Here is a 56228-nt window from a genome sequence, read left to right as displayed (position 1 = left end):
AGAAGATCATCAACAAGGAGCCGTCCGGGGCCTGGACGCACGAAATTACCGAGGCGGCTGCGAAGTAATTCCAGCGAAACCGAAACGCGCGGGAAAGCCTCGCGCGTTTTCGGTTTTTAGCGTTCGTTCAAAAAAATCAGCGACCATGTCGCATCGGCAGACTTTCGCACGTCATAAGAACATACGGCTGCGATCAATCATCGGAATGACCACATAACCATGCGGTGATTGATCTGGACGTAAACGGCAATTAATATGTTCGGATAAGGGAATTATTTTCTGCCGGTCTTGCGCATCGAGCAAATCGGTACCAAGTACAAGCCGGATTTGCCGGAGGAGTGACTTCTCTGTAATAGAGACGGCAAACAATGCGGGAATGCCTCTGAGAACACAGAGACGAAATGGCCAGTTCGCGAGCTGAGGGACGACGCGCGATTTTGGCAGACTATGTCAGACAATTTGGATCACGACGCATGGCACGCACGCTGACTACACTACGCGCCTCCTCACTTTTGATCGCCGCGCTCGCGCTAACTCCCGCTTTCGCGCAGGAAACGGCAACCACGAAACCGCAGCAGAACCTGCCGGCGATCGTCGTGACCACCGCCAAAACGCGCACGCTCGTCGACCGTGTCGTTGCCACCGGCACCGTGAAGCCTGTCGAGGAAGTCTACATCCAGCCGCAGGTGGAGGGTCTTTCGATCCGCGCGTTGAATGCCGATGTCGGCGACAAGGTTGCAGCAGACAGCACGCTTGCAACGCTGAACGACGACGCCCTGCTCTTGCAAAAGAGCCAGATGGTGGCAACCAAGGCGAAAGGCGAAGCAACGCTTGCCCAGTTGCGGGCACAACTGGTCGAAGCGGAGGCGAACGCCGAGCAGGCCCGCCAGCAGCAGGCCCGCGCGCAGGAAATGGGCAAGAAGGGCACGGTTTCCACTGCCACGGTGGAACAGGCGGATGCCGCTGCCGCTTCTGCCAACGCCCGTGTGAAGTCCGCCGAGCAGGCCATCGCAGTCGCCCAGGCGGACCTCAAGGTTGTCGACAGCCAGATCGCCGACACGGATTTGAGGCTCGCCCGCACCGATGTGAGGACGCCAGTCGCAGGCACGGTTTCGGCAAAGAACGCCAAGGTCGGCGCGATCGCGCTGGGTTCGGGCGATCCACTCTTCACCGTCATTCGTGACGACGATATCGAGCTGGTGGCCGAAGTCGGCGAGAGCGATATCATCAAGATCGAGCCGGGCCAGAAGGCGACGATCTCACTTGCCGGCAGCCGCGACAAGCTTACGGGTTCGGTGCGCCTCGTTTCGCCAACGGTCGATTCGACCACCCGCCTCGGCTTCGTCCATATCCTCATCGATGATGACAGCAAGGCGCGTTCGGGCATGTACGGCAGCGCCGAGATCATCATGAAGACCACCGAGAACGTGGCATTGCCGCTTTCGGCAGTCCTGACGAGCAGCGAAGGTTCGTCTGCCCGCAAGGTCGAAGACGGGGTCGTGAAATTCGCTGAAGTGGAAACCGGCATCCAGGACGGCGCCTATATTGAGATTGTGAAGGGCCTGAAGGACGGCGAGGAAGTCGTTGCCAAGGCCGGTGCTTATGTCCGCGACGGCGACCGCATTACGCCGGTTCGTGAACAGCCCGCTGCTTCCAACTGAGAGACGGCCCGATGAACTTTTCAGCCTGGTCCATCCGAAATCCCGTAGCCCCGCTGCTGCTTTTCGCACTGCTGCTTTTTGTCGGCATTCAGTCCTTCAACAAGCTGCCGATCACGCGCTTCCCGAACATCGACGTGCCGCTCGTCTCAATCACCGTGGCGCAGAGCGGCGCTTCGCCTGCCGAACTCGAAATGCAAGTGACCAAGGAGATCGAAGACGCCGTCGCCTCGATCAACGGCATCGACGAAATCCAGTCCACGGTCACCGACGGTCAGTCGCAAACCAACGTGATGTTCCGCATGGAAGTGCCGACGGAGCAGGCGGTCCAGGACACCAAAGACGCGATCGACCGCATCCGCAGCGACCTTCCGGCCAATGTCGAGGAACCGATCGTCGCCAAGGTCGATGTCGAAGGCCAGGCGATCCAGACCTTTGCCGTCTCCTCGCCAGACATGACGCTTGAGGAACTTTCCTGGTTCGTCGACGATACGATCAAGCGCGCACTCCAAGGTCAGGCCGGCATCGGCCGCGTTGACCGCTATGGCGGTGCCGATCGCGAAGTCCGCATCGAACTCAACCCGGACAAGCTGAACGCCTACGGCATCACCGCCGACAGCGTGAACAGGCAGTTGCACGGAACCAACGTCGACCTCGGCTCAGGACGTGGCCAGGTGGCAGGCAGCGAGCAGGCGATCCGCGTTCTCGGCGACGCCCGCAACGTGGCGGAGCTCGCCAATACGACCATCGCCCTGCCGAACGGACGTTTCGTCAAGCTCGCCGAACTCGGCGCCATCAAAGACACCTATCAGGAACCGAAGTCATTCTCGCGTTTCGACGACACGCCCGTCGTTACCTTCGGCGTCTTCCGCTCCAAGGGCGCCAGCGAAGTCAGCGTCGCCGAAACCGTGGCGCAAAGCCTCGACAAGGTCCGTGCGGAATATCCAAACGTCGGCATCGAGCTGATCAACGATTCCGTCTACTTCACCTACGGCAACTACGAAGCTGCCCTCCACACCTTGATGGAGGGCTCGCTGCTGGCGGTCGTCGTCGTGTTCCTGTTTTTGCGGAACTGGCGCGCAACGCTGATTTCGGCGATCGCCCTCCCCCTGTCCGCGATCCCGACTTTCTGGATCATGGACCTGATGGGCTTCTCGCTGAACCTCGTCAGCTTTCTGGCGCTCACCCTCGCGACAGGCATCCTCGTCGACGATGCGATCGTGGAAATCGAAAACATCGCCCGGCACATCAAGATGGGCAAAACGCCCTATCGGGCGGCGATCGAAGCGGCGGACGAAATCGGTCTCGCCGTCATCGCCACGACGTTCACGATCATTGCCGTCTTCGTACCGGTCTCGTTCATGCCGGGCATTCCTGGCCAGTACTTCATCCAGTTCGGCCTGACGGTCGCCTTTTCGGTGTTCTTCTCGCTCGTCGTGGCGCGCCTTATCACTCCGATGATGGCCGCCTACCTGATGCGCGCGCAAGACGGCCAAGACGACCACCATGACAATGACGGCCTCTTCTTCCGCGGCTATACGCGTCTCGTGCGCGCCACGACCGCCCGCTGGTGGACGCGATATGCGACGCTGTTTGCGGCAATCGCCTTCCTGATCGGTTCGGTAGCACTTCTTGCCCAGGTTCCGGGCAGCTTCCTGCCGCCGGAAGATGCGTCCCGCATCGTACTCTCTGTCGAGCTGCCGCCGAACGCAACGCTCGAAGACACCGAACAGACGTCCAACGCGATCTACAACAAGGTCAAGGACATCAACGGCGTCGAAAGCGTCTTCGTTCTCGGCGGCGCATCCCCCAAGGGCGACCTTGAACTGCGCCGTGCAACGATCACGCTTTCGCTCTTCAAGCTGGACCACTCGCTGGTGAAGAGGGTAATCAACGATGTCTTTGGCTCCATCCCGGTCATCGGCCCCTATCTGCCGAAGGTCGAGGTTCACGGTCGCGAACGTCCGCAATGGGATATCGAAAAGGAAGTCTTTGCCAGGGTGAAGGATATCCCGGACGTTCGAATCCTGAAGCTCAACGACCGCGGCGAGCGTGACCTGTCGTTCAACTTCCTGTCCAAGAACGAGAAGGATCTGAACGAGGCTGTCGGCCTTCTGGAATCGAAGCTGCGTGCAGAACCGCTGCTGGCAAACGTCAGTGCCGAAGGCGCCCTGCCGCGTCCGGAGCTGCAGGTCCGTCCGCGCAAGGACCAGGCCGCCCGCCTCGGCATCACGCCGCAGCAGATCTCCGATACGATCCGTGTCGCCACCATCGGCGACATCGATGCGGCGCTTGCCAAGATCAACCTCGACGACCGCCAGATCCCGATCCGCGTTCAGACGGCAATCGATATGCGGCGCAACCTTGCGGCCATCCGGGCGCTGAAGATCCAGACGGCGAGCGGAGCAATCGTGCCACTGTCGACCGTTGCCGACATCGACTATGCCGAAGGCGCGAGCTCGATCAAGCGCAACAACCGAAATCGCGTCGTCGCGATCGGCTCGGACCTGCCCCAGGGCGTGGCTCTCGATACGGCGTCGGCTCGCTTCCTGCAGATTGTCAAGGATACTCATATCCCATCGACCGTGCAGCTTGTCGAAAGCGGCGACACGAAGGTTCAGAAGGAAATGCAGCAGAGCTTCGTCAACGCGATGCTGATGGGCCTGATGCTGGTCCTGGCCGTCCTGATCCTGCTGTTCAAGGATGTGATCCAGCCGTTCACCATCCTGTTCTCGCTGCCGCTGGCAATCGGCGGCGTGGCGGTCGCTCTGATCATCACCAACAATCCGCTCTCGATGCCGGTTCTGATCGGCAACCTCATGCTGATGGGCATCGTGACGAAGAACGCCATCCTGCTCGTCGACTTCGCAATCGAAATGCGCCGTCACGGCATGACACGCGTCGAAGCTATGGTGGAGGCCGGCCGCAAACGCGCCCAGCCGATCATCATGACCTCGATCGCCATGTCCGCCGGCATGCTGCCCTCCGCACTCGGCGTCGGCGAAGGCGGTTCGTTCCGCGCGCCGATGGCGATCGCCGTGATCGGCGGCATCATCGTCTCGACGGTGCTCTCACTCGTCGTCGTGCCATCCTTCTTCCTGATCATGGACGACCTTTCGCTCCTGCTTGGCTGGCTCTTCGGCCGCCTCGTCGGCAAGAAGGACCAGGAGGAACTGGCGATGTCCAGAGAGGAGCTGACGGAAGCCGTCGGCGCTCTCAACGAACGGGTGGAGGCGATCGAGAACCCGGAAGGCAAACGCAAGAGCGCCAATGCCAACGACAAGAACGTCCTCCGCCTGCCGCCTTTCGCAGCGGAGTAGGCTTGCAGTGAACATTGAAAGGCCGGGGCGACCTGGCCTTTTCATCGATGTGGAAATGGAACCGCGTAAGCTTTGTGCAGCAGCCGTTGCGAGCGGGTTTCATGTCAAAGATTTTCTGGCAGCGGGTCTCTTGCAGACCATTGCCGTCGGGCTTCTGGTCTCTCCACATGTCGACCTGACCGAGCAGCCAGCAAGGCGCCTGCGGATAGAACACCGGATACACGCGCCATGTTCAGCCAGAACGGCTCGATTGCGCAGCGGGCCCGCGCGGCATCTGGCAACCGCATCGTCCAGCTTTCAACGTCCGAAAAATTGGAACAGGTCCATCGATCAAAGACCGAGCTCAGGCCGGATTTCCCGGTCGCTTACCCGGTGGCGGATACGTCGCTTTCCGGCAGCCTGATTCTTCGGGCCAATGGCGGGGGGGTCGAGGCAAGCGCCAATGTCGCATTACCAATCCAGCCCGAGGCCGCGCCGGACATCGACACGACCGGCGCATTCGAGTTTTCAGTTGGCCAGGAATTTCCGGAAACAGCCTTTCGTGCCCGTGGACGACGGCGAGGCTGACGAACGCTGTCGCCAATGTGGAGCTACCAGAACCTGGAACGCCTCAATTTTCATAGCCCGCCCTGCTCCTTCAGGAAGCTGACGATCGGGCCGATGCCCTCGCCCCGCTTCATGTCGGAAAAGACGAAAGGACGCATCTCGCGCATGCGTGCAGCATCGCGGTCCATGACGTCGAGATCGGCGCCGACATAGGGCGCAAGGTCCTTCTTGTTGATTACCAAAAGGTCCGACCTTGTGATGCCCGGCCCGCCCTTGCGGGGGATTTCCTCGCCCTGGCAGACGGAGATCACATAGATGGTGATATCGGCCAGGTCGGGCGAAAATGTCGCTGCCAGATTGTCGCCGCCGGACTCGATGAAGACCACATCGAGGTCCGGAATACGGTTGTTCAGGCCAGCGATCGCCTGGAGATTGATCGTCGCATCTTCGCGGATTGCCGTATGCGGGCACCCGCCGGTTTCCACACCGACGATACGGTCAGACGGAAGCGCCTGCATGCGCATTAGCGCTTCGGCATCCTCGGTCGTGTAGATGTCATTGGTGACGACGGCGATGGAATAGTCGTCACGCATCGCCTTGCAGAGCTTCTCCGTCAGCGCCGTCTTTCCAGAGCCGACAGGCCCGCCGATGCCCACACGAAGAGGTCCGTTTCTCGATTTCATATGTCACACTCCAATTTGGCCGATGATAGCGCCTGGATTTCGGGGCTGCCACCGGCAAATGGCGCAGATGCTCCGATCAGGAACGGAAGAGCCTCGTCGTCTGCGTCTCGTGCCGCAGCGAGGCGATATCCGCCTGAACTGCCGCCGAACCCAGATCATCGAGCGTCGAGCCGGACGCACGATGAGCGGTCGCGGCAACGGCCTCTTCGAGACGCGCCAGGATAGCTGCGCCGTCCTTCTGCCCGGCAACGCCGAGCCGGATGCCCGCCGAGACCGATTGCGAGACATAGGCATGCAGGAAGGCTGCGAGCGCCTTTTGCAATTCGATGCCATGTGCGCCGGCGACGGCGCCGACTGCAACGGGATAGGCAATTGCCCGTGGCAGACGATCAAAGACGGTATCGGGCCAGGCGCGTGCCGCCTCCAGAAAGGCATCACCGAGCAGCGTGGTCTCCTGGTGGCGCTCCCGCGAGCCGGCAAGGGCCTCTGCCAGCGCGCCAATCTGCGCAAGCTCTCCTGCATCCGATTGCCCCCGCCAGCTCGCTGCAAAGAGCACGGCATCGTTCCAGATGCTCCCATGAGAAAGGAGCGTTTCGATCCATCCGTCCAGCGAGGCTGCATCTGTTACAAGCCTGTCATGGACGGCGCGCTCAAGGCCGCCTGAATAGGCGAATGCGCCGATCGGAAAGGCCGGCGAGAGCCATGCCATGAGACGCAGCAAGGCTTGCAGGTCGCCGCTCACCCTCATTGCAGTTTAGTCATGCGCGTGGCCGTGTCCATGTGAGTGGCCGCCGTGTGAGTGGTAGGCGCCGCGGGCGGGCTGGAAAGGCTCGGTGACCTCGCTGACCGTCGCGTCGAGCCCTTCGAGCATCGATCGGATCACGTGATCACGCAGGATCAGGATGCGCTCTTCTTCGATCTGAGCGCTGAGGTGGCGGTTTCCGAGGTGCCAGGCAAGCTCGATGAGATGCAGCCTATCCCGGCCCCTGATCTCGAAAAGCTTCTCGTCCGCAGCCTGGATTTCGATGAGCTCGCCGTCCTCAAGCACCAGCATGTCGCCGCTGGCAAACAGCACCGGCTCCTTCAGGTCCAGCATAACCATGTCGCCGTTTTCGAGATGCAGGAGCTTGCGGCGCAGATGCCTCAGATCATGCGGCAGGACGACTTTGCCGACAGGATGGGAAAACGGGGTTCCGGCCGTTAGATAGGAGGTGACGCGCTGCATGAGATGTCCGTTTCTGTGAGACCAAGACCATGCAAAATAGCGCCTGGCAGCGCAAGCACCAATGCTTTGGCAAGGGCTGTTATATGCCAAAGGCGCGCTGCGTATCGTCGTAATCCGGCACTGCACCCTGAACGCCAAGTCCGCTCTCGGCCAGATGATGATGCCATGTGTGGTTCAGCGCGTTCCTTTCGTGAACGACGCGGTTGCGGCCGAGCGCCTTTGCCAGATAAAGCGCCTTGTCGGCGGACGCGTAGACCGCCTCCTTGCTGCGCCCGGGTACAAGATCGGCGATACCGCCCGAAATGGTGATCGATATGTCGCAGCCGTCGGCGGCGATCGACCGTCGGGCAATCTGCGTCTTCACGGCTTCGATCCTCTGCAGCCGTTCTTCGAGGTCACCGCCTGAAACGATGACGCCGAACTCTTCGCCTCCGAGACGCGCAACGACCGAGGTACCGTCGAATGCCGAAGCGAGAATTGCGGAAACGCCAATGATGACAGCGTCGCCGCAGGCGTGGCCGAAACGGTCGTTGATCGCCTTGAAACGGTCGACGTCGAAAATCACCAGCGAGGCGCCGTCATCGATGCTGTCGAGCGCTTCGGCAAAGGCACGGCGGTTCAAGAGGCCGGACAGCATATCGATGCGGCTGAGTTTTTCGAACTCTGCGCGCGATAGCGTCAGCTGATACATGGCATGGCCGACGATCAGCGAAAGAATGCCGCACACAACGCCACTGAGAAGCCAGGACAGTGCAATGCTGTAGCTGATCGTGAGAGCGAGCGTGAACGGCAGCACGCCGAAAAAGGCAAGCGGCGGCATCACTGCGAGGATCAACAGCACCGACAGGATAACGGCGGCAAAACTCATCTTCAGAGCAAAGCTGAAAATCGTGCCGCGATGGTGAAAATTGCCAAGTTCAGCCTGGAGAAAAATCCAGCTCCTCATGAGAATCGACCTCCAGCTCGGCGTCCCCGGAGATATCTGATTAGAGCTCAACTCCTGCCGGCTTCTTAAGCGGATCGTTAAAATTGAAGCGAGTTTATACGATTTAATGTTGTATTCTTCAGGTCCGCTCAATACCGGCTGCAACCGGCGGAATCGGAAACCTCAAAAACAGGGCTAACGCATTGAAAAACAGAGGAATATTAGCAACTAGAAAGAATTCGGTATCGCAAAGGGGAGCAACTGTTGCCCGTGACAAAATTGCAGCGCTTTATACAACCATGTGACGAGTGTATTGACATGCGCTTTAAGAGCGCCGCCTCACGAAGCCGGCGCTCCTGTTGGTCTAAAAAAGAAAGTAGCGCTGCGCCATCGGCAGAACTGTTGCCGGTTCGCAGGTGAGCAGTTCGCCATCAGCGCGCACCTCATAGGTTTCCGGATCGACCTCGATATGCGGCGTCAGGCTGTTGTGGATCATCGATGCCTTGGAGATACCACCGCGGGTGTTCTTGACGGCAAGGAGATCCTTGGCGACACCCAGCCTTCCCTTCAGCCCGGCATCAAGCGAGGCCTTTGAAACGAAGGTGACGGAGGAATTGGTGAGGCTCTTGCCGTAAGAGGCAAACATCGGCCGGTAATGCACCGGCTGTGGCGTCGGGATGGAGGCGTTCGGATCGCCCATAGGTGCAGCCGCAATCGAGCCGCCGAGCAGCACCATGTCCGGCTTCACGCCGAAGAAGGCGGGATTCCATATGACGAGGTCGGCGCGCTTGCCGACTTCAATGGAGCCGATCTCATGGGAAAGGCCATGCGCAATCGCCGGATTGATTGTATATTTGGCGATGTAACGGCGGACACGGAAATTGTCATTGTCGCCCTTTTCCTCCTTCAGACGTCCGCGCTGGCGCTTCATCTTGTCGGCCGTCTGCCATGTGCGGATTGCCACCTCGCCAACACGGCCCATGGCCTGACTGTCCGACGAGATGATCGAGAAGGCTCCGATATCGTGCAGGATGTCTTCGGCTGCGATCGTTTCCTTGCGGATGCGGCTTTCGGCAAAGGCGATGTCTTCGGGGATCGACGGCGACAGGTGATGGCAGACCATCAGCATATCGAGATGTTCGGCGATCGTATTGACCGTGTAGGGCCGCGTGGGATTGGTCGAAGACGGGATCACGTTCGACTGGCCGCAGATCTTGATGATGTCCGGCGCGTGGCCGCCGCCTGCGCCTTCCGTGTGAAAGGCATGGATCGTGCGGCCCTTGATGGCGCCGATCGTGTCTTCGACAAATCCGCTTTCGTTTAACGTGTCGGTATGGATCATCACCTGCACGTCATATTGGTCGGCAACCGTCAGGCAGCAGTCGATCGCGCCGGGCGTCGTGCCCCAGTCTTCGTGCAGCTTCAGCGAGGTGGCGCCGGCAAGCACCATCTCCTCGAGCGCGCCAGGCAGCGATGCATTGCCCTTGCCGGCGAAAGCGAGGTTCATCGGGAAGGCATCGGCCGCTTCGATCATCCGGGCGAGGTGCCAGGGGCCGGGCGTGCAGGTCGTCGCCAATGTGCCATGCGCTGGGCCGGTACCGCCGCCGAGCATGCAGGTAAGACCGCTCATCAGCGCTTCTTCGATCTGCTGCGGGCAGATGAAGTGGATGTGGCTGTCCATCCCGCCGGCCGTCACGATCTTGCCTTCGCCTGCGATCGCCTCGGTGCCTGGACCGACGATGATGTTGACGCCCGGCTGGGTGTCGGGGTTGCCGGCCTTGCCGATCGCGACGATCCGTCCGTCCTTGAGCCCAATATCGGCCTTCACGATGCCGGTATGATCGACGATAACCGCATTGGTGATGACGGTATCGACCGCACCATTGGCGCGGGTCACCTGGCTCTGCCCCATGCCGTCGCGGATCACCTTGCCGCCGCCGAACTTCACCTCTTCGCCATAGGTCGTGAAATCCTTTTCGACCTCGATGAAGAGCTCGGTATCGGCGAGGCGTACCTTGTCGCCGACGGTCGGACCGAACATGCTGGCATAGGCGGCGCGGGAAATCTTGTGGGGCATCAATCAGGCTCCTTGGGAGGAAGAAAGAAAAGTGTCAGCAGGATGGCGCGTCAGCCGGCCATTGGCGATGTAGCTGTCGACAAGCTGCCTTTCGGCGGCGAAAGGATGCCATTCCCAGCCTGCGTGACTGAAGCCGGCAAGGCCGACCTCGACCTTAGGAAACCTGCGGAAGGTAGCGGCAATTGCAATCATACCGCTGCTCGGAACGACGTAAGGGGCGGGATCAAAGGGGGCAAGGGCGTCGTCGACTGCTTCATGAATCACTTTCTCAACGACCATATGTTCCTTGCCAGCGTTCTGGCAGAAGACGTTGAAGTGACTCGTATAATCGTCGCAGAAATCGTCGAGCTCGGGATGCGAAGCGGCAAGGGGCGCACGCAAGACGGCGAATTTTTCAGGATCGCGCACGCTCCAGATTTCCGCAGCCTCCATGACGGCCGGGTGCATCCGCCACGTATTTGAACCCAGCATCGCCTTGGCCGGACGCCCGGTGTTGCAGACGGCTACGACGTCGGTGCGGCCGGGGCTTGCGGCATAGGAGCGGCATTCGTTGAAACGGATGACGAAGTCCGCAGCCGCGATTGCCGCTGCTCCCTCCTCGCCGATTTCCCCATTGCCGACGATCATGATCTTGCAGCTCACCTCAATCCCACCGCATCGGAAAGCTCTTTGAGCTGTTTTGTGCGTTCTTCGCTCAGGTTGGCAAGACAACCTGCCACCAGCATCGGCTCCATCGTGCCGCCGCGCGCCTGGAAGCCGTAAGCCTCGCACTGGGCATCCCGATAGGAAATCCAGGCGCGCTGCGCCGTTAGCAGCGCCTTTTCGGCTCCGCGATCCTTCTCGTCCAGATCCTTGTCGGTCGCCGCAAGCGCCGCACGCGTCTTCTTCCACTGCTCGTTCAGCGCCGTGTCTGCCGCCTCGTATCGGGACTGCTCGCAGAAAGTCATGTCGGCCTGCGTCTTCGGGGCCTTGCAATCCGGCTCCTGGGCCTGTGCGGCACCGGCCACGATCATTCCCGCCGCAGCGCCGGTCAGGTACCAATTCAACCGCATCGATTTCCTCCCGCTTTTTCTTCTCAGAGCTTGCCCATCACGAGCTGGCGGAAGCCATAGACCTCGCGCTTGCCTGACAGAGGGATCAGCGTCACGGAACGCGTCTGACCCGGCTCGAAACGCACGGCGGTGCCCGCCGGGATGTCGAGGCGCATGCCCTGCACCTTGTCGCGGTCGAAGGAAAGACCGGCATTGGTTTCGGCAAAATGGTAGTGGCTGCCGACCTGCACCGGGCGATCGCCGGTGTTCGACACTTCAATGGTGACGGTCGGTGCACCGGCGTTCAATTCGATGTCGCCGCTTGCGGCAATGATTTCGCCTGGGATCATCTTCTTTTCCTCACGCCGCCTTCACGGGCATGCAGCCCTGGGCCTTCAAGATACGTTTCGTCGACGCCGGATATCTGGCGAGCATGGCGGCCGGACGCACCGGGCGGCAAGAAAACTCACCACCGCAATTGGGGCATTGGCCCTGAAGCACACCGTCGGCGCAATCAGCGCAGAAGGTGCACTCGAAAGTGCAGATCATCGCCTCGCGGCTTTCCGGCGGCAGGTCCTTGTCGCAGCATTCGCAGTTCGGACGAAGTTCGAGCATTGCGACCTCCTCAGCGGATCGGTTCGTGGACGGTGACGAGCTTGGTGCCATCCGGGAAGGTCGCTTCCACCTGCACATCATGGATCATCTCGGCGACGCCCTCCATCACCTGATGCCGGCCGATCACATGAGCGCCCGCTTCCATCAGTTCTGCGACCGGGCGGCCGTCACGGGCGCCTTCCACGACAAAGTCGGTGATCAGCGCGATCGCTTCGGGATGATTGAGCTTCACACCGCGTTCCAGCCGGCGTCGCGCCACCATCGCCGCCATGGAAATCAGCAGCTTGTCTTTTTCTCTCGGAGTGAGGTTCATCGTCCATCCATCTGCTTAGAAACTAGAGATTCCAGACTTTCGGCACAGGCGCACCGTTGCGCAAGGCGGAAATGACCGGGATCAGGATTTTTCTGAGAACAAAGCCGTCAGCGGCTGCAGCGCGCACGACGAGCTTGCCGTTCCAGGCGCTGGCGCCTGCCGCATGTCCGTCGAGCAGTGGGCGCATTTTCGCGAGATAGGCTTCTGCAAGGGGCCCGGCATAAAGCAAGGTTGCAAAAGCCACCTGCCCACCGAGGACGGGCTGGCGAGCAGTCAGCGCGCCGATCGCGCCGTCAAGCCGCAACTCCTCGGCATGGATCAGCTTGCCAGCGCGCCTGATCCGCCAGCGATCACGGAAAAGGCCGGTCTCCATCTTCTCTCCCATCGCCTTGCGGCCGAGCAGGATCGCCTCGACGGCCAGGAATTGCGCCGTCTCGCTTAGATCGACGTCGAGGCGACGCGACAGCGAAGCGCGATCGAACAGGATCGTCTCCTGCGGCAGCCAGTCGACCCGTGCATCTGCACCGACCGCGATCGTTGTCGTCACTTCGGCCGTTCCAGCGGACGCCTTGTAGATCTTCTCGCAGGCCTGTGTCGTCACGTCGATACGCGTCATCGGGCCTGCAACGACGCTCCAGTTCATCTCGTCGCCGCCGGTGAGCCCGCCCGCCGTATTGATGATGACGGCCTCCATGGAAGCATCGAAAGTCTGCGGCAGGCGTATCTTGGCGGCACCTTCCTGATAGAGTTCGCGGATGCGCGTGCGCCCGTCAAGCAGCTTGGCCGAAAGGTGCCCGCGCCCCTGCGCCCTTTGTGGCCTGGTGTTTGCCGCCGCGATCGTCATTCCATCCCCTTTGTGCCTTCGCCGTTTGCCCGGCCGTTCTCATTCAATGCCGCAAATAACTGAAAGCAAGCAATTTTTATGCCGCCTGCCGATCTCAAAGGAACGGCGGCAGACGCGGCTGCTCAGGAAATGGAAGCTGCCTTGGAAAGCGGCATATGCCGTTCAGACGGTCAGGTGGCGCCTGGCCTCGGGCGTATCGAGCGTTTCTGCCGACCCCTCGTGGACGACCTCGCCGCGGTCCATGATGTAGACGTAGTCGCCAAGCTCACGGCAGAAGTCGAGATACTGCTCCACGAGCAGGATTGCCATGCCGGTTGAATCGCGCAGATAGCGGATCGCCCGGCCGATGTCCTTGATGATCGACGGCTGGATGCCTTCGGTCGGCTCGTCCAGCACCAGGATCTTCGGCCGCGTCACCATCGCCCGGCCGATTGCCAATTGCTGCTGCTGGCCGCCAGAAAGATCGCCGCCGCGACGCGACAACATCGACCTCAGCACCGGGAAGAGGCTGAAGATATCGTCGGGGATGTTGCGGTCGCGGCGGCCAAGCGGAGCAAAGCCGGTTTCAAGATTTTCCTTGACGGTGAGCAGCGGGAAAATCTCGCGCCCCTGCGGCACATAGCCGATACCCTGCTTGGCGCGCGCATAAGGCGGCATGCCGTTCAACGCCACGTCATTGAAGCTCACCGTTCCGGCCGAGAGCGGATGCTGGCCGGTGACGGCGCGGAGAAGAGAGCTCTTCCCCACACCGTTCCGCCCCAGCACGCAAGTGATCTTGCCCATCTGCGCCTTGATCGAGATGCCGCGCAACGCTTGTGCGGCGCCATAATGAAGGTTTGCGTTTTCAACTGTCAGCATGAGGCCGCCTCCTGGCGCGTTGCGGGTTCAAAGATTTCTCCCCAACCGTTCGCACGAGAGGCGGTGGCTGACTTGGAGCTACCGTCTTGGTTTCCATCAACCCGCAAAGGCGGACGATCACGGCAATGAGCGAGCGACCCGGTTAAACTCCTCCCTCCTTTGCGAAGGGGTTGGGGAAAGCACAAAGCCCCACCAACGACAAACAGATCAATCATCCTTCAGCGCCCCAAATAATTCTCGATCACCTTCGCATCGGAACTCACGAAATCGATCGATCCCTCGGCAAGCACGGACCCTTCCGCCAGGCAGGTGACCTTTACGCCGAGGTCGCGGATGAAGCCCATGTCGTGCTCGACGACGACGACGGAGCGGGTCTTGGCGATTTCCCGCAGCAGGATTGCCGTCTCCACGGTTTCGGCATCGGTCATGCCGGCAACCGGCTCGTCGACCAGCAGCAGCTTCGGCTCCTGTGCAAGCAGCATGCCGATCTCCAGCCATTGCTTCTGCCCGTGAGACAGACTGGCTGCCAGATCGCCGCTGCGATTCGTCAGCCGCACGGTCTTCAAGATTTCCTCGATGCGCGCCTTGTCTTCAGACGAGAGGCGATAAAAGAGCGTCGGGAAAACGCCGCGCTTGCGATTGAGTGCCAGCTCCAGATTGTCCCAGACCGTATGGCTTTCGAAGACCGTGGGCTTCTGGAATTTGCGGCCTATGCCGAGTTGGGCGATATCGGCTTCATCTTTCTTCGTGAGGTCGATATCGCCGTTGAAATAAACCTCGCCCTCATCGGGCCGCGTCTTGCCGGTGATGATGTCCATCATCGTCGTCTTGCCGGCACCGTTGGGGCCGATGATGGCGCGAAGCTCGCCGGGCTCGATGACGATCGAAAGCGAGTTCAGCGCTTTGAATCCGTCGAAGGACACCGAGACGTTGTTGAGGTAGAGCACGCTGTTGGGTTTGATATCCGGTATCATGGCCGCTCACTCCGCTGCCTGGATTTTCGCGTCGACGCCTTCTTCCTGAAAAGCAGGCGGCGCCGTTTCCGTCCTCGACTTCTTCTTGCCGAGGAATTGGGCGATCGTGCCGACGATACCTTTCGGCAGGAACAGCGTGACGGCAACGAAGAGACCGCCGAGCGCAAAGAGCCAGAACTCAGGAAAAAGTCCGGTGAAGATGGTTTTGCCGCCATTGACCAGAATCGCACCGATAATCGGCCCGATCAGCGTCGAGCGGCCGCCGACGGCCGTCCAGATGACGACCTCGATGGAGTTTGCCGGTGCGAATTCTCCAGGATTGATGATGCCGACCTGCGGCACGTAGAGCGCGCCTGCAATGCCCGCCATCATCGCCGAGACGACAAAGGTGAAGAGCTTGAAGTGTTCGACGCGGTAGCCGAGGAAGCGCGTCCGGCTTTCCGCATCGCGCACACCGACCAGCACCTTGCCGAACTTCGAACGCACGATGGCCGAAGCAATCAGCAGGGACAGCGCCAGGAGGGTTGCGGTCGCGGCGAAGAGCGCTGCGCGCGTTCCGTCGGCCTGTACGTTGAAGCCGAGGATGTCCTTGAAGTCGGTCATGCCGTTATTGCCGCCGAAGCCCATGTCGTTGCGGAAGAAGGCAAGCAGCAGCGCATAGGTCATGGCCTGGGTGATGATCGACAGATAGACGCCGTTCACTCTGCTCCGGAAGGCGAACCAGCCGAAGACGAAGGCGAGCAGCCCAGGCACCACCAGCACCATCAGCGCTGCAAACCAGAACTGGTCGAAGCCGTACCAGAACCAGGGCAGTTCTTTCCAGTTCAGAAACACCATGAAGTCGGGCAGGATCGGGTCGCCATAAACGCCGCGCGACCCGATCTGGCGCATCAGATACATGCCCATCGCATAACCGCCGAGTGCGAAGAAGGCGCCGTGACCGAGCGAAAGGATGCCGCAAAAACCCCAGACCAGGTCGAGTGCCAGGGCCAACAAAGCATAGGTGAGGTACTTGCCGAACAGCGCCATGATGTAGGTCGGGATATGCAATGTATTGTCCGGACCCGTCATGAGGTTCAGAACCGGCACCAGCACGGCGACCGTGAGCAGAATGGCGACGGCAATGGAAATCTTGCGATCGAGAGACCGGAGAAGGAAGGCCGTAATCATGCTTCCACCGCCCTTCCTTTGAGTGCGAAGAGCCCGCGCGGACGCTTCTGGATGAAAAGGATGATGAGGACGAGCACGAGGATCTTGCCGAGCACCGCGCCGGCGAAGGGCTCGAGGAACTTGTTGACGACGCCGAGCGACAACGCGCCCACCAACGTGCCCCAAAGATTGCCGACGCCGCCGAAGACCACGACCATGAAGCTGTCGATGATGTAGCTCTGGCCAAGGTTCGGCGAGACGTTGTCGATCTGCGAGAGCGCTACACCCGCCATGCCGGCGATGCCGGAGCCGAGCGCGAAGGTGAAGGCATCGACCCAACCGGTGCGGATTCCCATCGACGAAGCCATGCGGCGGTTCTGCGTGACCGCGCGCATCTGCAGACCGAAGTCGGAGCGCTTCAAGAGCAGCAGCAACGTCACGAAGACCATCATTGAAAAGACGATGATCCACATGCGGTTCCAAGTGATTGACAGCCCGCCGAGTTCGAAGGCGCCGGACATCCAGCTTGGATTGCGCACTTCGCGATTGGTCGGGCCGAAGATCGTGCGAACCGCCTGCTGCAGGATAAGCGATACGCCCCATGTCGCCAGCAACGTTTCGAGCGGGCGGCCGTAAAGATAACGGATGACCATGCGCTCAATGACGAGGCCGACGAAGCCAGTGAAGACAAAGGCCGCCGGAATCGCAATCACCAGCGAATAGGTTGCAAGTTGGGGAAAGCTCGATGCGATGTGTTCCTGCACGACATAGGTAGTGTAAGCGCCGATCATCACCATTTCGCCATGGGCCATGTTGATGACGCCCATGACACCGAAGGTGATGGCAAGCCCGATTGCCGCCAGCAGCAGCACCGAGCCGAGCGACAGGCCGTACCAGACGTTCTGCACGATATCCCAGAGCGCCAGGTTGCGCTTGATACTGGCGATATTGGCCTCGATGCCGGCCTTCAGGTCGTCGGGTGCAGTCTCCATCGCGGTGGTCAGGATGGTGAGTGCGTTGCGGTCTCCGCGAGCCGCGATTGTATCGATCGCCGACTTCTTGTCTTCGGCGCTGACATCGCTCTTCAGCATCATGACGGCGCGGGCCGCTTCCATCGTATTCTTGATTTCGGCATCTTTTTCATCGGCGAGTGCCGCGTTCAGAAGCTGAAGATTGGAAGGGTCGGAATCCTTCAGCAGCCCCTGAGCGGCTGCAAGCCTTGCGGAACGGTCCGGGCTCAGCAGCGTCAGCGTGCTCATGGCGCTGGCGATCACGCCACGCAGGGAATTGTTGATCTTGACCTTGGACATGTAGTCGGGATCGATATCGGCGACAGCCTGGCCGGTGATCGGGTCGGAATAGGTCGGCTCGTCGTCGGTGCCACCCAGCAGGAGAACTGGCCCGCCTTCTTCGGAATTCACGTAAAGCTGGCCGTCGCTCAGCTGCTGCAGGATCTGGCCGACGTGCAGATCTCCTGAAGCCACAAGAGCCTTGATGGCGGCTTCGCGCTCCTGAAAGCCGCCGGCACCGAGCGCATCGACAAGAGCGTGGACATCGTCCTGGGCCTCGAGCGCCGTGGCGAAGGCCGGCAGGGCAAGGCAGATCGTCAGAAGGAAAATCTTGATGGCGCGAAACATGGGCTCTCTCGCCTGGCTTGTCGTTGGCCTTGTGGGCGGCAATCGCTCGGGACTGGACTTCCGCCCGGACAAGGGATCCGGACGGAAGGCTTCAGGCAGTCAACGGACCGGGTTCGTACTCAGGAGCCCTTGCCGCCGCACTTGCCCGTTGCAACGTTGAAGTTGCCGCAGTTCATGGGCTTGCGCCAATCGGAGATCAGGTCCTTGGAGTCCGGCAGGAAGTCGGACCATTCGTCGCCGACGACGGCTGACGTTTCCTGGACTATTTCGAACTGGCCATCGGCCTGGATTTCGCCAATCAGCACCGGCTTGGTTATGTGGTGGTTCGGCATAACGGTGGCATAGCCGCCGGAGAGGTTCGGAACCGTGGTGCCGATGATGCTGTCGAGAACCTTGTCGGTATCGGTCGTTCCGGCCGCCTGGACAGCCTTGACCCATGCATTGAAGCCGATATAGGCGGCTTCCATGGGATCGTTGGTCACGCGCTTGTCGTTCTTGGTGAAGGCGTGCCATTCCTTGATGAACTTCTTGTTGGCCGGGCTTTCGACCGACTCGAAGTAGTTCCAGGCTGCGAGGTGACCGACGAGCGGCTTGGTGTCGAGACCGGCAAGCTCTTCTTCGCCGACGGAGAAGGCGACGACCGGGATGTCGGTTGCCTTGATGCCCTGGTTGCCCAGTTCCTTGTAGAAGGGAACATTGGCGTCGCCGTTGATGGTGGAGACGACGGCTGTCTTCTTGCCGGACGAGCCGAACTCCTTGATCTTGGAGACTTCCGTCTGCCAGTCGGAGAAGCCGAAGGGCGTGTAGTTGACGATGATGTCTTCCTTCGGGATACCCTTGGATACGAGGTAGGCTTCCAGGATCTTGTTGGTGGTGCGCGGATAGACGTAGTCGGTGCCTTCAAGCACGAAGCGCTTAACACCTTCCTTTTCCATCAGGTAGTCGACAGCCGGGATCGCCTGCTGGTTCGGAGCAGCGCCCGTATAGAAGATATTGCGCGAAGACTCTTCGCCTTCATACTGAACCGGATAGAAGAGCAACGAGTTCAGCTCTTCGAAAACGGGCAGGACCGACTTGCGCGAAGACGAGGTCCAGCAACCGAAGACGGCCGCAACCTTGTCCTTTTCGATCAGCTCGCGTGCCTTTTCGGCAAACAGCGGCCAATCGGAGGCTGGATCGACGACAACCGCTTCCAGCTTCTTGCCGAGAAGGCCACCCTTTTTGTTCTGCTCGTCGATGAGCATAAGCATGGCATCTTTCAGCGTCGTTTCGGAGATGGCCATGGTACCGGAGAGCGAATGCAGAACGCCGACCTTGATCGTGTCGGCGGCGGCTGCGGCTCCGTGGAAGGCGGCTGACGCCGCCATGACGGCGCCAAGCGCGGCGCCCGTTACATAGGACTTGAGATTCATCTGGTTGAACTCCCCTCTTCTTGTTCCGCAACAGGCCGGAAACTGAAATTAACCGTTGCTTAAAGAACTATCGGGGGCTGCTGCGCAAAACCGTATACGCAATATGACGTAGGGGTGGGGGCGAAATGGGCAGGTCGGCACGGCAATGGCCTTCAGGGTCACCGCTGCCATGCAGCCGTCGAGGCGCGGGTTAGTCGCGCAGGGCCCATGTTGGCCCAGCTACTGTCCTTGATGGTGAGCGTCACCCCGGTCGGGCCGCAGGCAACGGCTGCCCAATGGCGCTTCAGGCTGGCCTTATCGAAGGTGCCGGTGACGGAACCCGCCTTCAAGAACTCGATCCTCGTTCCCCAGGCACCGTTTTACGTGCCGTAGCCGTCTCGGCGGCAAAGACGTTGAGCCGACCATAGCCTTCCGCGTCGTCGCCGGCCGACTGGGCACTTGCAAGCGACGGCATGACGATCAGAAGAACGAAGAGCGCGGTGGACAACCGGCGATAGCGCAAGACAGACGTCGTGGATTTCCGTATTCCAGGAAGGAATGGCGGACCGATAGGATTTGCGCGTTCCAAAAATATGGATGTTTGGTGAACTTGCGGCGTTGCACCTCTTGCGTTTTCCGTCATTCCTGCCAAAGCTGCCTATTCAATGATCACTTTATCGAGAACGCTAGAAAATAGGCATGGCAGCGCGCCAACGCATTATTCCGGTAAGACGCGAATATAATCGCTGGGTTGCCAACCAGACGCTGGAAGACTATGCGCTGCGCTTCACCGCCAAGAGCGCCCGGCAATTTTCCTCGCAGCGCATCTCGCAGACGGCGATCGGTGCGATTTCCTTTCTCGCGCTCGAAGCGATCGGGGGTGCCATCACCCTCTCCTATGGCACGACCAACGCCTTCTACGCGATCGTCGTCGCCTCGATCGCCATGCTCGCGATCGGTTTGCCGATCAGCCGTTATGCAATCAGGCACGGCGTTGACATCGACCTTCTCACGCGCGGGGCAAGCTTCGGCTATATCGGCTCGACGATTACCTCGCTGATTTACGCCAGCTTCACCTTCATGCTCTTTGCGATCGAGGCTTCGATCATGTCGGGGGCGCTGGAACTGACGCTCGGCATCCCGCTCTGGATCGGCTACATCGTCAGCGCCGTCATGGTGATCCCGCTGGTGACCTACGGCGTCAAGCTGATCAGCAGGTTCCAGCTCGTCACCCAGCCCTTCTGGATCGTGCTCAATATCCTTCCCTTCATCTTCATCGCATTCCTGGATTGGGAAAAGTTCGATCTCTGGCGCGCCTTCGCGGGCATTCGTCACGCTTCGGGCCCGCCAGGTACAGTCGCGGATTTCAACCTGATGGAGTTCGGGGCTGCTTCTGCCGTGATCCTTGCTCTCATGTCCCAGATCGGCGAACAGGCGGACTTTCTCCGCTTCCTGCCACCGGGCGGACAGCGCAAGCTGCGTCATCGCCTCGCCGTCTTTCTGGCCGGCCCCGGCTGGGTCATCATCGGCGCACCGAAGCTGCTTGCCGGCTCCTTCCTCGTCGTTCTGACGTTAAGCGCCGGCGTTCCAGTCGACCGCGCCGCCGATCCGGCGCAGATGTATCTGACCGCTTTCGGCTACATGATCCCCTGGGATATCGGGGCATTGCTGCTGATGGCGGCCTTTGTCGTCGTTTCGCAGTTGAAGATCAACGTGATGAACGCCTATGCCGGCTCGCTCGCATGGTCGAACTTTTTCTCGCGCCTGACCCATAGCCACCCCGGTCGAGTCATCTGGCTTATCTTCAACGTCGCAATCGCCCTTCTTCTCATGGAACTCGGCATCTACCGACTGCTTGAGGAAACGCTCGGGATATTTTCGATCATCGCCATGGCCTGGCTTTGCACGATTTCAGCCGATCTCTTCATCAACAAGCCGCTCGGCCTTGCTCCGCCAGGCATCGAGTTCAAGCGCGCCCATCTCTACGACATTAACCCGGTCGGCCTCGGCGCCATGGGCCTTTCGGCAACGGTCGCGCTGGTTGCGCATTTCGGCGTCTTCGGCGCCGTTGCCGCTTCGCTTGCACCCTACATCACGCTGGTGATCGCGCTCACGGCCTCGCCGCTGATCGCCTGGGCGACGAAGGGCAAGTTCTACCTGGCGCGCAAACCGCGTCACAGCTGGAAGAACCTGACGAACATCACCTGTTCCGTCTGTGAACATCCGTTCGAGCCGGAGGACATGGCCTGGTGCCCGGCCTATGCGGCGCCGATTTGCTCGCTCTGCTGCTCGCTCGACAGCCGCTGTCACGACATGTGCAAGCCGAAAGCGCGGTTCAACACGCAGGTCGGCACCGTCGCCAAGGCCTTGCTGCCGGAGACCGTGATCGAGAAATTGTCGACCCGTCTCGGGCGTTACGGCATTGCAGTGGTTCTGGCCCTGACAGCGGTCGGCGGGATCCTTGCGATGATTGCCCATCAGGTCGCCTCGGCCTCTCCGGAAACGGCGGAGGTCGTCAACGGAACGATCCTGATCGTCTTCTTCGTCTTTTCCGTCATCGCCGGCGTCGTCTGCTGGTTCTACGTGCTGGCCCATGACAGCCGCGTCGTCGCCGAAGAGGAATCGTCGCGTCAAAATACTCTGCTCCTGAGGGAAATCGCCGCGCATAAAAAGACCGACGCAGCGCTTCAAAATGCCAAGGAGGCGGCAGAAGCCGCGAACCGGGCGAAAAGCAGGTATGTGGTGGGCTTGAGCCATGAGCTGCGTACGCCGCTCAACGCCGTGCTCGGTTATGCCCAGATCCTTGAGCGCGACGAGACCATCCCCGCGCCGCGCCAATCATCCATCAAGGTCATCCGCCGCAGCGCCGAACATCTTTCCGGGCTGATCGACGGCTTGCTGGACATTTCCAAGATCGAGGCGGGCCGCCTGCAGGTCTATTCCAATGAAATCAACATCCACGATTTTCTCGACCAGATCGTCGACATGTTCCGCCCGCAGGCGCAGGCCAAGGGCCTTGCTTTCAGGCATGAGCGCTCTCCGTCTCTTCCGCAGTTCGTCCGCACCGACGAGAAACGCTTGCGCCAAATCCTCGTCAATCTGCTTTCGAACGCCATCAAGTTTACCGACGAGGGGAGCGTGACCTTTGATGTGGGCTATCGCAGCCAGGTCGCGACCTTCACCGTTACCGACACCGGTCGCGGCATTGCCGAAAAGGACCTAAGCCGCATCTACGAACCTTTCCAGCGGGGTGAGGCCGAAAGCGTCCGACCCATGCCGGGGCTTGGGTTGGGGCTGACGATCACGCAACTCCTCACCAACACGCTCGGCGGCGAAATTTCCGTCAGCAGCGAGAAGGACAATGGCTCGACCTTCCGCGTTCGCCTGATGCTATTTGCCGTGATGCGCGAAATGGTCGCGCCGCCCCAGGAAAAGAAGATCGTCAGCTATGACGGCCCGCGCCGGACGATCGTCGTCGTCGACGACAACGAAGATCATCGCGAGATGATGCGGGAAATCCTGGTGCCGCTCGATTTCGTCGTGTTGACGGCGGGCAACGGCCCGGATTGCCTCACGCTGATCGAAGGCATTCAGCCGGACCTCTTTCTCGTCGATATTTCCATGCCCGGCATGAACGGCTGGCAACTCGTATCGCGCTTGCGCGAAACCGGCCAGACCTCCCCGATCGTCATGCTCTCCGCCAATATCGGAGACGCCGCGGCCGCGGCCGACAGCGATGGCAGCCACAGCGATGCAATCGGCAAGCCTGTCGATATCAAGCAGCTTCGCGACAAGCTGGCGCTGCATCTTGGCCTGAAGTGGATCTATGCCGACACCGCCCAAACAACCATTTCCGTGGCTCAGCCGCCGATGAAAAGCCCCGGCTGCGCCCATATCGAGGAATTGCTCCGCCTCGGCGAGATCGGCTATATCCGCGGCATCGAAGCCAAGCTCGCAGACCTTGCCAAGGTGGAGGCAAATCAGCCATTTGCGAATGAACTAAGCACCTATGTCGCCGCCTTCGATCTTGCCGGCTTCATGACCTTCCTGCACGGATTCGACGAAAAGGTAGAAACCATTGGCTGAACCGGCCCTCCCCCGCGATATCGTTCTGCTGGTCGACGACTCCCCCGAGGCGCTGGGGTTCTTGACCGATGCGTTGGAACAGTCCGGTTTTTCCGTACTGATCGCAACCTCGGGCTCCGCAGCCTTGAACATCGTCGAGCGCATCACGCCGGATCTAATCCTGCTCGACGCGGTCATGCCTTCGATGGATGGCTTCGAGACCTGCCGGAAGCTGAAGGCCAATGCGGCCGTCAGCCAGGTGCCGGTGATCTTCATGACCGGCCTCACCGAAACCGAACACGTCGTCCACGCGCTGGAATCGGGCGGGGTCGACTATTTGACCAAGCCGATCAATATCGACGAGCTTCGCGCCCGCATTCGTGTGCATCTACGCAACGCGCGTTCGGCGCAAAGCGCCCGCGTGGCCCTCGACGCTGCCGGACGCCACCTGCTTGCCGTCAAAGGCGACGGTGCCGTTCACTGGTCGACGCCGCAGGCAACCCGCCTCGTCAACGCAGCGACGGGCAGTGACGACGGCATGGACATCGTCACCAATCACATCGCCGATTGGATGAGAACGCGCGCTGCAGCCGGGCGCGATTCAATCATCTCCATCGCCAACGCAGGCCAGGCAACGCTTCAACTCGGTTTCCTGGGAACCATCGGCCCCGACGAATATCTCTTCCGCCTGACCGCCGCCAACCATCGCAGCGACGACGCCGTGCTTCGCCAGCATTTCTCCCTGACCCAGCGCGAATCGGAGGTGCTGCTCTGGATCGCCAAGGGCAAGGCAAATCGCGACATCGGCGAAATTTTGGGACTATCGGCTCGCACGGTGAACAAGCACCTGGAGCAGATCTACGTGAAGCTTGGCGTCGAAAACCGGGCCTCGGCTGCGGTCAAGGCGGCACATGTGCTGCATGAGATGTGAGCGTCAGGTCAGCTTGGCGAGATAGAGGCTGGAGATATTGATCCGGAAGGCTACAGAACGGGATATCGCACGCATCGTGGAAATCCGAAACAGCGTTACCGAAAACAGGCTATCGGATCCCGGCAAGATTACACTCGACGAACTGCGCTGGTTTATTGCAAACCCCGGAATATTCGTCTGGGAACAGCAGGGCGACGTCCAAGGCTTTTGCGCCGGCGACCCGCGCAACGGCAACCTCTGGGCGCTCTTTGTCGATGACGCTTTCGCAAAGCGCGGCATCGGAACGGCCCTTCTTGCCAGGGCCTGCTCGGTCCTGGAGGATGCGGGCCATGATCGCATCTGGCTGACAACAGACCCGGGAACAAGAGCCGAGAGGCTCTATCGTCAAGCTGGCTGGGAACTGATCGGCGAGAAGGACGACGAGCTGCTTTTCGAACTGAAGCTTCCGGGCGGCAGTACTTGATTGGCACGCATTTCATCCATGGCTCAGAACCCGCGCCTTAGGCCAGGAGGACTATTTTTACCAAGCTTACGCAGTGATCCTTAAATCCTTTGCGCGTAGGCAAAAGGCACCATAGGCGATTGAACGGCAGGCGGCGGGCATGAAAAGCAGGCTTTACTATGTGGATCGGCTGAGGATCTTCGCCTTTGCGATTCTGCTCGTCTACCATTCGTCGGCGTCCTTCCTGCCCGACATCAACTGGCTAATCCACAGCGACAAGACAAGCACCACGCTTTCGCTCGTCATGGACTTCCCGCGCGCTTGGCGGCTTGCGCTATTGTTCTTTGTCTCGGGCATGGGAGCAGCCTTTACCTTCGGCTCGGCAGGCAGCCTGTCCTTCCTGCGCAAGCGCACGTTTCGTCTGCTGATACCCCTGCTCTTTGCCATGGCCGTGATCGTCGTGCCGCAGGTGTGGTACGAACGCATGTACGAGAACGGCTATCAGGGTTCACTTTTCGAATTCTGGATGACCCGCTACTTCACCGAAGGTCGCTACCCAAGGGGCAACTTCACATGGGCGCATATGTGGTTCGTGGCCTACCTGCTGGTCATGTCGGTGATCTGTTTTCCCATCTTCGGATACCTGGTACGGCCCGGAAACAAGATCGCAGCTTGGTTCGAACGCACCTCGAAAACCGGCTTCGTCTACCTCTTCTTCCTTCTGCCGCTCGCACTCAACCTGGCGCTTTCGCCTTTCTTTCCGAAGCAAACCAATGCCCTCTACAATGACGGCGCGTGGTTTGCCGTTTGGGCAAGCTGGTTCGGACTGGGTTTTCTCATGGCTCGCTATCACAGTGCGCTGATCGAAACGATCATCGGCCGGCGCTTTGTCAGTGCTGCTATCGCCCTTGTGACCAGCGTGCTGCTCTATCGCTACGCCTGGCTGGTGCCGCAGGACCAGTCGATCGGCAGCTACGGGCGAGATACGCCGCTGTTCAAGGCGGGAATCTTCCTGCTGGCCTGGAGCATGATCCTGACGCTCGTCGGTTTTGCTGCCCGTCACTTCAATCGGCCCAGTGAAAAGCTCGCTGCAATGAACCGGCTGGTATTCCCGCTCTACATCGTGCATCAAACCGTGACGGTAGCCGCGCTGTACTATGTCCTACCGCTCGATATGCCGGTCGCCGTGAGCTATTCGGCCGTCACGGCCGCAACGATCCTGCTTTCGGTGCTCTTCGCCGTCTGCGTCGACTTCGTGCCTGGCCCGGCACGCGTCCTGTTCGGCTTGAGCGGTCGTGGCAGGAAGGTTTTAGCAAGCGAGCCCGATCGGCAGCTTTCGCGATAGGTCGTGCTTCGTCCGGAAGACGAAATCAAACGACGCGATCCGGCGGCTCACGCCCGTCGAAGAAGTTCGTAATGTTTTCCACGACCTTCATTCCCATTGCCGTTCGGGTCTCCTGCGTCGCGCTGCCGAGGTGCGGCAGCAGGACGACATTGTCCATCGACTTCAGCTTCTCCGGCACCTGTGGCTCCGCTTCGTAGACGTCAAGCCCGGCGCCGCGGATACTGCCTGTCTCAAGGGCGTTGATCAGCGCCGCCTCGTCGACCACGTCGCCGCGCGCCGTATTGATCAGAAATGCGCCTGGCTTCATCGCCGCAAAGCGCGCTGCATTCATCAGGTGCCGGTTCTGTGACCCGCCGGGGCAATGGAGCGAAACGAAATCGGAAGCGGCCAGCACCTCCTCGATCGTCGCCAGTTGGCGAGCCCGGTAGCGCGCAGCCTCCGCGGCATCGATCGTCGAGCGATTGTAAAAGACTACCTCCATCCCGAATCCGAAATGGCAGCGCTGCGCAAAGGCTCGACCGATACGGCCGAATCCGATGATCCCGACCGTCTTGCCGGCCACCTTTGTGCCGATCATGTGGGTCGGACACCAACCCTCCCATGCACCGGCGCGAAGCTGACGCTCACCCTCCCCGCCCCGGCGAGCAACGGCGAGCAGGAGCAGCATGGCGATGTCCGCAGTGCAGTCGGTGAGCACGCCGGGCGTATTGGTGACCAAGATGCCTTTCGCCTTGGCGGCGAAAATATCGATGTGATTGTAGCCGACGCCGAAATTGCCGAGAATTTTCGTGCGTGTATCGCCTTCGAAAACGCTGGCAGGCAGCTTGTCGGAAACGGTGGGAAGGACCGCATCATAGGCTGTCATCGCCTCCCGCATCTGATCGAGACCGAGCGGAATATCCTTCTCGTTAAAGGTTGCGTCGAAGCGTTCGGCAAGGGCGGCTTCTGCCGCGGCGGGCCAGCGGCGGGTGACGAGGATGCGCGGTCGGGACATTGGTGCTTCCGTCTCAAGATTCTACGCCTCAAAGAACTAGAGGATGACCGCATGAATTGAAACGCAAAAAGAAAGAAGCCCGGTCTCGACCGGGCTTCCGTAAATCGCACTGGCGTGAAGCGAAGCTTACATGGTCTGCGGGAAGTAGCTGTACTTGCCGTCCGGACCCTTCTTCCATTCGTACATGATGTAGCCTGGAATCTTCGGGTCGCCCTTTTCGTCGAAGGAGATATCACCGAGAACCGTGGGGAACGGACCCTTTTCCTTCATCGCGGTTGCGACGGCTTCCGGATCGGTCGAACCGGCCGCCTTGGCAGCACCGGCGATCGCCTGCAAGGCAGCGTAGGAGTAGAGCGTGTAAGCTTCCGGGTTGAAGCCGGCAGCCTTGAACTTTTCAACGAGTTCCTTGTTGGCCGGGTTGAGCGTCGGATCCGGGCCGAAGGTGTTCAGCGTTCCGGCAACTGCGTCGCCAGCGATGGAAGCAAGTTCGTTCGAGACGATACCGTCGCCGGAAACGAGCGTTGCCTTCAGGCCCTGGTCGGCAGCCTGACGGATGATGAGACCGGCCTCGGTGTGCAGACCGCCCCAATAGATGATCGACACGCCGGCTTCCTTCATCTTTGCGATGAGGGCGGAGAAGTCCTTGTCGCCGACGTTGATGCCTTCATACATGGCTTCGGTAACGCCAGCAGCGTTCAGGGACTTCTTGGTCTCGTCGGCAAGACCCTGACCGTAAGGTGTCTTGTCGTGAACGACAGCGATCTTGGCGTCCTTGAAATGATCGGCAAGATACTTGCCGGCAATTGCGCCCTGCTGGTCGTCACGGCCGCAGGTACGGAATGTGTTCCACAGGCCGCGCTCGGTGAACACTGGGTTCGTTGCGGCCGGGGTGATTTCGAGGATGCCGTTTTCAGCATAGACTTCAGACGCCGGGATCGAAACGCCCGAGTTGAAGTGGCCGATCACGAACTTCACGCCGTCAGCAACGAACTTGTTGGCGACCGAGATGCCCTGCTTCGGGTCCGAGACGTCGTCACCGAGTTCGAGCTTGATCTGCTCGCCGTTGATGCCGCCTGCGGCGTTGATATCAGCGGCTGCCTGCTCGGCACCCTTCTGAAGCTGAGCGCCGAACGCAGCGTTCGGGCCAGTCAGGGGACCGCCGACGCCAATGAGAATGTCGGCCCAGGCGTTGCCGCTGAAGGCGACCATCGCCGTCAGCGCCACTGCCGACAGAAGAGATTTCTTCATATTCTTACTCCCAATTTTTGGGCGGGTTCCGGTCCAAGACCCGGCGCATTACCCACCATTGACTGCGCCAGGAAAGCTGTTCCACTCTGAAGGCAATTCATGCCTAGATTCAACGGACTGTCAATGTTTGTCCTTCCACGAGAACGCGGAAGTTTTTTCGTACAGCCAGTAATAGTTGTTGACCATCTGATTGGTGCGGCGATAGCGGAAACCCACTGTCGAGAAGACGAGCAGCAGCACGAAATCGATGACGTAGAAGAAGGCGCTGAGCATCGGCCCGTTGAAGAGCGCATGATGCAGGAACTGCATCACCCAGGCGAGCAGGAAGGTGTACACGACCACCTGCGGATAGTTGCTCCAGTTCTCGGCTGCCGCTTTGCCGGCGCGCCATGCCGTCCAGAACCCGATCAGCACGACCAGCCCGCGGATGACCATCCGCACGCCCGTATCCGGTTCGAAGAAAAGTCCCTGCATATCAAACTCTCCCTTCTGCCCGGCTCAATGTCTTCCGCCTTCGAGATAGGCGGCACGGACTTCCGGATTGGCGAGCAGTTCCTTGCCGGACCCGCTCATCGTCACCTTGCCGTTCACCATCACGTAAGCGCGGTGAGAGAGCTTCAGGGCAGCGAATGCATTCTGCTCGACCAGGAAAACGGTGAGGCCCTCCTGCTCGTTGAGCTTCTTGATCGCCTCGAAAATACCCTTCACGATCAGCGGCGCGAGACCGAGCGACGGCTCGTCGAGAAGCAGGAGCTTCGGGCGCGCCATCAGCGCACGGCCGATCGACAGCATCTGCTGCTCGCCCCCCGAAAGCGTGCCACCGCGCTGCGCGTGGCGTTCCTTCAGGCGCGGGAACAGTGTGAATATCTTCTCGACGTCCTCGTTGAAATATTTGAGGTTGTCGAGGCCCGCACCCATCTGCAGGTTTTCCGTGACGGTCATGCGCGGGAAAATGCGGCGGCCTTCCGGCGACTGCGCAATGCGAAGCCGCGCGATGTCGTGCGTCGGCATGCGGGTGATGTCGCGCCCTTCGAAGATCACCGCGCCGGTGCGCGCCTGCGGGCTGCCGCAGATCGTCATCATCAGCGTCGACTTGCCGGCGCCGTTGGCGCCAATGAGGCTGACGATCTCACCCTTGTTGACGTCGACATCGATGCCCGCGAGCGCACGGATATTGCCGTAATAGGTTTCGACGCCCTGAACCTTGAGAAGCTGTTCGCCGGCCATCAGTTTGCGCCCCCTTCGAGGCTCTCGACAGTTGCGATGACCTCTTCCACTTCCTTGTCCTCGACACCGAGATAGGCCGCGATGACCCTCGGGTCGTTCTTCACATGACCCGGCGTGCCGTCGGAAATCTTCTGCCCGTATTCGAGCACCACGACATGGTCGGAGATTTCCATGACCACCGACATGTCGTGTTCGATGAGCAGGATCGACGTACCGGTGTCGGCGCGAATTCCCTGCAGCAATGCGTTGAGGGCCGCCGATTCACGCGGATTGAGGCCGGCGGCGGGTTCGTCCAGGCAGAGCAATTCCGGCTCGGTGCACATGGCGCGAGCGATTTCAAGACGCCGCTGCGCGCCATAGGGCAGATCGCCTGCAGGATCGTCGGCGCGGCTGATCAGATCGGCCTTTTCCAACCAGAAGCGTGCGAGCTCGATGGATGCTGCAGCCTCCTTCCGGTAGGGACCGATGTTGAGCAGGCCGAGGATCGTATAGCCCGATGCCTTCATCAGCTTGTTGTGCTGGGCAACGAGCAGGTTCTCAAGAACTGTGAGGCCCGAGAACAGGCGGATGTTCTGGAAGGTACGCGCGACCCGGGCTTCCTTGGTGATGCGGAAATCCGGCAGGCGCTCGAGCAGGTACTGCTTTCCGCTCTGCTGGTTCAGCGTGATCATTCCCATCGTCGGCTTGTAAAAGCCGGTGATGCAGTTGAAGACGGTCGTCTTGCCGGCGCCGTTCGGGCCGATCAGCGCGGTAATGTCACCGCGCTTGGCTTCGAAGGACAGGTCGTTGATGGCCATGAGGCCACCGAACTTCATCGACAGATGCTCGACCTTGAGAAGGGTATCGCTGGACATTGTCGTCATTTTTGCGGGGCTCATCAGCCGTGCCCCTCCTTGATAAAGCTTCCGGAAACTGCTCTGCGCTCTTTGAGGAAGGCAGTCGGTTCACGCGAGCCGACGAAGCCGCGCGGCTTGAACAGCATGACGACAACCATGGCGAGGCCGAAGAGAAGCATGCGGTAGAGTTCCGGCGTGAAATCCGGACCGAAGACGGCTTTCAGGAAGTCCATCTCGCGCAGCAGTTCCGTGCCGCCGACCATGACGAGCGCAGCAATCGCGATACCGGTCAGCGAGCCCATGCCGCCGAGAACGACGATGGCCAGAATGACGGCAGACTCCAGGAACACGAAGGATTCGGGAGAGACGAAACCCTGGCGCACTGCGAAGAACGAGCCTGCAAAGCCGCCGAACATCGCACCCATCGCAAAGGCTGTGAGCTTGGTCGTGACCGTATTGATGCCCAGAGACCGGCAGGCGATTTCGTCTTCGCGCAGCGCTTCCCAGGCGCGGCCGATCGGCATGCGGCGAAGCCGGATCGTGACATAGGCCGTCAGCATGCAGAGGGCCAGGATCAGATAAAAGAGGAAGATCTTGTAATAGGCCGACGACATCGGAAGGCCCATGAGCTTGGCAAAGCCGCCCGACGTCGCATCGAAAGGAATGCCGAACAGCGTCGCCTTCGGGATGCCCGATATGCCGAAGGTACCCTTGGTCACGGCCGTCCAGTTGATGAGCACGAGACGGATGATCTCACCGAAGGCGAGCGTCACGATGGCAAGATAGTCGCCGCGCAAACGCAAGACGGGGAAGCCGAGGATGACACCCCAAAGCGCCGCCAGGATGCCCGACATCGGCAGCAGAAGCCAGAAGGACAGGCCGAAATAGCTGGACAGCAGTGCATAGGAATAGGCACCGACCGCGTAGAAGGCGACGTAACCGAGGTCCAGCAGACCGGCAAGGCCGACGACGATGTTGAGGCCCCATGCGAGCATCACATAGATCAGAATCTGGATACCGAAGTTGTCGACCCATTTCAGCGAGCCCTGCGCGCCTAAAGCTGCGTAGATGACCACCGGATAGAGCAGAAGTGCAACCAGCGCGATTTTCAGGAAATGCTGGCGGAGAAAACCCTTTTCGGCCGAGATGTCGAGCTCGCCGTGCTTTGCCTTGGCAAGCTTGCGCTTGTCGATGTTCGGCTTGACGAAAACGACAATGACGAAGCGGCTGATCGCAGCGATCGCCACGAAGATCGCGAGCAGGCCCCAGCGCTGAACGATGATGAGTTCGTTGTTGATGTCCTGATCGGTCTTGAGACCGACGTAGAGAACGAACAGACCGAGAGAAAGCAGGGCCGCGAAGAAGGCTTCCGTAAGTCCTTTCTGGACAAGCCCGGGTGCGGGCTTGCCAGCAGAATTTTCGATGTTTGCCATGATGTTATACCTTCTCGACTTCCGGCCGTCCGAGAATGCCGGTCGGCTTGAAGATCAGGACGAAAGCGAGGATCGCAAAGGTCGCGACATCCTTGTAGGCGATCGTGAAATAGGCGGACCAGAGCGATTCGATGAGGCCGATCATCAGTCCGCCGAGAACGGCACCCGGCAACGAGCCGATGCCGCCGAGAACGGCTGCGGTAAATGCCTTGACGCCCGGCGTGAAGCCGTCGTTGAACGAGGCGACGCCATAATACATCAGGTACATCGTGCCGGCGACAGCGGCGAGCGCAGCACCCATGATGAAGGTGATGGAGATCGTCTGATCGACGTTGACGCCGAGAAGAGCGGCCATCTTGCGGTCCTGCTCCGTCGCGCGCTGGGCGCGTCCGAGGGCCGTGCGGTTGACGATGTACCAGAAGGCGGCCAACAGCACCACGGTGATGAGGATGATGATGATCTGCTTCAGCGAGACCGAAATACCGCCGATATTGTAGACCGAACCGACGAGCGGCGGAATCGGCTTGTTGCGCGGACCCTGCGTCACCTGGATGAAGTTGGACAGCGTGATCGACATGCCGATGGCGGTGATCAGCGGCGCCAGGCGGAAGGAACCGCGCAGCGGCCTATATGCAACACGCTCGATCGTCCAATTCCACAAACTCGTCATCAGCATCGCAACGATAAGCATCAGCAGCAGAAGAACTGCGACCGGAAAGCCTGCAAAGATGGATGTGAGAACGAGAAAGACGATAAGAGCGGCGAAACCACCGAGCATGAAGATATCGCCGTGGGCGAAATTGATCATGCCGATAATGCCATAAACCATCGTGTAGCCAATAGCGACAAGGCCATAGATGGATCCGAGCGTCAGCCCATTGAAGAGCTGCTGGACGAAATACTCCATATGTCATTTCCCCTGGATGCGAGCCAACATGACTGCATCTCTTTTTGGTCTGTAGTTCCCTTTTATCGGAACCTCATATGCGGCATCCATACCGTTTTCCGCGAAAATGTGAAGACAAAAAGGCTTTACTGGGTCAGATTCTTGGCGAAACGGACGTAAATGGCGCGTTTCGGGCCAAAATCCACATTAAAGAGGCATTCCCTGAGGAAATTTTAGTCAGAAACCGGCTGCGGATTGGCCAGATCGCCTCCGAGGCGGGCAAGGTGGGCAGCCTTAAGCATGACACTTATTCCATAAAACCGGAACTTTTGGGAAATTCCTACGAAAATCCACGGCCCGAGGCGAAAATCGTTTCAATCGACGGCAATTCTCACGGATTCCAGCCGCCGCTGCCGTAAGGACGCGTGATGATTTCGAGCAGGTGTCCGTTCGGATCTTCAAAATAGAGACCGCGTCCGCCGTCGTGGTCATTGGTTTCGCCCGGCTTCTTCTGGCCGGGATCGGCCCAGTAGCGCAGCTTCCGCTCTCGAAGCCGATCAAATATCGCGTCGAATTCAGCCTCGCCGACCAGGAAGGCGTAGTGTTGGCTGACGATCTCGCCTTTCGTATCCATGTAGTCGAGATTGGCGTCGTTGTCGGTCGTGACCATGTAGAACGGCCCCCAGTGCCGCGGCGGCGGCAGGCCCAACATGTCAGCCAGGAAATTTGCCGAGGCCTTGCTGTCTCGGGCCGACGGGATCGTATGGTTGAAGTGGACGGCCATGTTGGTCTCGCGGAAATGGAGGGAGCTGCAACGGCGTGGGGTTTGCCGGTTAACACGCCCGCCCGCCTCTTTGTTCCGGGCGGCCGCACTTTGAGCCACCCTGTTTACGCCGCACTGACTTCAATTCTCTTTCGAAGCGACGTAGACTCGAAGCGCTGGAGGGCCCTGGCAGGCCAGGGAGATCGGACGGAGGCATGAACGAGGTGAGCGGGAACTGGCGCGACAGCTCAGGCGCGGCGATACGGCCGCCGATTGCCTGGGCGCTCGCCCTCATTGGCGGGTTCGCGCTCGACTGGCTCTATCGGCTGCCTTTCCTGCCGACGGCCATGCCGGCCGGTGCGCTCGGCGGCATCGTGTTCCTCGCCGGTCTGGCACTGCTGGTCTGGGCGGCGGGAACCTTCCGCCGTGCAGGCACGCAGATTCAGACCACCCGGCCAACGTCGACGATCGTCGAGGAGGGCCCTTACCGTTTCACGCGCAACCCGATCTATATCGGCATGTTTCTCGGCCTCATCGGCGTCGCCATCGCCATCGACAGCCTGTGGCTCATCCTCGTATTGGTGCCGTTCTATCTCGTCATCCGCTATGGCGTGGTCGCCCGCGAGGAGGCCTATCTCGAGCGGAAGTTCGGCGACGTCTATCTCGCCTACAAAGCCCGCGTCCGGCGATGGCTGTAGCGGCGGCGAGAACCCGACTGCGGAGCGGGTCGAGACGCGACATTTGCGGCATCATCGGCAAGGTCCGGTCCCTGTGGCGCAAATGCCTCGCAAGGACCATTGTGGTTGCCGTACCAGTTACCCCTTACAGCGGCAGCTGCTTGCCGGCCTGCTCGCTGACAATGTACTCGGCGTACCAGTCCGGCCAATCCTCGTCGTGCTCGCCCGTCAGCTTCTCGTGCTCGCCGTGCGCGGTCGCCGCACGCCGCAGGGCGGCCGCGAGCTCTTTGGAGGAGGTGAATGTCGTGTCGTCGGCGTCCACGCGTCCGGGCAATCGGGCGGTGATCTCCTGGAGCAACCAGCCGTTACCGTCTGGATCGCTGAATGAGGCGAACGAGCGGTAGCTGCGATTGTCGGGATCCGGACCAGGGACCCGGAGCCGCCCAAACAGGTAGGGTTCGTCGGGGCCGGCATACTCGCCGCTGGCGTCGTGGAACACTTCGCTGACCCCGACCCCACGATCGAGCAAATCGCGCCGGGCGGCCTTGATGTCGGAGACGATCAAGTACAGGCCCTGCGCGGAGCCGGGTGATGCTGCGGTGACGTTCTGGCCGAAGATAACCGAGCACCCGGAGCCAGGCGGCGTGAACTGGATCACGCGGAAGCCCTCTTCGGCGGCGAAGTCGGCGTCGAGCCTCCAACCCAGATCGCTGTAAAAGCTCTTAGCACGATCCACATCCGAAACAGGAATAACCACGATCTCGAGCTTCATGTCGATCCCTCGAGTTCTGAGGCTCTCGACAACGGTTTTTCCATGCTCTTGGCTATTGCTCATGTGGAGCTCCTTAGGTTGGCATCCTTCAGGGCGGCGTAACATGCCAGGGGAGTGGATCACAGCGGAGACGTGCAGTCGAATCAAATATGATGTTGTGCTAATGAACCCTGGCCTCCATCAGGGAGAACTCCGATTGTCCTGATGAGATAACCGTTTGCTCCTCGCATGGCCCCTTGGGTCACTAGCTATTTTCTCGAATGACAGCCATGCCCGGCGCAAAAGGGTGGCTCGATCACCATATATGTCTTTATATACGACTTCATATTGCTTGCGGATGCTGACATCCGTCGAGGGGAACATGTTAGCGATATTCGAAAAGGCGGCCCTTGAGGCGGGTAGAACGATCATCGCCATCTTCGAAGAAGGGTGCGCTGTCGCGACGAAAGCAGATTCAAGTCCCGTGACACGCGCGGACGAAGAAGCGGAGCGGATCATCCTGGCCCATCTTGCCCAAAGCTATCCGGACATTCCGGTAATTGCCGAAGAATCGGTGGCGGCCGGCCACGTGCCGGATATCGAGGGAAAGGCTTTCTTCCTTGTCGACCCGCTCGACGGCACGCGCGAGTTTGTCGACAGGCGGCCGGAATTCACGGTCAACATTGCCTATGTGGACCATGGCGTGCCGCTTGCCGGCTTCGTCTACGCGCCGGCACTGGCTGTTGCTTTTGCAGGCAAGGCAGGACACGCCGAAAAGCTCCTCATCGGAGCCGATTTTACCGTGACGGAACGCATTGCAATCACGGTCCGCGCACCACCAGCCACGCGCCTGGCGCTTGCCAGCCGCAGCCACAAGAGCCCCGCAACCGACAGCTTTCTCATCGACCAGTCGATCTTCGAATGCACCAATATCGGCTCTTCGCTGAAATTCTGCCTGCTTGCAGAGGGAAAGGCCGACGTCTATCCGCGTTTCGGCCGGACGATGGAATGGGATACGGCGGCGGGCGACGCGGTCCTGCGCGCTGCCGGCGGCACGACCGTTACCATGGACGGATTACCGCTGACCTACGGCAAAACCGGCGGCAAGGCGGATTTCGACTTCGCCAATCCCGACTTCATCTCCTGGGGCGGCAAGGACCGGGCTGTGCCGCTGCGCACGGCTTTGCAGCCTTAAGATCAAAAGCGGGACATGCAGCCGGCCGTGACGGCGAGGGCGGCCCTCCCGCCCGAAACACCGCTCGAGGGCAACCGTTTTCGGGCTGCTCATTCCATCAGCGAACACCGCCATCTTGCGTCGTCCAGCCTGCAAGCGGCACCCGACTCTCGATCATTGCGACCGGCACCGCCCACTGCGCGTTCAGCGTCGGAAAGAACGCGGGTAAGCGCCATCGGTAATATGGATTCGGCATGGGAGCCATGCATCCGGTACAGATTGACGCTGCGGCATGCAGGCCACCGAGGCGAGCGGTGGGGCAGCTAAAGTTGTTATCAAAGTGTTACTGTGCGCTTAGGCAATTTTTAAATGTGACAAGCTAGAGTGCCCGCGTGGTCTTGAGTTGTGTAGAGAGTCCAATGACCGAAATGATACGTCCCCGAGTAAAATATGTCATCGGCCCCGATGGCAGCCCGCTGACGATTGCGGATCTTCCGCCGCCGAATACCCGGCGCTGGGTTATCCGTCGCAAGGCTGAGGTTGTCGCCGCGGTACGCGGTGGCCTGTTGAGCTTGGAAGAAGCCTGCGAGCGTTACACGCTCACCGTCGAAGAATTCCTGTCCTGGCAGTCGTCGATCAACAGTCACGGCCTTGCCGGCCTGCGAACGACGCGTATCCAGCAATACCGTCACTGAACCATCTGCCTCAGGCAAAGGCGTTTATCTCGGGCCGGACGCATTTCCCTGAAGGGAGTGAAGAAGGCCCGAAATTATTGTTGACGCCGCGTAGCACCACAGTCCGGGTTGGGTAAAAGCATCCGCAAGGCCCGTCGTCTTCGCCGCCGCAATCACGATCGCCACCAGTAAAACGTCCATCATCGACCACTTGGAGAGATACGGTACGGCGTGACGATAAAACCAGCTGCCGGTCCCGCCGCCGGCAGCCGTCGCCTCGGCGGCAATGCCGATGATCTTGAGGATCGGCAATACGATTGACACGATTGCGACGATCAGCGCGAGCGGAATATCCCCTCCGCTCCAGAGCGAAGCAACGATCTCCACCAGCGACGGCGTTTCATCGAAGAAGTAGAGCTTCTCGAATCGGATCAGAGGCAGTACCAGCCCAAGCGCCAGGAAGAATGGTGCTGCAGCAAGCAGTACCGGCCGGATTCCCACCAGTCTCTCATCGAATTCCCCTCGGATTGAACACTGTGTCGTCTCCTCGACCGGCTTGGCATGGCATGGCCGACATGTCACGGTCTGCCTAGCAACATCGGTTTTCGGAGAAAATACAATGGATATTCGCAGCGAAGACAATGCCTCGGGCGGCCGGTATGTGGCCAAGGTCGACGGACACGAAGCCGAGATGAGCTATTCCCGCACGTCGCCGAAGCTCGTCATCATCGATCACACCGGCGTGCCGGATGCCCTGCGCGGCAAAGGCGTGGGTCAGGCGCTTGCGCTTTATGCCGTCGAAGAGGCAAGAAAGGGCGGCTGGAAGATCTTTCCGCTCTGCCCGTTCTTCAAGGCGCAATCACAACGCCACCAGGAATGGCGCGACGTGGTGAACTGACAGCACCAAAAGCCATGTATGACGGACTTACGGTCCGTCATACATGGCTTCTTGAGGACGCCGCAGCCGGCGTCCGCGGCCGATCGATCAGGCGCGGGCCCGAATGGCGCTGTCGCGCTCTTCGAGCGCGGTAGCGCGGGCATATTCCGCCTGCATCTCCTCGAGCGCCTGCTCCAGCGACTCTTCCTGCATCTTCAATTCCTTGATGGAAACCTGAAGATTGTCGGCGCGCTGGCGAGCCGCCTTTGCGAAGGTCGGGTAGGCGAAGTGATTCGGGTCGGAAATGCCGGATTTCTTCTCTTCGATGACGATCTGACTCTCCAGATCCTTCGTCATTCGTTCGAATTCCGACATCATCATCTGCAATTGCTGCAGCTGACGTCGTTTTTCGTTCACCTGAAACTCCTTCAGGCGAACTAGGCTCTCACGCGACTTCATACGCATTACTCCAGTGATGCGAGATCCCGGCTCAACTAAAATTGCCCTTGCGCACCGGTTTGAAACGGCCTGCCAAAAAAATTTCCGTCGGTATTAACAAAAACCTACCGCTGGTAACCTTTCGTTTACGGGCATCGTTAATGATAGTGCCGATGATTTAAGGGTCGGTAAACATCACTACGCGATTTCCAGATCCTGTTCATTGGTGAGTCGAATGAATCGCTTACCGGCCGTTCTTAATGTGAAAGTTAAGGAATTGGCGTTGCGGATTCTCATTGGAAAACAGCGAAATGGGGAAATTGCTTAATAAATTCGTTACCTCTTGCCAGAGTGAATCAGAATTTGTTAACCATTTCGTGGCAGCTTCCAAATCACGCAGTGAAGTATTCGGTATCGCGTAGGGGGCCAGACCACCTTTCGGCGGCGGTAAAGGGGATAATAATGCGGGTACTACTTATCGAAGACGACAGCGCGACAGCGCAGAGCATCGAACTGATGCTGAAATCCGAAAGCTTCAACGTCTACACCACCGATCTCGGTGAGGAAGGCGTCGATCTCGGCAAACTGTATGATTACGACATCATCCTTCTCGATCTGAACCTTCCCGACATGTCCGGATATGAAGTGCTGCGCACTCTCCGCCTGTCCAAGGTCAAGACACCAATCCTGATCCTCTCCGGCATGGCAGGCATTGAAGACAAGGTCCGCGGCCTCGGTTTCGGCGCCGACGACTACATGACCAAGCCGTTCCACAAGGACGAATTGGTCGCACGCATCCACGCGATCGTCCGCCGTTCCAAGGGCCATGCCCAGTCGGTCATCATGACCGGCGAGTTGATCGTGAACCTCGACGCCAAGACCGTTGAAGTCGGCGGCCAGCGTGTTCACCTGACCGGCAAGGAATATCAGATGCTGGAGCTGCTTTCGCTCCGCAAGGGCACGACCCTGACCAAGGAAATGTTCCTCAACCACCTTTACGGGGGCATGGACGAGCCCGAGTTGAAGATCATCGACGTTTTCATCTGCAAGCTGCGCAAGAAGCTCGCAAATGCTGCCGGCGGCGCAAACTACATCGAAACCGTCTGGGGCCGCGGCTACGTTCTGCGCGAGCCGGATGGCGCCGAATACGCCGAAACCGCCTGAGACGCCGAATTCCCCTTTTCGATCATGAGATATCCCGCTCCGGCGGGATTTTTCGTCTTTATGCACGCGACTTGCAAAGGCCAAGCCGCCCGCAGGCGGCTTAGACCTTGAAGAATAAAGGGAATCAGGCGGCGATCGCGCGGTTGCCGAAGACGGCAGTCAGAATCTTGCGGTCGAAGGGCTTCAGCAGGAAGTCGGTGGCGCCTGCCCGCTTGCCCATCATCAGCTTCTTGAGATCGGCCTCGATCACGCAGTAGTAGATCTTGACGTCCTTGCCGCCCTCCATCTCCCGGATGGCGCAGATCAGTTCGAGGGCGCCGTCCATGCCGGAATCGACGATCATGTATTCGGGAAGCTCGGCCTGGCAGCGCGAAAGTGCTTCGCTTGCGTTGGAGGCCTCACTGACAAGGAAATCGAGTTCGGAAAGAATACGCTTTCCGACTTTGCGGACGACATCCGAACTGTCAGTGATCATGAACCGCTGCATGCCTGCTCCTTCGCTCCACTTCTACTCCAGTGGGGCTTCCTCAGTCCTTGAGAATAGGTCCATTAGGCTAAGGAAGTGTTACCCGGGACGTGACAAGGCTGCAGTGATGCAACCTTAACGCTAGGCAGAAACCGTCTCCGCGGTGAAGATGATTTCTTCGCCCGTCGCGCTGTGGCCGAGCTCCATGCCGCACTCTTCGGCAAGCAGGACCGTGTAGTAAGGCTGGATCGAATGTGCATCGATCGCCTCCTCGACCTGGCCGGACGTGATTTCCACGAACTTCGCCGGCAGGCGCATCAGCTTGCCCTTGGCGACGATCTTGAACCTGGCGTCGAACTCTGGATTCTCAAGCGTCACCTCCAGCGAACCGCCGCGCGGGATCGAGGAATAGGCAACCAGGAAGAGATTGAGCAGCAGCTTGACGCGATTTTTCGCGACGATGGCGCGTGGCCCGTTCCAGGTCACCTCGGTCTTCTTTTCGGCGGCTGCGAAGTCCTTGGCTGCGCGCTCTGCCTCGCCGGTATCGATCGAAGCGCCGACCGAACCGGAGGCGCCAAACGCGAGCCGTGCAAATTTCAGGCGAACCGAGGCATTGAGCGCACTCGTGCGGATGAGGTCCATGGCGTCCGAATCGGCGCCGCCTTCGTCCAGCAGCTCGAGACCGTTGTTGATCGCGCCGACGGGCGAGATGACGTCATGGCAAACACGGCTGCAAAGTAGCGCGGCCAGATCCGGGCCGGTCAATGTCATATTGGGGTTCTTGGACATCATCGTCTCCTAAAGGCGGCAAGAGTCTTTCCGCCTATCATGCTTGATCAAGATTGCACGAAGTTTGCGCCGTACTCGCCGCCATAATGACACCATATTTGGTAAACCGATTGTTAAGACGATCCGCGCAAAATGCATTCACTGCCGGAAACGGCTCATCGAACCGACCATGATGAACGGATGACACCATGCGCCTTCAATTCCCCGGAAGATTTATGGGCTTTTGCCGGCTCTTCGTCGCATTGGCCATTCAAGCATTCGTGCTCTCCGCGCAGCAGGCGGCAGCACAGCAGGCCAACAGCAATCAGTACACCATGCAGGAGATCGTCGACGCTGGCCATTCCTTTTTCGGATCGACCAGCGGCGGACTGGCAAAGGTCGTTGAAGCGGCCTTTCAAAAATACGGTCTGCCCAACGGTTACGTTTTGGGACAGGAAGGGTCCGGCGCCTTCATCGCCGGCCTGACCTACGGGGAAGGCCAGCTCAACACCAAGAACGCCGGCGCGCATTCGCTCTACTGGCAGGGACCGTCTCTCGGCATCGACTACGGCGGCCAGGGCACGCGCGTCATGATGCTTGTCTACGACCTGCCTTCGATCGACAGCATCTATGCCCGCTTCGGCGGTGTCAGCGGCCAGGCTTTCGTGATTGCCGGCTTTGGCATGACGCTGCTCAAGAACAACAATGTTCTGGTGGTTCCGATCCGGACCGGTGTCGGCGCCCGCCTGGGCATCAACGTCGGCTATCTGAAAATCACGCCCGGCCCGACCTGGAACCCCTTCTAAGACCGCGTTCGGCGGCGGGATTCTTGCCCGCCGTCACCTATCCGCCACTTGCTCTAGGCGCAGCGCGTGCTTTAATCATTGGCACTGACGCAAATCAATCCTTAACGCAGTGGCCGCGCCGTGATCGAATATGCTCTTCTGTTCGGACTGGGTTTCCTGACGGCGGCGTTCCTCGTCTTCCTGATCTCGCCTGCAATCCATCGCCGCATCGTCTGGTACACAGAAAACCGCATGAAGGCGACAATGCCCCTCACCCCGCAGGAAGTCCGGGCGCAGAAGGACATGGTACGGGCGCTCTACGCTGCGGAGAATGCCAGAACCGCACAGGACCTGATACGCGAGCGCGAAAAATCCCTGTCCCTGCAGCTTCGCCATGATTCCCTTGCGCTCGATGCCGGCCGTTTGTCCTCCCAGCTTAGTGCATTGCAGGGGCAGATTGCCGATCTGAACGTCGAGGCTGCCGAAATGCGCTCCCACCTGCGCAAGGACGAGACCTATATCAGCCAGCTGAAGACGAGCTTGCATATCGCCGAACAGGCGAGTTCTGCGAAGGAAAGCGAGATCGAGGCGCTGCGAACGCGCCTCAGCAAGCTCGCCGAGCAGGCGGACAACCTCAAAATCGACATAGCAGCGCGCGAAACCGAGATCGAAAGTCTGAAATTCCATGCAAATGCGCTGCGCGCCGAACGCGACACGTTGCGCCAGGACGTCAATCTTGTGCAGAAGCGGGCCAAAGACGCCGAGCAGAAGCTGACGCAGCAGGAGCATTTGGTGATCCGCCTGGAAGACAAATCCGCGCGCGAGACTGCTGCCGCTGCCGACAAGGAAGCGCTTCTCGGCCGCCGCCAGCAGGAAATCGCCAAGCTCAAGGAGCAGGTAAAATCGCTCAATGCCAGCCTGCGCAAGGCAAACCGCGTGCTTTTCGATGCGGGTCTGGCGACGGTCGAAACCAAAGGGGAGGAACTGATGCAGGAAGAATCTCCGGCTTCCGAACTTGATTCAGCAGCGGTTGCCGCCCGCCTTGCCGAAGAAGTTCGCGCCCGCAGCGCCGCCATTTCCGATCGCATTTCAAAGGCGAAGGCAACGACGGACAACGACAGCGCCATGCGCGAAGAAATCGCCTCGATCGCCGCCGGCATGGTGGCGCTGACGGCGCTTAACGAGGGGCCATCCTCGCCGATCCGAGACCTTCTGCCGGCGGATGCGGGCAACGAAGAGGGCGAACGCGTGAGCCTTGCCCAGCGTGCCGCAACGATCCTGTCGCAGCCCGGCTGATTTAAAGACGATCGGCCGCAGATGCCATCGCGAACAAAGCGATGCCGGTTGCCGTCGCGACGTTGAGACTGTCGAGGCGGGCAGATTGTGGAACGCGTGCGCTCCTGAAGCGGGCCAGGACAGCTTGCGGCAACCCATCTCCCTCCGTACCGACCACCAGAGCCATGCGACCTGAAGGTGCTATCGCCCGTATATCGGTCTTGCCGCGCGGCGAGAGCGTCCAGATATCGAAACCGCGTTCGCTTAGTGCCGCGAGGATATCGAGAGCACTGCTGCCCCGCTGATAGGGAATGCTCAGCACTGAGCCCACGGAGACACGCATCGCCTTGCGGTAAAGCGGGTCGCAGGAGGTCTCGTCGAGGAAGACCGCGTCCGCGTTGAAGGCGGCCGCATTGCGGAACATCGACCCGGCATTGTCGTGATTGGAAATACCGCAGCCAACGAGCACGAGCGCGCGCTCCGGCAGGCTGTCGAGCAGGTTCTGGCTCTCGGCGATGCGCCGGCCGAGCGCCAGCACGCCGCGATGCAGATCAAAGCCGACGATGCTGTTAAGAACATCCGCATCGGCGACATAGACCGGGACATCCTCCGGCAAGCGCGCAAGAATGTCTGCGACGCCTTCGGCGCGGTTTCGCAGCAGCAGGACTTTCTCGGCCTCGAAACCGCGTCTCGCAGCGTGGGCTTCGGCCAGCATGCGCAGCACGACGGTGCCCTCGGCAATGAAACGGTTCTGCCTGCCCGTCAGGTCGCGTTCTCGGATCGCGCGGAATTCCGCAATGCGCGGATCATCGGCGCTTTCGACCGTCATCGGCGCGGCAGCCATCGGCCTTAGTTGCCGGCGACGGTGATGTCGGCGACGAGCCGACCCGCCGCAATGTCGAAGACCAGTGCCTTGCGCTTGCCGTCGATTGATTGGCCGAAGAACAGGATCTGGCTTCCCGACAGCGACGTGGACTGCACGGCGAACCCGAGCGGCAGGGAGACTGTGGATCTGACCGGTGAATCGGATGGAACGTTGGAACCCGAGATAGGTGCCGTTTCTGCCGGTTCTGCCTTCATCGTCTTGTAGACAACGGCCCCGAAGACCGCCATAAGGCTCACGAACATGATGGCGCCGGAGACGATCTGCAGGCGGACCATCTTGCGCCGGACATTTTCCATTGCCGGGTCAAGGGGCTGTTCTTCCTGATCGTCCAGCTCGATTTTCGTCATCGTGGTGTCCTATGAAATACTTCGGAGAAGACGCGTCTTGAGCGACCCCTTTAAACAAGCATCCGGCATTAGGAAAGTCCTGACTGCCGATGAGAATGCCGAAGGCCGCCTCGACGCCTGGCTGACGGCTCAGCTTGGCGAGGAGTTTTCCCGAAGCCGCGTCAAGGTCTTGATCAAGGATGGCCAGCTGCTCGTGAACGGCGCCGTCGTGCTCGATCCGCAAAAAAAGGTGCGCTCGGGCGACAATCTCGAACTTCTGCTCCCCGAGCCGGAAGACCCGACGCCGAAGGGTGAAGACATACCGCTCGACATCCTTTACGAGGACGACGACCTCATCGTCATCTCCAAACCGGCCGGCCTGGTCGTACATCCGGCCGCTGGAAACTGGACGGGAACCCTCGTCAATGCGCTGATCCACCACTGCGGCGACAGCCTGTCGGGCATCGGCGGCGTCCGGCGGCCAGGCATCGTGCATCGGCTCGACAAGGACACGACCGGCGTCATGGTCGTTGCCAAGAACGATATTGCACATCGCCACCTGTCGCTCCAGTTTGCCGATCATGGCCGAACCATGCCGCTGGAGCGCGCCTATCAGGCAATCGTCTGGGGCCGGCCGCGCTCGCTTACGGGCACGATCGATGCGCCGCTCGGCCGTTCCACCGGCGACCGTACGCGCCGCTCCGTCAAGCGTCCCGACAGCCAGGACGCCGACGAGGCCATCACGCATTACTCAGTGCTGGAACGCTTCCACGAGAATCCGGATGCAACAGCGCTTGCCGCCCTTGTCGAATGCCATCTGGAGACCGGCCGCACGCATCAGATTCGCGTCCATATGGCCCATATCGGCCATCCCCTGCTTGGCGATACAGTCTATGGCGCGCATTTCAGAACCAAGGCCAATCTGCTGCCCGATGAAGCACGCAAAGTCGTCAACAGCTTCGCCCGTCAGGCGCTGCATGCCTACATGCTGCAGTTCGAGCATCCCCGCACGGGTGAACTCATGCATTTCGAAGTGCCACTTCCTGAAGATATGGTGGAACTCGCAGAAGCGCTTCGCCGTTAGCCATATAACGTCTTCGTGAAGGCGTTTGCTGGGCTTGAACCGCTGTTCCGCCACACTTATCTGTATGTTGACCTAGTGCGGGCTTGGATTTGAGCCGCACGTCCCGGTTCGCCTGTTCCGACGCGGGGACGCGTTCCATCGGGAACCGGAATCTACATAGGAGGGTGCAATCATGGCCCGCAATACCTTGCCGTCCATTACCGCCGGCGAAGCCGGTCTCAATCGTTATCTCGACGAGATCCGCAAGTTTCCAATGCTCGAGCCGCAGCAGGAATATATGCTGGCAAAGCGTTATTCCGAGCACGGCGACCGCGAAGCTGCCCATAAACTCGTCACCAGTCACCTGCGTCTTGTTGCCAAGATCGCGATGGGCTACCGCGGCTACGGCCTGCCGATCGGCGAAGTCGTATCCGAAGGCAATGTCGGCCTCATGCAAGCCGTCAAGAAGTTCGATCCGGAGCGCGGCTTCCGTCTGGCCACCTACGCCATGTGGTGGATCAAGGCTTCGATCCAGGAATACATCCTGCGCTCGTGGTCGCTGGTGAAGATGGGCACGACTGCCAACCAGAAGCGCCTGTTCTTCAACCTGCGCCGCCTCAAGGGCCGGATCCAGGCAATCGACGAAGGCGACCTGAAGCCTGAGCATGTCGCGGAGATCGCAACGAAACTGAACGTCTCCGAGGAGGAAGTCGTTTCGATGAACCGCCGCCTTTCCGGCGACGCTTCGCTGAACGCGCCGATCAAGGCCTCCGAAGGCGACAGCGGCCAGTGGCAGGATTGGCTCGTGGACGACCACGACAGCCAGGAAGAAGTGCTGATCGAGCAGGACGAACTCGAAACGCGCCGTCGCATGCTCTCAAAGGCGATGGGCGTTCTGAACGACCGAGAACGCCGCATCTTCGAAGCACGCCGCCTTGCCGACGAACCGGTCACGTTGGAAGATCTGTCGACGGAATTCGACATCAGCCGCGAACGGGTGCGCCAGATCGAAGTCCGCGCCTTCGAAAAGGTGCAGGACGCGGTGCGCAAGGAAGCGCTGGAACGGGCAAACGCGGTGCGCGTCGTCGAAGCCACGGCATAATCGGGTCCTTGCCTCGAAAGCTTGGAAAGCCGCTTGCTGCAGATCGCGGCAGGCGGCTTTCGTCATCTGAACTTTGCAGCAGGCTTCCGGTATGACGGCTTCATCCCGCAACCGGCAGCGCCCGGTTGGATCAAATCAGCATCGCGCATCAGGCGAGGAGCGCGTTACTGACTCGTGCTCACGTCGCCGAGCGCCGTCCATTCTTTGATGGCCGTATTGAAGGCTGCTATGCCTGTCGGTCCCTTCTGCATCGTGATCAGCGCGCGGCGGCCGTTGCGATAGGTGATGGGAATATCGATCCAGTCACGCGTCGACAGCAGATCGAGGTTCGCCTTGCGGGCATCTGGATAGTCGTTCAGCGCGATCATGTGGAAGTCGTCTGTGATTTTCGCAGGAACAGCAATTAGCGGGTCACCCCGATCCTGCTCTGTTCGCTTCATCGAAATGCGTTGGACGCTATCGATGCTGCCGCCTTCGAAATTCGGCGGCAGTGAGAAGACGATCTCGACAAGATGGCTCGCCGGGAGTGACGGATCGGAGTTGCGCTTGAAGGTCACGAGGGCCGAAAGATTGCGTTCCGGCACCGTCACATTGGCCTGCACAGTCGATTCCTGCTTGCCGCCCTGGCCGGCTTCATGCTGGACGCTCCAGGCGACGCCCCCCTGGATCGCCGTTGGCGAGCTCTGGCCGATCCGCTCCTCGTAGAGGAACATCTTCTCGCTCGAACCGGCCGGAACCTGCTGCGGGGCAGCAGCCGGGCCGTTCGGCGTCAGCGTCTCGGCGGATGCAGCACCTGACTGTACGGGCGGAGCCGGCGCGGTGGATGCGACATTCTGCTCGGCGACCGACTTGCCTTCGGCGGTCGGCGTACCGGGCATGGCAGCCGGGCCGTTGTCGACTTCCGTACCGTCTGCCATCAGGCGCTGGTTGAACTTGTCGTTGACCGAAGAGCCGTCATCGAGCGAGGCAACCTGCCGGTCAGGTTCGGCGGGCTTGGCCGCTTCGGTGTTGGTTGGCGAAGGGGTCGCCGGCGTCTGGTTCTGCGTAGCGGCGGGCTCGGTTTCGGCCGTCTTGGACGGAGCGGCGCTCACCAGGTCGTCAACCATGGCGATCAACTGGGCACGGTTCATCCATGCGGCATAGGCACCACCGCCCAGCACTGCCAACACGCCGATAACGGCAATGATCGTGCCGATACCGAAACGGCGGCGCTTCGGTTCCATGCGGAAATTCTTGTTCTGCAGTTTTGCGGCAACGATCTGGTCGATATCGGCAGCCGGCGCGGCATCGTCGTCTTCGGCAACGACGCCGCGGCGACCGTAGCCTCGAAGAGCAGTGGCTTCCTGCCACTCTTGCCCCGGAACGTCGGCGGCAGGCGCCGCAGGCTTGCCGTGGATCTCGGCGAACAGGTCCGAATCGTCGAAGTGCGCCGCGACGGGAGCCTTCTTGCTGTTGGTGCCCGCCTCGATTGGCGGCAGGTCGTCAAAGGCGGCGGCTTCCCAGGAAAAGCCCTCGTTGGCGGCCGGCATCTTTGCGGGCGGCGGTATCTGGAGACCGGCAATGGCTTCCTCGAAGGCGCGTGCGTGGTCGTTGGCCGACTCCGCTGGCGGAACGCTTTCCGAGAAGTTCCTGACCTCTTCCGTGGCCCATGCAACCTCTGCGTCTTTCGGTGGCTCGGCCGGAGTTTCACCAGCCGGTTCGGCCCAGACGGGATCGAAATGCGCAATCGTTTCGGCCTGCAGCGGCTCCTCGCGGCTGTGCTCGACGAACTCCTGGGGCTTCTCGAAGGTGACGAACGGCTCGACAAGCCGGTTCGACGGATTGTATTCGCCGGCCGGACGAAGGGGGCCTGGTTCGACAGCCGAACCGTCCTCGACGGCAGGCGCATCCTCGAGATACTCCTCCGGTGGAACGGCATGTTCCTCGACCGGCACTTCGTCTTGATGGGACGCAACCCATTCCTCGGGAGGTGCTGCTTCCGCCTCAGCGGCAGCAGCAACTTCCTCGACCGGGCGGTCCCATCGTTCTTCTTCTTGTCCTTCCGGCACCGGCCCGTGGGCGGCTCTTACCGAGGAGGCATCCTCGTCAGGCTGCTCGTAAGGGGCCGCCTCTTCCTGCGGTTCAGCCTGAGGCTCCTCGTGCCGGTACTGCGCCGGTTCATCCGCTTTAGCGAAATGGTCTTCTACGCCCGGTTCTGCGGCAACCGGTTCGTCAGCAACCCCGTCTTCAGCCGGCTCCGGCGCGGCAGCATAGTCTGCTGGCGGCTCGGAAACAGGCTCTTCATGGGCAGGCGCAGCAATGGCTGGCTCATTTTCCGGCAATGCCTCGGAGTGCTCGGCCTCCACCTCCCGGATAGCAGCATCCAACTTGTCGAGCTGGCGCTGCAGCATCGCTTCCGGCGGGCGCGGCTTCATGTTTTCGAGCTGCCGCTGCACCGCGCTGCGGGCACGCTCGTAAACCTTCGCCCGCATCTCGGGAGTGTTTTCAGCCAGGCCGTCAACCGCCCGCCGGATAACTGCAATAAAATCAGCCATTAGTTACTTTTCTCGAGAGGCCCGATTCTCGACTGGGCCAGAATCCATAATGACCCGCGACATTAATCCTCAAACGGATCAGTCACAAGTATGGTGTCATCGCGCTCGGGGCTTGTGGACAGAAGCGCGACAGGCGCACCGATCAGCTCCTCGACCTGGCGTACATATTTGATCGCCTGCGCAGGCAGGTCGGCCCAGCTGCGGGCGCCGACGGTCGATTCCTTCCAGCCTTCCAGCGCGATGTAAACCGGCTCCACGCGAGCCTGCGCTGCCTGGCTTGCCGGCAAATGGTCGATCTGCTCGCCGTCGAGCATGTAGCCGACGCAGATTTTCAACTCGTCGAGACCGTCAAGCACGTCCAGCTTCGTCAGCGCAATGCCGGTAATGCCGTTGGTCGCGACCGACTGGCGCACAAGCGCCGCATCGAACCAGCCGCAACGGCGCTTGCGGCCCGTCACCGTACCGAATTCATGGCCCTTCTCACCAAGGAACTGGCCGACCGAATCATTGAGTTCCGTCGGGAACGGACCTTCGCCGACGCGCGTCGTGTAGGCCTTGGTAATGCCGAGGATATAGCCGAGAGCACCAGGTCCCATGCCGGAGCCGGCAGCAGCCTGGCCGGCGACCGTATTCGACGAGGTCACGAAGGGATAGGTACCATGGTCGATATCGAGCAAGCTGCCCTGCGCGCCTTCGAAAAGAATGCGCGCGCCCTTGCGGCGCTCCTTGTCGAGGAGAAGCCAGACCGTTTCGCGGAAGGGAAGCACGCGATCGGCAATCGACGTCAGCTCCGTCATGATCGCCTCGTGGCTCACCTCGTCAACGCCCAGGCCCCTGCGAAGCGCGTTGTGGTGGGTGAGGATACGATCGACCTTGCCCGGGAGCGCCTCCAGATCGGCGAGATCCATGACGCGGATCGCGCGGCGGCCGACCTTGTCTTCATAGGCCGGGCCGATCCCGCGGCGCGTCGTGCCGATCTTCGTGCCGCTGTTGGAGGCGGCATCTTCGCGATAGGCGTCGAGCTCGCGGTGCAGCGAGAGGATCAGCGTGGCGTTGTCGGCGATGCGCAGGTTGTCAGGAGAAATCCTGACGCCCTGTTTTTCCAGTTTCTCGATCTCTGCAATCAGTGCATGCGGATCGACGACGACGCCGTTTCCGATCACCGCCATCTTGCCCGGGCGCACGACGCCGGAAGGCAACAGCGACAGCTTGTAGCTCGTGCCGTCGATGACGAGCGTATGGCCGGCATTGTGTCCGCCCTGATAGCGCACAACGATATCCGCACGTTCGGAAAGCCAATCGACAATCTTGCCCTTGCCTTCGTCACCCCATTGCGAACCGACCACGACTACGTTCGTCATCCAACTCTTCCTGTTACCGGCGGATTATCCGCACTCTGCTCAAACCCGCGCATCTATAAAGCTTTGTTTTTTGGAAAGCGACCCTGTTATCGGGGCCAAATGGGCTTTTTACGTGACAAATCAGCCGGTCCCGGGCTATTGCCGGTCCATCGGCAGCCATCCGAACGACTTTTCAGAAGACGGAAAGAATCATCCTTGCATATCACGGCCTATATTTGTCTCGCCATTGCGACGCTGTGCTGGGGTGGAAACACCGTAGCCGGAAAGCTGGCGCTTGGCCATGTAAGTCCCATGACGCTGACTTTCCTGCGCTGGACAATTGCAACCGCGCTCATCGCCGCGGTCTCGCTTCCGCAGATCAAGAAGGACTGGCCGGTCGTGCGCAAGAAGCTGCCACTGCTGCTTTTCTACGGCATGGTCGGCTATACGCTCTTCAACGCCATGCTTTATTCGGCGGTGAAATACACGACCGCCATCAATGTCGCGATCGAGCAGGCCGGCATCCCGATGCTGATCTTCCTGCTCAACCTGATTTTCTTCCGCACCGGCGTCTCTGCCGCGCAGATCGCCGGCTTCGGCATGACGCTCCTCGGCGTGGCCCTGACCGCCTCCCATGGCGATGTCGCAGCGCTTCTGAAGCTCGGCCTCAACCGCGGCGACGCCTTGATGCTGGTGGCCGTGGCCGCCTATTCGATCTACACGATCTTTCTGCGCTGGAAGCCGCCGGTCGACTGGCGCACGCTCATGGCCTTTCCCGCTCTTGCGGCGGCGCTGACGTCGCTGCCACTGCTTTTTTGGGAAAATGCGGCTGGCAATGTCCAGATGCCGGACGGCAAAGGCTGGATCATCACGTTCTACACGGCAATCTTCGCCTCGCTGGTTGCGCAGATCCTCTATATCAAAGGCGTGGAGTGGATCGGCGCCAATCGGGCCGGCCTCTTCATCAATCTCGTTCCGGTTTTCGGCACGCTTTTGTCAGTGCTTTTGCTTGGCGAGGAATTGCAGCTCTTCCATATCGTCTCGCTGGTCTTGACGCTGGGCGGCATTGCGATCGCTGAGAAGGGACGCCCAAAGCATTCGGCTTCGACCGCCCCCGCCTCGCCTATGGACTAGGCTCAGCCGAGTTCCAGCGTCGTGACGCCGTAGACGTTCTTCAGCGGAATGGCAGGTGGCGTGCCGCGATACATGCGCGCCGTCTCGAATACCGGTTGGAGTTCCATGTTTTCGGCAAGCGCGATCGCCTCGCTGTTGGCGGCCGGGACATCGATGAACACCGGCTCGCCGCCTGCCTCCGGCAGCAATTCGGCAAGCAGCGCGGCGGCGGTATCGGTATCGGCGGCAAAAAGCGGCCCGATCTTGTAGCCTTCGTAACAGCGGCGGATCGTGGCGTAGCCGCGGATCTTGCCGCTCTTGCGCACGATCGCCGTCTTGCGCCCGCGTCGCCGCTTGCACCATGCGGCAATAAATGCATTGCGTGGCTCGGTGAAAATCGCGGCGTCGTAACGGAACAGTCCGTCCAGCTTGTCCGACACCGGATGTGCCGAGAGCACGGACTGCGGCAGTACCGCCGGAATGCCACCATACCGGATCGTGCTATAGGCTGGTTCGAAGCCTGACTTGCGGTAGTTCTCCTGCTGAGCGACGACGCCGTCGAGACCGATCGTGCGGTCTGGCGCAGATGCCATGCCGGCATTCCAGAGCGCCTTGCCGTAGCCTTTGCCACGGAAATCCGGATGGACGATGTAAAGACCAAGGAACGCCAAGGCTTGGCCGTATTTCACCACCGAAATGGAACCGACCGGAACTTCACCGACCGCACCGATGAAAAAGCCGGACGGGTCGGCCTCCTGGAAAGCGAGCGAATCGTCGAGTCCTGGATTCCACCCCTCCTGCCTTGCCCATTCGAGCACAAGCTCCAACTCACCCGGCCGCATCGCGCGAACCGCAAATTCCGAACTCATGCAACCTTCCCAAGCAAACCCTGCCTCAAGCTTGCAGGGCAGAATAAAGCGTTAAAGCCTGAACCGCGGCATCGCTGCCGGGCGCGAAGAAACATGCTCATTGCTGAAACGACCTGCATCGATCGTCATAAGGCACGACACGAAAATCTTCGCATCACAATTATCATGAAGCAACGCCGTTGAAATCTCAAGAGAATTACTTTGCAGAAGCAGCAAAGCCTGAATGTCGTCAGGACCACTTTGCCGGCACTGCAGATTGGTTCGCGCGGCCGCTTCCGGCCGTCCTAGCGCATACGAGGTGAATTCTTTGCTAATATAGCGCGTCCGGCGCTCAATTTGGTTGCAAGACAAACTGGAAGCATGCTGTCTACACCTATCGGGCAGACATGCCCGTTAAGCATCGGCAATGAGTGAAAGCCTTGGCCACGCAACCGTCCGGCCTGCATATGAAAACGCCGCCGCCGCGCCGCAAGCGCCGCGTAGCATTGTGGCTGATGCTCGCGCTTTCGATCTCGCTCGTTGCCGGCACGGTCCTGCTATCCAACGACATGCGCCATCTGCGCACTCTGGCAGCTTTGTCGGGCTACGATCTTAACCTGCAGGTCCAGCAACCAGAACGAACGCCGCCACAGCCGGTAGAAGTTGCAAAGCCTGCTCGGCAACTGCCGGTCAAGATCCCGCCGAGGCTGATCGAGGTTCCGCAGCCCGAGCTTGCCGGAAATTTCCTGCGGACGTGGCGGAAGTCTGGACCGGACATGTGCGAAACGTTGCGCAAGGCCGGCATCAAGATGACCCAGTGGCGTGCCTCCGCCATGGGCAGCAGCGCCTATGAATGTTCCTTTCAAGAGGTCTACAAGGAAGACGGGGAACGCCCGCTGAGCTCTGTATTTCTGATCATTCGCGGAGATCGCAAAGGCGCGATTTTCAACATACGCGCCAAGATCGTCGGGCCGGCGAGGGATAGCGCGGGCCGGCTCGATCCGTCTTTCATGCGCGTTTTCGAAACGGTGCTCGCACAATCGCACTGGCTGGATTTTCACGACACCTTGAGCGCGATCCGAGAACTGAAGGATGTCAGAGAAGAAGGTTTTGGCGCAAGTGTCGTCTTCTCCCGCGAATTCAGCAGCGAGAACAGCTTCAATTTTATCATGACGATCAGGGCGGCACCGGGTCCGCAGATCCGGACCAGGGCCTATTTTTCGACCGGACGCTGGATGCCAGCGCCGGACAAAGAGATCTCGGAAGCACTGCCGCCAATCTTCCGGTAGTTAGAAATAGGGCTCGAAGAAGCGGCGCACGGCGTCGATTTCGTTCGGACGGATGTCATGTCCGCCCGGGTGCCACTCGGTCTCGGTCGCAGCCCCCTGCCCGGCGAAGTAGGCGGCGAGCGCTTGGGTCAGGCCGATCGGAGAGATCGGATCGCGTTCGCCCGCCGTAATCAGCACCCTGCGGCCGTCGAGCTCCCCATTTGCCTTCGGCCGAAATGGAATGAGAGGATGCATGAGCACCGATGCATCAAACAGCCCGTATTCGATCAAGACATTCGCTAGGATGTTCGCACCGTTCGAAAAGCCGAGGCCAAGGATGTGCGACGCGCCGTGATCGACCGTCATGTCTTTCACGAAAGACGCCAATTTCTGCGTGGCCCTGGCAAGATCGACCAGGTCGTAGACGCCCTCGCCGGTGCGCTTGAAAAAGCGTGCCGCGCCGTGCTCTGAAACGTCCCCGCGGGGAGAGACGATCGTCGCGTCGGGCAGAAGCCGCCGTCCGAAGTCGAAGAACTGGTTTTCATCCCCTCCGGTCCCGTGCAGCACGAAGAGAATGGGTTTTCCGGGAGCACCGGCATGGAGCCGGTGCACATAGCTGTGGTCGTTCATCGATCTGCCCCTTAAGCTTCGAGCGGCTGCAGGTGCTGCTCGATCAGTTGTCGCAGGTGCGCGTGCTGCTGAGGCAGCTTCAGCGCTTCGCCGAGATGAGCCGTATCTTCGTCCCGGTCGAAGCCGGGCTCGTTGGTGGCGACCTCGAAGAGAATGCCGCCCGGCGTGCGAAAATAGATCGCCCAGAAATAATCGCGGTCGATGACCGGCGTCACCTGGTAGCCTGTGTCCATCAGTGCCTTGCGCACCTCGAGCTGCTTTTCGCGGTTGTCGACTGCAAAGGCGACATGGTGCACCGAACCGGCCCCCGGCAGGGCACGGGAGGTATTCGGCATCGTTTCGAGATCGACCAGATGCGCGCCGTTACCGTTTGGCATCATCAGCCGCTTCACGCCGTCCTTTTCCTCCTGAACCTCATAGCCCATGAATTTCAGGAGTTCGGACGTCGCGCCCTCGTCGCGAAGGCGCATGGCGACGGAGTGGAAGCCGCGGATGGCGTGATCCTCGCCGATGCCGCCATGCGTCCAGGGCTTGCGGTCGTCGTCCCTGACTTCAACAAGCGCGAAACCGTCGCCGTCTGGACCTGGAAAATGCAGGCGCTTTTGGCCGAAGCTCTCGTCCGCCTTGAGACCGCTGACGCCGAGCTTGGTGAGGCGGTCGCTCCAGAAGCCGAGCGATCCCTCGGGAACGGAGAAAACGGTCGTGCCGACTTCGCCGGTTCCTGGACGGCCCTGTGCCATCTTGGGAAACGGAAAATAGGTCATGATCGACCCCGGCGAACCGGTCTCGTCGCCATAATAGAGATGGTAGACGTCGGGCGCATCGAAGTTCACCGTCTTCTTGACGCGGCGAAGGCCAAGCGCGTTTGTGAAGAACCTGTTGTTTGTTCTTGCGTCCTCCGCCATCGATGTGACGTGGTGCAGGCCCTTGATCTGGTTGAGCATGTCGAGACCCCTTTCTTGCCCGCAACGGCGAGCCTTGATGGGTCATAGATGATCGTTTGGAACGATTTGGAATAGCCCCAGAGACCAAAACGCATTGTTTCATTTTATTGAACACCGATATACAGCTGTTCAGAAAATCTAGGCGTCCTGCGGATTTGCGGGCAACTCCCAGTCGATGGGGACGCGGCCGTGAGACTGCAGGAAAGCGTTCGCCTTGGAAAAATGCCTGCATCCGAAAAAGCCGTTATGCGCCGACAGCGGCGACGGATGCGGCGCCTTGAGGACGAGATGACGGTAGGTATCGACGAAGGCTGCCTTTCGCTGCGCGTAGGAACCCCACAGCATGAAGACGACGCACTCGCATTCCTCGTTGACCTTGCCGATCACTGCATCGGTGAAGCGCTCCCAGCCCTTGCCCTGATGCGAGGCGGCCTGCGCCTCCTCGACGGTCAGAACGCTGTTCAGCAACAGCACGCCCTGGCGGGCCCAATGCTCCAGGAAGCCATGGCGCGGCGGCTTGATGCCGAGATCGGTTTCCATCTCCTTGTAGATATTGACCAGCGACGGCGGAATGCGCACGCCCGGGCGAACGCTGAAGCAGAGCCCGTGCGCCTGTCCGAGGCCGTGATAGGGATCCTGGCCCAGAATGATGACCTTCACCTTTGCAAGCGGGGTGAGATCAAGAGCGCGAAAATATTCCGACCCTCTGGGGAAGATACGCTTGCCGCTTCGCTTCTGCACCAGCAGGAAATCCTTGAGCTGCTGCATGTAGGGACTGGAAAACTCCGGCGCGAGTGCCGCCTTCCAGCTCTCTTCGAGCGCGATCATCTGTTCGCTCATCGGTCGTCCCCTTTCCACCGAAGGAGTGATAGATTTGCCCTGAAAAGGGAGGCGCGCAGTATTTTAGTCACCTATCGCGGCCAAAATTTACGAAGTATCGTTAGACTGGTGATAATCGCGCAGGAAAGCAAGCGTCAGCAAAGGCTTAACACGCATGAAATTTGGAACAAGCGGCCTGCGCGGCCTTTCCGCCGATCTCAAAGGCAGGCCGTCGACGGTCTACGCGACAGCCTTCGGGCAATATCTTCTGGACAGCGGGCGCGCGCATGAAGGCGACCTGGTGATGGTCGGCCGCGACTTCCGTGATTCCAGCCCTGCGATTGCTCAGACATGTGCTCTGGCGCTGACCGGGCTTGGCTTCAGCGTGGCCAGTTGCGGCACCGTGCCGACCCCCGCGCTGGCATTTTATGGATCCCGCAGTAAAGCCGCGAGCCTGATGATCACCGGCTCGCACATCCCGGCCGACCGCAACGGCATCAAGTTCTACCGGCCCGATGGCGAGATCGACAAGGCGGACGAAGCGGCGATTTCCGATCTTGCAGTCAAGCTCGACCGCTCGCTGCCTGACGAGCCAATGGTGGGAAAAGCCAAGCTCGAGGACCGGTCGGGCGAATGCGTAAGAGCCTTCATGGCGCGCAATGCCGGCCTTCTCTCCAAAAACGCCCTTTCCGGCCTGAGGATCGGCGTCTATCAGCATAGTACCGTTGCCCGCGACATGATGGTGCAGCTCTTGTCCAATTACGGCGCCGAAGCGATTGCGCTTGGACGATCGGAGACCTTCATACCGGTCGATACCGAAGCTGTTTCGTCCCAGACCATTGCACTTCTGAGGGATTGGGCCCAGTCGCTGGCACTTGATGCGCTCGTTT

General features: G+C 60.1%; 59 protein-coding genes (1 of these 59 running past the window's edge). 21 read left to right on the top strand and 38 right to left on the bottom strand.

Going from position 1 to position 56228, the window contains the following annotated elements; all coding sequences use genetic code 11:
- The 4 genes from EV130_RS23745 to EV130_RS23730 form a co-directional block, all read left to right on the top strand.
- Nucleotides 1-68: the 3' portion of an ABC transporter substrate-binding protein gene (locus EV130_RS23745; protein WP_074062043.1), read on the top strand. 904 nt of this gene lie to the left of the window's left edge; 68 of the gene's 972 nt are visible here — the last part of the coding sequence; the start codon falls outside the window, past its left edge; it ends in the stop codon at nt 66-68.
- A gap of 405 nt (nt 69-473) precedes the next feature.
- Nucleotides 474-1661: an efflux RND transporter periplasmic adaptor subunit gene (locus EV130_RS23740; protein ID WP_074062044.1), complete on the top strand. Its 1188-nt coding sequence runs from the start codon at nt 474-476 to the stop codon at nt 1659-1661.
- A gap of 11 nt (nt 1662-1672) precedes the next feature.
- Nucleotides 1673-4978 carry an efflux RND transporter permease subunit gene (locus EV130_RS23735; protein ID WP_074062045.1) on the top strand — a complete coding sequence of 1102 codons (3306 nt, stop codon included), beginning with the start codon at nt 1673-1675 and terminating at the stop codon, nt 4976-4978.
- A gap of 228 nt (nt 4979-5206) precedes the next feature.
- Nucleotides 5207-5545, top strand: coding sequence for a DUF930 domain-containing protein (locus tag EV130_RS23730; RefSeq protein ID WP_132661629.1), 339 nt, complete (start codon nt 5207-5209; stop codon nt 5543-5545).
- Between the two features lie 50 nt (nt 5546-5595).
- Here the strand turns inward: EV130_RS23730 and ureG are convergent, their stop codons facing one another.
- The 17 genes from ureG to EV130_RS32680 form a co-directional block, all read right to left on the bottom strand.
- Nucleotides 5596-6207 (bottom strand): urease accessory protein UreG, encoded by a 612-nt coding sequence (gene ureG, locus EV130_RS23725; RefSeq protein WP_074062046.1) that lies wholly within the window; start codon nt 6205-6207, stop codon nt 5596-5598.
- A 76-nt stretch (nt 6208-6283) separates the two neighbouring features.
- A complete protein-coding gene (locus EV130_RS23720) occupies nt 6284-6955 on the bottom strand; it encodes an urease accessory protein UreF (protein ID WP_074062047.1) in 672 nt (223 codons plus the stop codon).
- Nucleotides 6956-6961: 6 nt separating this feature from the next.
- The gene (ureE, locus tag EV130_RS23715; RefSeq protein WP_132661627.1) at nt 6962-7432 is read right to left on the bottom strand and encodes an urease accessory protein UreE; all 471 of its coding nucleotides are present in this window, start codon (nt 7430-7432) and stop codon (nt 6962-6964) included.
- Between the two features lie 79 nt (nt 7433-7511).
- Nucleotides 7512-8378 (bottom strand): GGDEF domain-containing protein, encoded by an 867-nt coding sequence (locus EV130_RS23710; RefSeq protein ID WP_074062049.1) that lies wholly within the window; start codon nt 8376-8378, stop codon nt 7512-7514.
- A gap of 343 nt (nt 8379-8721) precedes the next feature.
- Nucleotides 8722-10434, bottom strand: coding sequence for an urease subunit alpha (ureC, locus tag EV130_RS23705; RefSeq protein ID WP_074062050.1), 1713 nt, complete (start codon nt 10432-10434; stop codon nt 8722-8724).
- A 3-nt stretch (nt 10435-10437) separates the two neighbouring features.
- On the bottom strand, nt 10438-11061 hold the full coding sequence (locus EV130_RS23700) for a Urease operon accessory protein (protein WP_074063262.1): 624 nt from the start codon (nt 11059-11061) through the stop codon (nt 10438-10440).
- A gap of 11 nt (nt 11062-11072) precedes the next feature.
- Nucleotides 11073-11486 carry a lysozyme inhibitor LprI family protein gene (locus EV130_RS23695; RefSeq protein ID WP_074062051.1) on the bottom strand — a complete coding sequence of 138 codons (414 nt, stop codon included), beginning with the start codon at nt 11484-11486 and terminating at the stop codon, nt 11073-11075.
- 23 nt (nt 11487-11509) lie between these two features.
- Nucleotides 11510-11815 (bottom strand): urease subunit beta, encoded by a 306-nt coding sequence (locus EV130_RS23690; protein WP_022716977.1) that lies wholly within the window; start codon nt 11813-11815, stop codon nt 11510-11512.
- Nucleotides 11816-11825: 10 nt separating this feature from the next.
- On the bottom strand, nt 11826-12080 hold the full coding sequence (locus tag EV130_RS23685; RefSeq protein ID WP_074062052.1) for a DUF1272 domain-containing protein: 255 nt from the start codon (nt 12078-12080) through the stop codon (nt 11826-11828).
- Nucleotides 12081-12090: 10 nt separating this feature from the next.
- Entirely contained in the window at nt 12091-12393 is a 303-nt protein-coding gene (locus EV130_RS23680) for an urease subunit gamma (protein WP_024315673.1), read from the bottom strand.
- Between the two features lie 22 nt (nt 12394-12415).
- Entirely contained in the window at nt 12416-13237 is an 822-nt protein-coding gene (locus EV130_RS23675) for an urease accessory protein UreD (protein WP_074062053.1), read from the bottom strand.
- 162 nt (nt 13238-13399) lie between these two features.
- On the bottom strand, nt 13400-14095 hold the full coding sequence (gene urtE, locus EV130_RS23670) for an urea ABC transporter ATP-binding subunit UrtE (protein WP_074062054.1): 696 nt from the start codon (nt 14093-14095) through the stop codon (nt 13400-13402).
- Nucleotides 14096-14313: 218 nt separating this feature from the next.
- Entirely contained in the window at nt 14314-15069 is a 756-nt protein-coding gene (gene urtD, locus EV130_RS23665) for an urea ABC transporter ATP-binding protein UrtD (protein ID WP_074062055.1), read from the bottom strand.
- A gap of 6 nt (nt 15070-15075) precedes the next feature.
- Nucleotides 15076-16239 carry an urea ABC transporter permease subunit UrtC gene (gene urtC / locus EV130_RS23660; RefSeq protein WP_074062056.1) on the bottom strand — a complete coding sequence of 388 codons (1164 nt, stop codon included), beginning with the start codon at nt 16237-16239 and terminating at the stop codon, nt 15076-15078.
- Nucleotides 16236-17855 (bottom strand): urea ABC transporter permease subunit UrtB, encoded by a 1620-nt coding sequence (gene urtB / locus EV130_RS23655; protein ID WP_074062057.1) that lies wholly within the window; start codon nt 17853-17855, stop codon nt 16236-16238. Before urtB ends, urtC begins: the two co-directional genes overlap by 4 nt.
- Before the next feature lie 119 nt (nt 17856-17974).
- The gene (gene urtA / locus EV130_RS23650) at nt 17975-19267 is read right to left on the bottom strand and encodes an urea ABC transporter substrate-binding protein (protein ID WP_074062058.1); all 1293 of its coding nucleotides are present in this window, start codon (nt 19265-19267) and stop codon (nt 17975-17977) included.
- Nucleotides 19268-19425: 158 nt separating this feature from the next.
- A complete protein-coding gene (locus tag EV130_RS32680) occupies nt 19426-19596 on the bottom strand; it encodes a hypothetical protein (RefSeq protein WP_155774455.1) in 171 nt (56 codons plus the stop codon).
- Between the two features lie 349 nt (nt 19597-19945).
- Between EV130_RS32680 and EV130_RS23645 the strand changes: the two genes are divergently transcribed.
- The 4 genes from EV130_RS23645 (at nt 19946) to EV130_RS23630 (ending at nt 26029) form a co-directional block, all read left to right on the top strand.
- A complete protein-coding gene (locus EV130_RS23645; protein WP_074062059.1) occupies nt 19946-23332 on the top strand; it encodes a hybrid sensor histidine kinase/response regulator in 3387 nt (1128 codons plus the stop codon).
- Entirely contained in the window at nt 23325-24242 is a 918-nt protein-coding gene (locus tag EV130_RS23640) for a response regulator transcription factor (RefSeq protein ID WP_074062060.1), read from the top strand. The genes EV130_RS23645 and EV130_RS23640 overlap by 8 nt, the downstream gene beginning before the upstream one ends.
- A gap of 37 nt (nt 24243-24279) precedes the next feature.
- The gene (locus tag EV130_RS23635; RefSeq protein ID WP_074062061.1) at nt 24280-24705 is read left to right on the top strand and encodes a GNAT family N-acetyltransferase; all 426 of its coding nucleotides are present in this window, start codon (nt 24280-24282) and stop codon (nt 24703-24705) included.
- Between the two features lie 139 nt (nt 24706-24844).
- Nucleotides 24845-26029, top strand: a complete 1185-nt coding sequence (locus tag EV130_RS23630; RefSeq protein WP_132661625.1) for an acyltransferase family protein — start codon at nt 24845-24847, stop codon at nt 26027-26029.
- Between the two features lie 25 nt (nt 26030-26054).
- On the opposite strand, the gene EV130_RS23625 is transcribed toward EV130_RS23630, so the two are convergent.
- The 7 genes from EV130_RS23625 to EV130_RS23595 form a co-directional block, all read right to left on the bottom strand.
- Nucleotides 26055-27023: a 2-hydroxyacid dehydrogenase gene (locus tag EV130_RS23625; RefSeq protein WP_132661623.1), complete on the bottom strand. Its 969-nt coding sequence runs from the start codon at nt 27021-27023 to the stop codon at nt 26055-26057.
- Nucleotides 27024-27149: 126 nt separating this feature from the next.
- On the bottom strand, nt 27150-28271 hold the full coding sequence (locus tag EV130_RS23620; protein ID WP_074062064.1) for a branched-chain amino acid ABC transporter substrate-binding protein: 1122 nt from the start codon (nt 28269-28271) through the stop codon (nt 27150-27152).
- A 120-nt stretch (nt 28272-28391) separates the two neighbouring features.
- Nucleotides 28392-28745: a DUF6867 family protein gene (locus tag EV130_RS23615; RefSeq protein ID WP_074062065.1), complete on the bottom strand. Its 354-nt coding sequence runs from the start codon at nt 28743-28745 to the stop codon at nt 28392-28394.
- Between the two features lie 24 nt (nt 28746-28769).
- Entirely contained in the window at nt 28770-29498 is a 729-nt protein-coding gene (locus EV130_RS23610) for an ABC transporter ATP-binding protein (protein ID WP_074062066.1), read from the bottom strand.
- On the bottom strand, nt 29498-30376 hold the full coding sequence (locus EV130_RS23605; protein WP_074062067.1) for an ABC transporter ATP-binding protein: 879 nt from the start codon (nt 30374-30376) through the stop codon (nt 29498-29500). Before EV130_RS23605 ends, EV130_RS23610 begins: the two co-directional genes overlap by 1 nt.
- Complete coding sequence (gene livM / locus EV130_RS23600) at nt 30376-31767, bottom strand: high-affinity branched-chain amino acid ABC transporter permease LivM (RefSeq protein ID WP_074062068.1); 1392 nt, start codon at nt 31765-31767, stop codon at nt 30376-30378. Before livM ends, EV130_RS23605 begins: the two co-directional genes overlap by 1 nt.
- Before the next feature lie 4 nt (nt 31768-31771).
- Entirely contained in the window at nt 31772-32674 is a 903-nt protein-coding gene (locus EV130_RS23595) for a branched-chain amino acid ABC transporter permease (protein ID WP_074062069.1), read from the bottom strand.
- A gap of 77 nt (nt 32675-32751) precedes the next feature.
- On the opposite strand from EV130_RS23595, the gene EV130_RS23590 reads away from it, so the two are divergent.
- Nucleotides 32752-33072: a hypothetical protein gene (locus tag EV130_RS23590; protein ID WP_132661621.1), complete on the top strand. Its 321-nt coding sequence runs from the start codon at nt 32752-32754 to the stop codon at nt 33070-33072.
- Here the strand turns inward: EV130_RS23590 and EV130_RS23585 are convergent.
- Entirely contained in the window at nt 33045-33437 is a 393-nt protein-coding gene (locus EV130_RS23585) for a VOC family protein (RefSeq protein ID WP_132661619.1), read from the bottom strand. The two genes, EV130_RS23590 and EV130_RS23585, sit on opposite strands and share 28 nt — an antisense overlap.
- A 194-nt stretch (nt 33438-33631) precedes the next feature.
- Between EV130_RS23585 and EV130_RS23580 the strand changes: the two genes are divergently transcribed.
- Nucleotides 33632-34114: a methyltransferase family protein gene (locus EV130_RS23580; protein ID WP_132553670.1), complete on the top strand. Its 483-nt coding sequence runs from the start codon at nt 33632-33634 to the stop codon at nt 34112-34114.
- 124 nt (nt 34115-34238) lie between these two features.
- Here the strand turns inward: EV130_RS23580 and EV130_RS23575 are convergent, their stop codons facing one another.
- Nucleotides 34239-34928, bottom strand: a complete 690-nt coding sequence (locus EV130_RS23575; RefSeq protein ID WP_132553668.1) for a VOC family protein — start codon at nt 34926-34928, stop codon at nt 34239-34241.
- Between the two features lie 298 nt (nt 34929-35226).
- Here EV130_RS23575 and cysQ point away from each other — a divergent pair, with 298 nt between their 5' ends.
- Nucleotides 35227-36039 (top strand): 3'(2'),5'-bisphosphate nucleotidase CysQ, encoded by an 813-nt coding sequence (gene cysQ, locus EV130_RS23570; protein WP_074062073.1) that lies wholly within the window; start codon nt 35227-35229, stop codon nt 36037-36039.
- Nucleotides 36040-36437: 398 nt separating this feature from the next.
- Nucleotides 36438-36713, top strand: coding sequence for a CtrA inhibitor SciP (sciP, locus tag EV130_RS23565; protein WP_007533628.1), 276 nt, complete (start codon nt 36438-36440; stop codon nt 36711-36713).
- A gap of 24 nt (nt 36714-36737) precedes the next feature.
- On the opposite strand, the gene EV130_RS23560 is transcribed toward sciP, so the two are convergent.
- Nucleotides 36738-37196, bottom strand: a complete 459-nt coding sequence (locus EV130_RS23560) for a paraquat-inducible protein A (RefSeq protein WP_132661864.1) — start codon at nt 37194-37196, stop codon at nt 36738-36740.
- 115 nt (nt 37197-37311) lie between these two features.
- On the opposite strand from EV130_RS23560, the gene EV130_RS23555 reads away from it, so the two are divergent.
- Nucleotides 37312-37590: a GNAT family N-acetyltransferase gene (locus EV130_RS23555; protein WP_074062075.1), complete on the top strand. Its 279-nt coding sequence runs from the start codon at nt 37312-37314 to the stop codon at nt 37588-37590.
- Nucleotides 37591-37677: 87 nt separating this feature from the next.
- On the opposite strand, the gene EV130_RS23550 is transcribed toward EV130_RS23555, so the two are convergent.
- Nucleotides 37678-38028, bottom strand: coding sequence for a flagellar export protein FliJ (locus EV130_RS23550; RefSeq protein WP_074062076.1), 351 nt, complete (start codon nt 38026-38028; stop codon nt 37678-37680).
- A gap of 441 nt (nt 38029-38469) precedes the next feature.
- Here EV130_RS23550 and ctrA point away from each other — a divergent pair, with 441 nt between their 5' ends.
- Nucleotides 38470-39171, top strand: a complete 702-nt coding sequence (ctrA, locus tag EV130_RS23545; protein WP_003542362.1) for a response regulator transcription factor CtrA — start codon at nt 38470-38472, stop codon at nt 39169-39171.
- Between the two features lie 124 nt (nt 39172-39295).
- Here ctrA and EV130_RS23540 read toward each other — a convergent pair whose 3' ends face one another.
- Together EV130_RS23540 and chpT are read right to left on the bottom strand one after the other, a co-directional pair.
- Nucleotides 39296-39658, bottom strand: a complete 363-nt coding sequence (locus EV130_RS23540; RefSeq protein WP_074062077.1) for a response regulator — start codon at nt 39656-39658, stop codon at nt 39296-39298.
- 120 nt (nt 39659-39778) lie between these two features.
- Entirely contained in the window at nt 39779-40429 is a 651-nt protein-coding gene (gene chpT / locus EV130_RS23535) for a histidine phosphotransferase ChpT (protein WP_196776285.1), read from the bottom strand.
- Nucleotides 40430-40614: 185 nt separating this feature from the next.
- On the opposite strand from chpT, the gene EV130_RS23530 reads away from it, so the two are divergent.
- Both EV130_RS23530 and EV130_RS23525 read left to right on the top strand, forming a co-directional pair.
- The gene (locus EV130_RS23530; protein WP_074062079.1) at nt 40615-41211 is read left to right on the top strand and encodes a DUF1134 domain-containing protein; all 597 of its coding nucleotides are present in this window, start codon (nt 40615-40617) and stop codon (nt 41209-41211) included.
- Between the two features lie 120 nt (nt 41212-41331).
- Nucleotides 41332-42486, top strand: a complete 1155-nt coding sequence (locus EV130_RS23525) for a coiled-coil domain-containing protein (RefSeq protein ID WP_132661617.1) — start codon at nt 41332-41334, stop codon at nt 42484-42486.
- Nucleotide 42487: 1 nt separating this feature from the next.
- On the opposite strand, the gene EV130_RS23520 is transcribed toward EV130_RS23525, so the two are convergent.
- Both EV130_RS23520 and EV130_RS23515 read right to left on the bottom strand, forming a co-directional pair.
- Nucleotides 42488-43309, bottom strand: coding sequence for a TrmH family RNA methyltransferase (locus EV130_RS23520; RefSeq protein ID WP_074062081.1), 822 nt, complete (start codon nt 43307-43309; stop codon nt 42488-42490).
- Between the two features lie 5 nt (nt 43310-43314).
- Nucleotides 43315-43698, bottom strand: a complete 384-nt coding sequence (locus EV130_RS23515) for a hypothetical protein (RefSeq protein ID WP_074062082.1) — start codon at nt 43696-43698, stop codon at nt 43315-43317.
- Between the two features lie 37 nt (nt 43699-43735).
- Here EV130_RS23515 and EV130_RS23510 point away from each other — a divergent pair, with 37 nt between their 5' ends.
- Complete coding sequence (locus tag EV130_RS23510) at nt 43736-44761, top strand: RluA family pseudouridine synthase (protein WP_074062083.1); 1026 nt, start codon at nt 43736-43738, stop codon at nt 44759-44761.
- A 172-nt stretch (nt 44762-44933) separates the two neighbouring features.
- Nucleotides 44934-45842 carry an RNA polymerase sigma factor RpoH gene (gene rpoH / locus EV130_RS23505; protein ID WP_074062084.1) on the top strand — a complete coding sequence of 303 codons (909 nt, stop codon included), beginning with the start codon at nt 44934-44936 and terminating at the stop codon, nt 45840-45842.
- A 164-nt stretch (nt 45843-46006) separates the two neighbouring features.
- Here rpoH and EV130_RS23500 read toward each other — a convergent pair whose 3' ends face one another.
- Nucleotides 46007-48376, bottom strand: a complete 2370-nt coding sequence (locus EV130_RS23500) for a RodZ family helix-turn-helix domain-containing protein (protein WP_132661615.1) — start codon at nt 48374-48376, stop codon at nt 46007-46009.
- Between the two features lie 62 nt (nt 48377-48438).
- A complete protein-coding gene (locus EV130_RS23495; RefSeq protein ID WP_132553656.1) occupies nt 48439-49737 on the bottom strand; it encodes an adenylosuccinate synthase in 1299 nt (432 codons plus the stop codon).
- A 195-nt stretch (nt 49738-49932) separates the two neighbouring features.
- On the opposite strand from EV130_RS23495, the gene EV130_RS23490 reads away from it, so the two are divergent.
- Nucleotides 49933-50850: a DMT family transporter gene (locus EV130_RS23490; protein WP_132553654.1), complete on the top strand. Its 918-nt coding sequence runs from the start codon at nt 49933-49935 to the stop codon at nt 50848-50850.
- Between the two features lie 2 nt (nt 50851-50852).
- On the opposite strand, the gene EV130_RS23485 is transcribed toward EV130_RS23490, so the two are convergent.
- The gene (locus tag EV130_RS23485; RefSeq protein ID WP_074062088.1) at nt 50853-51698 is read right to left on the bottom strand and encodes a GNAT family N-acetyltransferase; all 846 of its coding nucleotides are present in this window, start codon (nt 51696-51698) and stop codon (nt 50853-50855) included.
- A gap of 419 nt (nt 51699-52117) precedes the next feature.
- On the opposite strand from EV130_RS23485, the gene EV130_RS23480 reads away from it, so the two are divergent.
- On the top strand, nt 52118-52966 hold the full coding sequence (locus EV130_RS23480; protein WP_132661613.1) for a DUF6030 family protein: 849 nt from the start codon (nt 52118-52120) through the stop codon (nt 52964-52966).
- Here EV130_RS23480 and EV130_RS23475 read toward each other — a convergent pair whose 3' ends face one another.
- The 3 genes from EV130_RS23475 to ung all read right to left on the bottom strand — a co-directional run bounded on the left by EV130_RS23475 (nt 52967) and on the right by ung (nt 55359).
- The gene (locus tag EV130_RS23475) at nt 52967-53575 is read right to left on the bottom strand and encodes an alpha/beta hydrolase (protein WP_132661611.1); all 609 of its coding nucleotides are present in this window, start codon (nt 53573-53575) and stop codon (nt 52967-52969) included.
- Nucleotides 53576-53586: 11 nt separating this feature from the next.
- Complete coding sequence (locus tag EV130_RS23470) at nt 53587-54519, bottom strand: VOC family protein (protein WP_132661609.1); 933 nt, start codon at nt 54517-54519, stop codon at nt 53587-53589.
- A gap of 138 nt (nt 54520-54657) precedes the next feature.
- Nucleotides 54658-55359, bottom strand: coding sequence for a uracil-DNA glycosylase (gene ung / locus EV130_RS23465; RefSeq protein ID WP_132553646.1), 702 nt, complete (start codon nt 55357-55359; stop codon nt 54658-54660).
- 154 nt (nt 55360-55513) lie between these two features.
- Between ung and EV130_RS23460 the strand changes: the two genes are divergently transcribed.
- The coding region (locus EV130_RS23460) for a phosphohexomutase domain-containing protein (RefSeq protein ID WP_483475593.1) at nt 55514-56228 on the top strand (715 nt) is incomplete at its 3' end.

Source organism: Rhizobium azibense (assembly GCF_004342325.1).
GTDB lineage: Bacteria > Pseudomonadota > Alphaproteobacteria > Rhizobiales > Rhizobiaceae > Rhizobium > Rhizobium etli_B.
The sequence above is the reverse complement of the archived record's forward strand: the minus strand, read 5'-3'. Positions and strand labels throughout refer to the sequence as shown.

What these genes read in the sequence shown, in the direction of transcription:
- EV130_RS23740 (WP_074062044.1), top strand. Translation starts at nt 474, where the DNA reads ATGGCACGCACGCTGACTACACTACGCGCCTCCTCACTTTTGATCGCC.
- EV130_RS23735 (WP_074062045.1), top strand. Translation starts at nt 1,673, where the DNA reads ATGAACTTTTCAGCCTGGTCCATCCGAAATCCCGTAGCCCCGCTGCTG.
- EV130_RS23730 (WP_132661629.1), top strand. Translation starts at nt 5,207, where the DNA reads ATGTTCAGCCAGAACGGCTCGATTGCGCAGCGGGCCCGCGCGGCATCT.
- ureG (WP_074062046.1), bottom strand. Translation starts at nt 6,207, where the DNA reads ATGAAATCGAGAAACGGACCTCTTCGTGTGGGCATCGGCGGGCCTGTC.
- EV130_RS23720 (WP_074062047.1), bottom strand. Translation starts at nt 6,955, where the DNA reads ATGAGGGTGAGCGGCGACCTGCAAGCCTTGCTGCGTCTCATGGCATGG.
- ureE (WP_132661627.1), bottom strand. Translation starts at nt 7,432, where the DNA reads ATGCAGCGCGTCACCTCCTATCTAACGGCCGGAACCCCGTTTTCCCAT.
- EV130_RS23710 (WP_074062049.1), bottom strand. Translation starts at nt 8,378, where the DNA reads ATGAGGAGCTGGATTTTTCTCCAGGCTGAACTTGGCAATTTTCACCAT.
- ureC (WP_074062050.1), bottom strand. Translation starts at nt 10,434, where the DNA reads ATGCCCCACAAGATTTCCCGCGCCGCCTATGCCAGCATGTTCGGTCCG.
- EV130_RS23700 (WP_074063262.1), bottom strand. Translation starts at nt 11,061, where the DNA reads ATGATCGTCGGCAATGGGGAAATCGGCGAGGAGGGAGCAGCGGCAATC.
- EV130_RS23695 (WP_074062051.1), bottom strand. Translation starts at nt 11,486, where the DNA reads ATGCGGTTGAATTGGTACCTGACCGGCGCTGCGGCGGGAATGATCGTG.
- EV130_RS23690 (WP_022716977.1), bottom strand. Translation starts at nt 11,815, where the DNA reads ATGATCCCAGGCGAAATCATTGCCGCAAGCGGCGACATCGAATTGAAC.
- EV130_RS23685 (WP_074062052.1), bottom strand. Translation starts at nt 12,080, where the DNA reads ATGCTCGAACTTCGTCCGAACTGCGAATGCTGCGACAAGGACCTGCCG.
- EV130_RS23680 (WP_024315673.1), bottom strand. Translation starts at nt 12,393, where the DNA reads ATGAACCTCACTCCGAGAGAAAAAGACAAGCTGCTGATTTCCATGGCG.
- EV130_RS23675 (WP_074062053.1), bottom strand. Translation starts at nt 13,237, where the DNA reads ATGACGATCGCGGCGGCAAACACCAGGCCACAAAGGGCGCAGGGGCGC.
- urtE (WP_074062054.1), bottom strand. Translation starts at nt 14,095, where the DNA reads ATGCTGACAGTTGAAAACGCAAACCTTCATTATGGCGCCGCACAAGCG.
- urtD (WP_074062055.1), bottom strand. Translation starts at nt 15,069, where the DNA reads ATGATACCGGATATCAAACCCAACAGCGTGCTCTACCTCAACAACGTC.
- urtC (WP_074062056.1), bottom strand. Translation starts at nt 16,239, where the DNA reads ATGATTACGGCCTTCCTTCTCCGGTCTCTCGATCGCAAGATTTCCATT.
- urtB (WP_074062057.1), bottom strand. Translation starts at nt 17,855, where the DNA reads ATGTTTCGCGCCATCAAGATTTTCCTTCTGACGATCTGCCTTGCCCTG.
- urtA (WP_074062058.1), bottom strand. Translation starts at nt 19,267, where the DNA reads ATGAATCTCAAGTCCTATGTAACGGGCGCCGCGCTTGGCGCCGTCATG.
- EV130_RS23645 (WP_074062059.1), top strand. Translation starts at nt 19,946, where the DNA reads ATGGCAGCGCGCCAACGCATTATTCCGGTAAGACGCGAATATAATCGC.
- EV130_RS23630 (WP_132661625.1), top strand. Translation starts at nt 24,845, where the DNA reads ATGAAAAGCAGGCTTTACTATGTGGATCGGCTGAGGATCTTCGCCTTT.
- EV130_RS23625 (WP_132661623.1), bottom strand. Translation starts at nt 27,023, where the DNA reads ATGTCCCGACCGCGCATCCTCGTCACCCGCCGCTGGCCCGCCGCGGCA.
- EV130_RS23620 (WP_074062064.1), bottom strand. Translation starts at nt 28,271, where the DNA reads ATGAAGAAATCTCTTCTGTCGGCAGTGGCGCTGACGGCGATGGTCGCC.
- EV130_RS23615 (WP_074062065.1), bottom strand. Translation starts at nt 28,745, where the DNA reads ATGCAGGGACTTTTCTTCGAACCGGATACGGGCGTGCGGATGGTCATC.
- EV130_RS23610 (WP_074062066.1), bottom strand. Translation starts at nt 29,498, where the DNA reads ATGGCCGGCGAACAGCTTCTCAAGGTTCAGGGCGTCGAAACCTATTAC.
- EV130_RS23605 (WP_074062067.1), bottom strand. Translation starts at nt 30,376, where the DNA reads ATGAGCCCCGCAAAAATGACGACAATGTCCAGCGATACCCTTCTCAAG.
- livM (WP_074062068.1), bottom strand. Translation starts at nt 31,767, where the DNA reads ATGGCAAACATCGAAAATTCTGCTGGCAAGCCCGCACCCGGGCTTGTC.
- EV130_RS23595 (WP_074062069.1), bottom strand. Translation starts at nt 32,674, where the DNA reads ATGGAGTATTTCGTCCAGCAGCTCTTCAATGGGCTGACGCTCGGATCC.
- EV130_RS23590 (WP_132661621.1), top strand. Translation starts at nt 32,752, where the DNA reads ATGCGGCATCCATACCGTTTTCCGCGAAAATGTGAAGACAAAAAGGCT.
- EV130_RS23585 (WP_132661619.1), bottom strand. Translation starts at nt 33,437, where the DNA reads ATGGCCGTCCACTTCAACCATACGATCCCGTCGGCCCGAGACAGCAAG.
- EV130_RS23580 (WP_132553670.1), top strand. Translation starts at nt 33,632, where the DNA reads ATGAACGAGGTGAGCGGGAACTGGCGCGACAGCTCAGGCGCGGCGATA.
- EV130_RS23575 (WP_132553668.1), bottom strand. Translation starts at nt 34,928, where the DNA reads ATGAGCAATAGCCAAGAGCATGGAAAAACCGTTGTCGAGAGCCTCAGA.
- cysQ (WP_074062073.1), top strand. Translation starts at nt 35,227, where the DNA reads ATGTTAGCGATATTCGAAAAGGCGGCCCTTGAGGCGGGTAGAACGATC.
- sciP (WP_007533628.1), top strand. Translation starts at nt 36,438, where the DNA reads ATGACCGAAATGATACGTCCCCGAGTAAAATATGTCATCGGCCCCGAT.
- EV130_RS23555 (WP_074062075.1), top strand. Translation starts at nt 37,312, where the DNA reads ATGGATATTCGCAGCGAAGACAATGCCTCGGGCGGCCGGTATGTGGCC.
- EV130_RS23550 (WP_074062076.1), bottom strand. Translation starts at nt 38,028, where the DNA reads ATGAAGTCGCGTGAGAGCCTAGTTCGCCTGAAGGAGTTTCAGGTGAAC.
- ctrA (WP_003542362.1), top strand. Translation starts at nt 38,470, where the DNA reads ATGCGGGTACTACTTATCGAAGACGACAGCGCGACAGCGCAGAGCATC.
- EV130_RS23540 (WP_074062077.1), bottom strand. Translation starts at nt 39,658, where the DNA reads ATGCAGCGGTTCATGATCACTGACAGTTCGGATGTCGTCCGCAAAGTC.
- chpT (WP_196776285.1), bottom strand. Translation starts at nt 40,429, where the DNA reads ATGATGTCCAAGAACCCCAATATGACATTGACCGGCCCGGATCTGGCC.
- EV130_RS23530 (WP_074062079.1), top strand. Translation starts at nt 40,615, where the DNA reads ATGCGCCTTCAATTCCCCGGAAGATTTATGGGCTTTTGCCGGCTCTTC.
- EV130_RS23520 (WP_074062081.1), bottom strand. Translation starts at nt 43,309, where the DNA reads ATGGCTGCCGCGCCGATGACGGTCGAAAGCGCCGATGATCCGCGCATT.
- EV130_RS23515 (WP_074062082.1), bottom strand. Translation starts at nt 43,698, where the DNA reads ATGACGAAAATCGAGCTGGACGATCAGGAAGAACAGCCCCTTGACCCG.
- rpoH (WP_074062084.1), top strand. Translation starts at nt 44,934, where the DNA reads ATGGCCCGCAATACCTTGCCGTCCATTACCGCCGGCGAAGCCGGTCTC.
- EV130_RS23500 (WP_132661615.1), bottom strand. Translation starts at nt 48,376, where the DNA reads ATGGCTGATTTTATTGCAGTTATCCGGCGGGCGGTTGACGGCCTGGCT.
- EV130_RS23495 (WP_132553656.1), bottom strand. Translation starts at nt 49,737, where the DNA reads ATGACGAACGTAGTCGTGGTCGGTTCGCAATGGGGTGACGAAGGCAAG.
- EV130_RS23485 (WP_074062088.1), bottom strand. Translation starts at nt 51,698, where the DNA reads ATGAGTTCGGAATTTGCGGTTCGCGCGATGCGGCCGGGTGAGTTGGAG.
- EV130_RS23475 (WP_132661611.1), bottom strand. Translation starts at nt 53,575, where the DNA reads ATGAACGACCACAGCTATGTGCACCGGCTCCATGCCGGTGCTCCCGGA.
- EV130_RS23470 (WP_132661609.1), bottom strand. Translation starts at nt 54,519, where the DNA reads ATGCTCAACCAGATCAAGGGCCTGCACCACGTCACATCGATGGCGGAG.
- ung (WP_132553646.1), bottom strand. Translation starts at nt 55,359, where the DNA reads ATGAGCGAACAGATGATCGCGCTCGAAGAGAGCTGGAAGGCGGCACTC.